The following is a 57,671-nucleotide window of genomic DNA, read 5'->3' as shown; positions in this document are numbered from 1 at the left end:
GTCCTACTAACCATGCCCCCTAGGGAGTAAACTCAACTTATTGATTACAGAGAATATGTTAATGAAATCTGTTGTGAAATGCTTTTCTTTCACATAGTGAATATTCACACATTCAATACCACACTCAATATTGATTACCTTTCAACCAATATCACAGCACTACTGATAAATTTCTTTATTTTTCATAGCTCCAATAACGAGGAGCATAATAATGAAAAATACTATTTTACTCAGTCTTGCTGTTGCCTTTTCGCTACCAGTTACAGCGCAAACCTGCGGACAACACTTAGACGTGGGTTTACCTTCCTATCATTCAGATCAAGTCCTTTGTCGCAGCGGCTACGCTGTAGGTTACAACTATCAGAAAAAAAACCCCGATTGGGTTGCTTATCACATCACAGCAGAGAGTGTGAATGCGAGCTATAAACGCAGTAACAGTTTTAAAGAAGATACTGAGCTACCAGACTATGCACGCTCAACTCTCAACGATTACAGCGCTTCAGGCTATGACAGGGGCCATCTTGCTCCCTCGGCCACCATGGACTTTAGCCAAGAATCCATGACGCAAAGTTTTTTAATGAGTAACATGTCACCTCAACGACCGGGTTTTAATCGTGTTGGCTGGCGAATACTGGAAGAGCATGTACGAGATTTAGCCAATGAGTATAATGAGCTTTATGTGATAACAGGCCCAATTTATCGGGGAAATGAAGCGAGTATTGGTGATAATGTCGTTATTCCAAGTGCTTTTTATAAAGTCATTCTCGACCCATACTTTAATGATGCCATTGCTTTTGTCGTTCCACATCGTGATGTTTCCAGCAGCGAATTAGTCAACTTTGTCACAACTGTTGATGATGTTGAGCAGCAGACTGGCTTGGATTTCTTCTCCTTGATTAGCGATAGTGTTGAGGAAACGATGGAGTCCCAACTCTGGGAAATGTGGCCAACACCAGAATAAACAGTAAAGCAAACGCCCTTGCTTTAAAGCAAGGGCGTTATGATGACTGACGAGATTCTAGATCGGTTTTCTCTTTAGGTTTGAGTGGTTAACTCAACCATCATCTGAATATGAAGCTCATTATCGTTTAAACATGGAATGAAGTTAAAAACTTCTCCTCCTTCCTCAAAAAATATCTCCTGACACTGCTCTGAGATCTCTTCTAAGGTTTCTAAGCAATCGGCGGAAAAAGCAGGCGTCATAATATCGAGCTTCTTAATCCCTTTTTCAGGCAATTTTTCTAGCGTTTTATCCGTATATGGCTGCAACCACTCCTCTCGGCCAAATCGAGATTGATACGTCATCCCAATCTGGTCTTTACTCAAACCTAGCTCTAGTCGTAGCAACTCAGTGGTTGTTTCACAATGCTTTGGATATATATCCCCGTTATCAGCGTAACGTTGCGGGATACCATGATATGAGCACAGTAAATAGTCACCGCGTCCTTTATCTGCCCAAGAACGTTTCACACTATCAGCCAACGCTTTAATGTAGGTAGGGTGGTTATGATAATCGCGAATAACTTTATAACTAGGCATCACGGGGAGCTGTTTAAAGGCTTTGGTGAGACCATCCGATACGGCAGCCGTGGTTGTGCTTGAATACTGAGGGTACAAAGGGAGGACTATTACCTCTTCTACCCCTTTTTCTATCAGTGATTCAAGCCCTGACTGAAGGCTAGGATTTCCATAAGTCATCCCCAATTCAACAGGAATATCGATAGATCTCGCGAGTTTTTCTGCTTGGCGCTTGGAGTAAACAAGAAGAGGAGATCCCTCTTCCATCCAAACCGTCTCGTATAGTTTGGCAACTTTCGGTGAACGTATTGGTAAAATAACGCCATGGAGAATCGGGCACCACACCCAACGAGTCATATCCACAACCCTTTGGTCATGCAAGAACTGACTGAGAAAACGTTTTACTGCCGGAGCTGTAGGTGCATCAGGTGTACCCAGGTTAACCAATAATACACCTTGTTTTTTATTATTTTGCATAGAACCCTATCGACACTTTAAAAGAGGCTTTACGTTTGAAACTTCTTTATCGATCAATGTGTAGCGATAAAAAAAGCGACCCAGATAGGTCGCTTTCACTATAACAAACTTTTAAATTCTGCCGTTAGCAAAATTAAGCCAGTGCTTTCTCAATATCAGCACTAACTTCAGCAACTTGCTTAGTACCATCGAACTTAAGGTACTTAGTGTTACCAGCGTCAGCTTCTTTACCGTAGTAAGAGATTAGAGGTGCCGTTTGCTCATGGTACACGCCTAGACGCGCACGTACTGTCTCTTCTTTATCGTCATCACGTACAACCAGATCTTCACCGGTAACATCGTCTTTACCTTCAACTTTAGGCGGGTTGTAAACAACGTGGTAAGTACGACCAGAAGGTAGGTGAGCACGACGACCAACCATGCGCTCGACAATAACGTCATCAGCTACGTCAAACTCAATCACGTAGTCTACATCAACGCCCATCTCTTTAAGGCCATCAGCCTGAGGAATTGTGCGTGGGAAACCATCAAGTAGGAAACCTTTTTCGCAGTCATCTTGAGCAATACGCTCTTTAATTAGACCAAGGATGATTTCATCAGAAACTAGCTGACCAGCGTCGATTACAGCTTTCGCTTGTTTACCAAGCTCTGTACCCGCTTTGATAGCAGCACGTAGCATGTCACCAGTAGAGATTTGTGGAATACCGTATTTCTCCATGATGAATTGAGCCTGTGTGCCTTTACCCGCACCTGGAGCACCTAGAAGAATGATGCGCATGTTGAATCCTCTTAAGATAATGATGATTTATACCGAAGCTCACTATGGTGTTCATAACAAACAACAGCCTTAGCTCACGGTAAGTTTCGGTATAACTGTTCTTTCAATTGACAATAAAACAGGCGTGCACATTACACGCCTGCTCACTTTGTTTCAAGATTGCATTCTATCACACAATCTGTTCGCGTCGCTCAGCTTACGACTAAAGAATGCTTAAACACTCACATTAAGCTGCAAACTTACGTTGTTTTATTCACGATTAGCGCAAATAAATCAAAAAGCCCGCATGATGCGAGCTTTTTGTTACCGTTTGACTATTAGCCCTTAGTCAAAAGCGAGTTGATGGCACCTACAAATTGAGATGGATCTTCCATCGAGCCGCGCTCTGCCAGCATCGCTTGCCCAAGAAGCACCTCCACCCAACGGCCAAATGCTTCTTCATCAGCTTCATCTGCCATTCGCTTGACCAGATCATGGTCTGGGTTAATTTCGAAGATGTACTTCACTTCAGGTGCGGCCTGACCAGCGGCTTCAAGCAGCTTAGCCATTTGTGTGCCCATTTCGAAATCATCCGTCACCACAACAGCAGGAGTACTAGCCAGTTTAAAGGTCGTGCGAACTTCTTTAACGCGCTCACCTAGGTATTCTTTGGTGCGCTCAACGACAGACTTAAACTCTTCTTCAGTTTCTTTCTGCTTTTCTTTTTCAGCTTCGTCTTCAAACTTGCTCAGATCCAGACCCGCTTTAGTGATTGACTGGAACTGCTTACCATCAAACTCAGTTAGGTAGTTCATCAACCACTCGTCAATACGATCAAACATCAAGATAACTTCGATACCTTTTGCTTTGAATTGCTCAAGGTGTGGGCTGTTCTTCGCGGCGGCATAACTATCTGCGGTCAAGTAGTAAATCTTATCCTGACCTTCTTTCATGCGATCCACGTATGATGCAAGACCGACGGTTTGTTCTGAAGAATCCACTTCTGTAGAAGCAAAACGCAGCAGACCAGCAATTTTTTCTTTATTGCTAATGTCTTCTGCTGGGCCTTCTTTCAACACAAGGCCAAACTCTTTCCAGAACGACTGGTATTTTTCTTCGTCATTTTTTGCCATGCGCTCAAGCATAGTAAGCACACGCTTAGTACATGCGTTTCGCAGAGATTGCGTTACTTTATTATCCTGCAGTATTTCACGCGACACGTTTAGTGGCAGATCATTTGAATCTATTAGCCCTCGAACAAAACGTAAGTATGAAGGCATGAACTGCTCAGCATCATCCATGATGAATACGCGCTGCACATACAGTTTGAGGCCTGATTTATGGTCGCGGTTCATCATATCCCATGGCGCTTTCGATGGGATATACAGCAAGCTGGTGTAGTCGTTCTTACCTTCAACACGGTTATGGCTCCACACAAGTGGGTCAGCGAAGTCGTGTGAAACATGTTTGTAGAACTCTTGGTACTCTTCTTCAGAGATATCAGATTTGTTACGTGTCCAAAGAGCTTGAGCTTTGTTGATTTGCTCCCACTTCTTCTCGCCCGTTTCTTTGCCCTCTTCGTCGCGCTCTGCAGTTTGAATCGCAACAGGGATACCAATATGATCCGAGTACTTGCCGATCACTTCACGTAGACGCCACTCGTTAAGGAACTCTTTGCCTTCATCACGCATGTGCAGAATGATATCCGTACCACGAGACTCTTTTGAAATCGTCTCAATGGTGTACTCACCTTCGCCTGCCGAATGCCACTGAACCGCTTCCTCTGCAGGTAGATTTGCTGCGCGAGTACGAACGGTTACTGCGTCTGCAACAATAAACGCAGAATAGAAACCGACACCAAACTGGCCAATCAATTGAGAATCTTTAGACTGCTCTTCAGACAGTTTTGAGAAAAACTCAGCGGTACCTGACTTTGCAATCGTACCCAGATGTTCGATGACATCATCACGACTCATCCCAATACCATTATCAGAAATAGTCAGCGTATTTGCTGTTTCATCAAATGACAGCTTTACACCTAATTCAGCATCGCCTTGATATAAATCAGGATTAGATAGTGCCTGAAAACGCAACTTATCTGACGCGTCTGATGCGTTTGAAATCAGTTCACGCAAAAAGATCTCTTTATTGGAATAAAGAGAATGAATCATTAAATGAAGTAGCTGTTTTACTTCAGATTGAAAGCCACGAGTTTCTTTGTTTTGTGTTGCTGTATCGCTCATGCTAACTCCATAACATCTATATTTATCGACCGTCCACATTGTCAACGAGGCCGATACTGATATAACCTGCAAGCTAACATGAGGGTGACAATTGTAAATTCAAGGTCAAAAATCATAAAAACAGTGTTTTTTAGGTATAATCTTGACTATTCTTGCACCTCAAAAAAATCAAAAAAACTAAACGTTACCTCCCTGCAACAGGGAATTTGCGCATCTGATGAAACTTATACAACAATAATGGCCATATCTAATGAGTAACATAGGCACTAAGTTCAATCTTGCTAACAGATTCACTTTTGACCCCAATACGAATTCTTTGGTGGACAAATTAAACGACAATGAAATCATTCGTCTGGGAAGTAATGAAAGCCGAATTCTGCTTTTACTATCAGAAAAGCCTAATGAAATCGTATCCCGTAATGAGCTGCATGACTTTGTTTGGCGCGAACAAGGCTTCGAAGTGGATGACTCAAGCTTAACTCAAGCCATATCAACTTTGCGTAAACAGCTTCAGGACTCAACCAAATCCCCCCAGTATGTAAAAACGGTGCCAAAGCGCGGCTATCAACTTATCTGTCCTGTTGAGCGTACTACTCCGTTTATGAATAGTGATACATCTTCAGTAGAAGAAAGGATAGAAGAGCCTGAAGAACTGGTGACTGAGTTGACGGCAGAGCCACAGGTAGTTGACATAAATCCCCTCCCGATTACAGCTCCAACACCACAGACTGCTACTCAAACTAAAGCAAGACCAAAGTGGGCAATACGTATCATGCTGCTTGTGGCGATATTATTGCCTCTCTGTGTGATTTTGTTTACCAACCCCGCTGAATCTAAATTCCGTCAGGTTGCGGTCTACGACAATATTCCAGTCAAAACCCCAATCAGTCATCCTGATCTGAGTCAATGGTACCCATCCATTAAGCAGTGCGTAAAACGCTACAATTCTGCTCATGCGACAGTTGCTCCGGTTGAAGTGATTGCAACGGGTGGCCAAAATAATCAACTAGTGTTGAATTACATTCATTCACTAGACAGCTCAGGTGAAAATATCACGGTTCGTATTTTTGCTGACCAACAAGATCTCAGTAAAGTTTGCCAATAGGAATAATGATATGAATCAGAAAATTGCAGCTGGGTTACTTGCTCTATCAGCGCTATTAAGTGGCTGGCTTTACTGGGGAAGTGATCTGAAAGTTGAGCAAGTACTCACAGCGAAAGAATGGCAATCGAAAATGGTGACCGTGATAACAGACAGCCTCCAAGAAGAGTCCGTAGGCCCACTTCGTAAAGTGGATGTGACGTCTAATGTGAAATACCTACCTAATGGTAGCTATATGCGTGTTGCCACTGTTCGCTTATATGCCAACAACACAGAAAGTGAAAACATCATCAACATTTCTGAAACTGGAGAGTGGGACATTAGTGATAACTACTTGCTGGTATCGCCCATCGAGTTCAAAGATGTTTCTTCAGCCCAAAGCAAAGATTTCACTGCAGATCAACTCAAGCTCATCACACAGATCTTTAAAATGGATGCGCAACAGAGTCGTCGTATCGATATTGTCAATGAGAAAACGTTGCTTCTAACTAGCTTAAGTCATGGTTCTACTGTACTTTTCTCTAACTAACTTCGACCAAAGGGGAGCATGACGCTCCCCTAATTTCCTCTAAATCATATGGATTGGATTCACTCAATTGGGCTGTTGATTGGCTCATTTATCTCAAACACGCTTGCTGCTCTGTCTGGCGGTGGGGCCGGACTCCTGCAATTCCCATTGCTCATTTTCTTTGGTTTGCCTTTTTCGGTCGCCCTAGCCACTCATAAAGTTGCAAGTGTTGCTCTGGGTATCGGCGCAGCGTTTACTCATATCAAGCAAAGAACCATAGACATCAAAGTCGCTTTCTTTTTGGTTATTGTCGGTAGCGTAGGGGTTATCATCGGTGCGAATATCGTGCTAATGATTCCAGAACCGCTTGCCGAAACTATGCTGGGCCTGATGATTTTAGCGATAGGCATTTACTCTCGCTTCAAAAAGCAACTAGGTCAGCAAGAACTTCCAATCAATCGTCATGCTCGAGGATGGATATTGGGCGGGTTAGGGCTCATTTTTATTGGGATAATTAACGGCTCCCTCACTGCCGGTTCGGGGCTGTTAGTTACCATATTCTTAGTTCGTTGGTTTGGATACAGCTACAAACAGGCTGTCGCTTTAACCATGATATGCGTCGGCTTGTTTTGGAATGGAATAGGCGGTGCTGCAGTGACCCAAGCTGGAGCCCCCATTTATTGGCCATGGTTGCCTATCTTATTACTCGGTTCTTTCCTTGGTGGCGGGCTAGGAGCTTACCTAACCACTCGTTATAGTAATCAAGTAATTAAGGTTTGTTTTGAATTGCTGACCTTCGCGGTTGGCATTAAGTTATTAATGTGAGTGATTATGAACAAAGCTAAAATTGATATTTATTACTGTCGCCAATGTAACTGGATGTTGAGATCCACTTGGTTATCTCAGGAATTGCTGCATACCTTCAGTGAAGAAATCGAAACTGTCTCTCTGCACCCTGATACGGGCGGCCGCTTTGAAATTCACTGTAATGAGCAGCTTATCTGGGAAAGAAAGCGAGATGGGGGCTTCCCAGAAGCGAAAACACTCAAACAAAGAGTCCGAAATATTATTGATCCTGAAAGAGACCTAGGACACTCTGACAGTAAGTAACAAGTGCCCGCTTTCACGGGCAGACTTTATAGTTTTACCGAGGCTAGCAACTGCTCGTCGAAGGTGATGACTTTTAACTCCCCTTCTTCATAAAGACCAAAACTAGGCTCAAAGCCGTTACGCGGGAAGGTCACTGAGCCTGGGTTAAAGATGATTTGCTCTCCTTGCCATTCAGAGACTGGAACATGCGTATGGCCATGAACAATAGTATCACCGTGCTGCAGAGTGGGTCTTTTATCCGCATTAAACAAATGACCATGCGTCAGAAACAAACGCTGACCCGTTTCTAATAAAACCCACGCATAATCCATCATCATTGGAAAAGACAGTAGCATCTGATCGACTTCACTGTCGCAATTGCCTCTAACAGCGATGATTTGCGCAGAATAATGGTTAAGTCGTTGAGCTACTGCCGGAGGGTTATAACCCTCTGGAATGGGGTTCCTCGGTCCATGGTTAAGAAGATCACCCAATAAAACTAGGTGTTGTGCTCCGGACTTTTCGAACTCAGTGAGCACTTTTTCTGTTGCCGGCAAACTTCCGTGCAGGTCTGAGGCAAAAAACAACTTCACACCATTATCTCCTCAATAAAACTGAGGCTATTGTACGGGCTCAATATGAGTTAGTCATCTCTCGCCATACCATTAATCACAATATTGTTGTAGCTTACCATTCCTATCACCTGACCATTTTCAATCACTGGCGCTCGACTTATTCCAAAGCGCTCAAATAAGCGAGCACAATATTTGACGTTCATTTCGGGATCCACAGACAGTGCGGGTTTAGTCATGATTTCGTAGATATTGATCCGATCTGGTGAACGATTTTTCGCCAGCACTTTTTTCGCAATGTCATTCATTAGTACTAAGCCATATTCATCATCATCGTGACGTTTATTCACCACCAGAGCCTTAACCTCATGACTACGCGCTAACTGAATGCCTTCTCTAACAGTTGTTAGACCATCAATCATGACATAAGTACTGGCCATAACATCCCGTACTCGGATTATTTCCTGAGCTCTCATAGTTCGTCCTCTACTACCTTGGTTAGCTTCTCTACTTGGTGCGCAACACCAACAGCATCCTCAATATCGATCTGCACTGCGATACCTTGTCCGGATTCCAAATCAAATTCACCAACATCACTGATCGTTTCTAGGATATGACGCGACAGGTGTTCCTCTACGACAAACAGCAACACATCTTTTTGAACTTCCAACGTCAAGCCAAAAAAGGTTCGTTTTTTATTCAAACCTTCACCTCTAGCGTTGTTGATCACCGTCGCTCCTGTTGCACCGGCATTTCGGGCCGCATCCAGAACCTTCTCCGTTTTACTGTCTTCAACAAAAGCCAGTATCAATTTAAAGCGCATTTTCACTATCCTCCTGCGCTGAATCTCTATTGAGCCAGCGAGTGATTTGGGCATAGCCCATAACAGAAATCATCGGGAATAAACTGGCAAAGGCAATCAAACCAAAGCCGTCGATCATGGGGTTTCGACCGGGAACAGTAGAAGCAAGCCCTAAACCTAGAGCTGCGACCAAAGGCACAGTGACAGTGGATGTCGTGACACCTCCAGAATCATAAGCAAGCGGGACAATTAACTTAGGGGCATAGAAAGTTTGAATAACAACGATAATGTATCCAGCGATAATATAGTAATGGATAGGATCCCCCACTACGATTCTATAGCTACCTAAAGAAATACCTATCGCCACGCCTAAAGCCACAGCGATGCGTAAACCATTCACGCTTATTGAGCCTCCCGATACTTGGTTGGCTTTAATCGCAACGGCAATCAAAGATGGTTCCGCAATAGTGGTACTAAAGCCGATGCAGAAAGCAAATAAATATACCCAATAGTAATCCTGCCAACCAATCGATCCCGATATGCTGGTTCTGAACTCTTGCAAAAATGACGGAGCAGTTAACTGTGTAGCCATGGTTTCACCAAGAGGAAACAGTGCAAGCTCCAATCCAATAAGAAATAGAGATAGCCCCAAAATAACATAACCAAAGCCAAGCAAAACTTTAGGTAGATTGGTCACCGGACGGCGTAATACGACAAACTGAAAGCCGAAAATGATCGATGCAATCGGAATAACGTCACTGATCGTGCCTAAGAAAGTATCAAAGAAATGTGACCACTCGATCATGCCACCACCATTCCATAAACCATGACAAACATCATGGGCAGTAATGAAGCAAAGGCAATTAAGCCAAAACCATCGATCATTGGATTACGCCCTTTAATCGCGGATGCCAAACCGACCCCCAAAGCGGTTACCAGAGGCACGGTTATGGTTGACGTTGTCACTCCACCAGAATCGTAAGCAACGCCAATAATGCTTTCAGGAGCAAACATAGTCAGCACCACAACTCCAACATAGCCACCAATAATCATGTATTGGATCGACCAGCCTTTTAGGATGCGTAACACGCCGAGCATAATGGCAATCCCAACGGATAAAGCAACGGTATAACGTAGGCCATTTGCGTAATCATCCATTGCTACGGCTTCAGACGCAATCATTCCACCTTCTGCAGCAACTTCTGCAGCCTCGCCCGCCACCGCGGTTAAAGCGGGTTCAGCAACCGTCGTTCCAAAACCTAAACAGAAAGCAAAGATCATCAACCAAAAGACGCTACCCTTTCGAGCAAACGCTTGAGCCATCGACTCTCCAATCGGAAACAACCCCATCTCGAGCCCAAAGATAAAAAAGGTTAATCCCATCACGACCAACATTAGGCCAAACAATATCGAGAGCATGTTGGGTAGCGGCTCTTGCAGCACAACTAACTGGAAAAAAGCAATTACAGCAACAATGGGCAGTAAGTCTCGTAAACTGCCAAGAAACGCTTTTAACAGCGCGGCAATTGCTTGCATAGACACCTCTTATCCGTGAAGTTCTTGGACATGATGGCAAATGGATCGCGCACTTGATGTGACTCGCATAGCGAGATGACTAAGAAAAGTCACAAAATGTTAATTATGTGATAATCATTAGTTTTGCATAATCAGTGATCCGAATTACAGCTAACTCGCTATAATTATTAGAATTACCGTTTTTGTCTGTTGAGTTATATGGCATTTATGGAGGTTGAAAGGAGATCGGAATGAAAGTACTACTCACTGGTGGCACTGGCTTTATTGGCAAGGAATTACTGAAACACTTCACAACCTACGAAGTGGTTTTACTGACTCGCTCTCCTGCTAAAGCAAAGCCTTTAGTTACTCATGCGGATCTGGGCAATGTCACTTATATTTCCAGCCTAGAACAGTACCGCGATCTCAATGAATTTGATGCTGTTGTCAACCTTGCAGGAGAACCCATCGTAGACAAGCGTTGGAGCAAGCAACAGAAAGAGAAAATCTGTCATAGCCGTTGGAGTATCACCGAAAAGCTCGTTGATTTGATTCACGCCAGCACCTCCCCACCAGCAGTGCTCATCAGCGGCTCTGCGGTGGGTTATTATGGTGATCAACAAGATCATCCATTCGATGAAGCTTTGCATGTTCATAATGAAGGTTTCCCTCATTATGTCTGCGCAAAATGGGAGCAAATAGCCAATCGCGCTCGTTCAGAGTCAACCCGTGTCTGCATTTTAAGAACTGGTATTGTACTTGGGCAAGATGGTGGCGCATTAGGTAAAATGTTATTGCCCTACAAGTTGGGTTTAGGGGGGCCGATAGGCAGTGGTCAACAATACATGCCGTGGATACACATGCTAGATATGGTTCGAGGCATCGTTTATTTACTCGAAACCGAACATGCCCACGGCGAGTTTAATCTATGCGCGCCTCACCCAGTGACCAATAAGCAATTTAGCCAAACATTGGCAAAGTCCCTCAATCGACCTCATTTTCTGTTTACCCCTAAATGGGCTCTTCGTTTCGTTATGGGTGAAAGCTCTTCCCTCCTATTTGACAGTATTCGCGCCAAGCCCAAAAAGCTTACCGAACTGGGATTTCGCTTTAGCTACTCCCGAGTAGAGCCTGCGCTAAAAAATCTATTACAACATCACGAGTAATCTTTTACTCTAGCTTGTCTCTGACGAGCTAAAAGAAAGGAATTCATGTCTCAATCTATTCTCATCACAGGCTGTTCCACGGGGATCGGCCATGTTTGTGCTCATGCACTGCATCAAAAAGGTTATCAAGTCATCGCATCCTGTCGACACGTCGATGACGTTGAGCGCTTACGTAATGAAGGGTTAACCTGCATTCAACTTGACCTTACCGACAGTAGCAGCATCTCCAATGGAGTGAAACGAACGTTAGAGCTAACGAATGGACAGTTGGATGCCTTGTTCAATAATGGCGCATACGGGCAACCTGGAGCCTTGGAAGATCTGCCAACACAGGCTTTACGTGAGCAATTCGAAACCAACTTCTTTGGCTGGCACCAACTGGTTCAAGAAGTCCTACCTAGTATGCGTCAAAATGGCAAAGGGAGAATTGTCCAGAACAGCTCAGTTTTAGGCTTTGCCGCAATGAAATATCGTGGAGCCTATAATGCATCTAAGTTTGCATTAGAAGGCTGGACTGATACGTTGCGCTTGGAGCTAAAAGGCAGCGGCATAGAGATTTGTTTGATCGAGCCCGGCCCGATAGAAACCCAGTTTAGAAAAAATGCTCTGCGAGCTTTTACCAAATGGATTGATATCAACTCAAGCGTGCATCAAAAGCAATATCAAGAGCAGTTAGAGAGGCTAACAAAAGAATCATCGAACAATTCATTTGTCCTACCAGCCGAGTCATGTATCGCCCCTCTCCTACATGCTCTAGAATCAGATAAACCGAAAATTCGCTACCGTGTTACTACTCCAACAAAAGTCTTTGCTGTACTGAAACGGCTACTTCCGAGTCGGCTACTCGATAATATTTTGCGACGAGCTGCTTAAAAATAAATCACCGAGTGTAATTTTTTCGTAATAATAAGACGCTAACTTACACCGTGAAGTTGCTCACTTCATGACCTCCTATAAGCGTTACATTCGGTAAAAAAACATGACATTGAACCAGCTAAACTGGCTAAGTGTGGGTGTTGCGCTAACTTTGTTTATCGTTTTATAAACACCTTCGCTTGCATTAGTCAGCAAAAACACCGCCTTAAACAGCGGTGTTTTTGTATCTGCTACTCCCTTGATATCTATAGTAACTGCCCATATGTTTGATGTATCAAACTCTTTGCAAGGAATCACCAAATGCAATCTCCTTTTATTGTGGAATTGAACGAGCAAAACTTCCGTCAAGTGCTGGAAGGCTCAATGCAAACGCCAGTCCTGATTCATTTTTGGGCACCAATGAGCCAAGAAAGCGCGCAAGTTATTCCAGAGCTACAAACCCTAGCGCAACAATACAACGGAGCTTTTACACTAGCGCTCTTGAACTGTGAACAAGAACAGATGATCGCTAGCCAGTTTGGTGTCCAGGCACTACCAACCATTGCACTGTTCGTTAATGGTCAACCCGTTGATGGTTTAGGAGGCCCGCAGGACCTTGCTGCAATCCAAGCGATGTTAGCTAAACATTTACCCAGTCAAGACGAACTAAATCTCAAGCAGGCAATGGATTTTGTACAATCGGGTGAACATGCTAAAGCGTTACCTCTACTTCAAGACTTGCCGGAAGAACTAAAGCAAAAAGGTGATGTAAAACTAGCCCTTGCCGACTGTTTGCTAGAGATGCAGAAGTTTGACCCAGCCAAAGCACTGCTTAATACCATCCCCCTAGAGTATCAAGATAATTATTACAAAGGATTGATAGCAAAATTAGAATTGCACGACCAAGCAGCGAATAGCCCTGAAATCCAATCACTTGAGCAAGCGCTACAAGATAACCCTAATGATGCGCAAACAGCTGCCGAACTGGCTCTAAGTTACCATCAAGTTAACCGAGATGAAGAAGCATTAGAGCTACTTTGGAAGCTGCTAAAATATGATCTCAATGCACTTGATGGCGATATAAAGAAACACTTTATGGATATTCTCGCCGCTTTAGGGCAAGGAAACCCAATTGCTGGCAAGTATCGACGCCAGCTATACTCTATCCTCTACTAGACACTTCAAATTCATCAATAAAAGTCGGCTTATCCGGCTTTTATTTTTCCTTAATCTAGCTTTGGTTCTCATTATGTCATTGTGCTACCACATGAATTAAGCAACAATCGACATAATAACTTATACAAGGAATCAGATATGGCTATTGACTCTCTCATTACCATCGGCATTTTTCTTATTGTCGTCATCGCATTTATTATCGCAGGTGTTAAAACCGTTCCCCAAGGTAATCACTGGACCGTCGAACGTTTTGGCCGTTATACACACACTTTGAAACCAGGCCTAAATATCATCATTCCCTTTATTGATGGTATTGGTCAAAAGATCAATATGATGGAGCGCGTGCTTGATATACCAGCTCAAGAAGTCATTTCTAAAGATAACGCGAATGTAACGATTGACGCCGTCTGTTTCGTCCAAGTCATCGATGCTGCCCAAGCAGCGTATGAAGTGAACGACCTTGAACACGCTATTCGAAATTTAACCCTCACCAACATCCGTACTGTACTTGGTTCGATGGAGCTTGATGAAATGCTCAGTCAACGCGACATGATCAACAGCAAGTTACTTTCCATTGTCGATGAAGCGACTAATCCTTGGGGGGTAAAAGTTACCCGTATCGAAATTAAAGATGTTCAACCGCCGTCAGATCTTACCGCAGCAATGAATGCCCAGATGAAGGCGGAGCGAAACAAGCGTGCAGAAGTACTCGAAGCAGAAGGGGTTCGTCAGGCTGAAATATTAAAGGCCGAGGGTCACAAGCAATCAGAAATATTAAAAGCAGAAGGCGATAAACAAGCCGCCATATTACAAGCCGAAGCTCGTGAGCGTGCTGCGGAAGCCGAAGCGCGTGCTACAGCCATGGTGTCAGAAGCGATCGCTAAGGGTGACATGCAAGCCGTTAATTACTTTATTGCTCAAGGCTACACTGACGCACTTAAGTCAATCGGCCAAGCTGAGAATGGTAAGATCATCATGCTTCCACTTGAAGCTTCGGGGCTAATGGGCTCTGTTGCGGGTATCGCCGAAATGTTTAAGCACTCGAACGAGTCAACTAAGTAGAGGCTAATGTGTTTGAGTTACTAGACAGTATCAATCATTGGCATTGGCTAGCCTTCGGGCTAGCTTTACTTGCGATCGAACTGCTGGGTACCGCAGGCTATTTTTTATGGCTTGGGCTGTCAGCCTTAATTGTGGGTATTTTGCTCACATTTATTCCAATGAGTTGGCAGCTACAGTGGAGCGCCTTTAGCATCTTTTCACTGATGACTACTTGGTTATGGTGGAGAAAGCAATTCGAGCAAGATGCTTCTGACGATCAACAACGGGATTTAAACCAAAAGCAGAAGCAAATGATCGGTCAAAAAATCTTGATAGAATCTGATCTCGCACCAGGAAAGCACCGAATCAAGGTGGGTGATACAACTTGGTCGGCACAAACTAACCAATCAATTCCAGCAGGAACCATGGTTGAAATCACCCAAGTAAATGGCATTGTCCTTACCATAGAAGCAAAAAATTAACCTCTATTATTAGGCCCTTTGCCTGAACAAAGGGCCTTTTTCATTCTGCAACCACTCAATATCAAGAAAAACCTTAACATATCAATAACTTAAATCATTCCCACCTTGAATTAAGTGACTGTTTTTATATGAAAACAGTCTTAATCAAGCTCAGCCTTTTTACCTAAAAGAAATACCATTCTAAATATATCATCGACTTATTAATTTATTTCTCACAAAAAGTAAGAGTTATTTATTAAAGAAAATTTTTAATAATTAAACTTTTTTTGATCTTTTACCATTAAGCGACATACTGATAAGTATCTCTTTAATGAGATTTTAGATGAGGTGTTTATTATGAAATATTTCTTTGCGTTAGCTTGTAGTCTTATTTTTAGTTTTTCGGTAGCTGCACAATCACCCGTAGGAAGCACTGCCTCTGGCCCAATAGTGAAATGTGAATTAAATTCAGGAGTAGTTGAACGTATGCCGATCGTTATATGTGAAAATAGCAATGGTACGGTAATGAGATAAAAAAGGAGCCTTTCGGCTCCTTCTCTTTTTATAATTCTAGTAGTTGTTTAATGAGTGTTTTTCTTTCTTCTTTCGTTGCTTTTCCATACCAGTAACCAAACATTTCTTGTTGCTTGGAAGCGGTTTCAAGCGTCAATTTGGTCGAGTTGCGATTTTCAACCGCCCAGCTCAATAGCTCATCACGTTGTTCTTCTGGCGTTTCCTTAAACCAATACTGCGTCATCTCTATCGCTTTTGAAGACGAGCTTTGAGCCACAGGAGTCACTGTTGCGGCAGTAGCAACAGGAGCAGCTAGCACAGCCGGAGTTATATTAGAATTGGCACTGTTCACAATCGCTTCAATGTAACCTGATGGGATAGAGAACGTAATATTATTAGCATTCGACGCGCTCACATCGAACTTGAGATCTTGATACGGCTGCTGTGCGAGAAGCTGGCTAGGCACTGGAAATCTGACATACTGAGTTTGAGTACATACATCGCTACAGGTTTCCGCTGAGGCTGCATAAGGCTTAAGTGCCACTTCTTGACTACTGCCCTCAATCATCACTGTTTTAAATTCGTTATAATTTTTAAAGTACTGCAGCTCCATTTTAATAAAAGAATCCGGCACATTTTTGCTCTGTGTCGGATCTACGTAATTCAGCTCTAGTGATGACTTAACCAACTGCCCACCGTTCACTTCAAGTGTATCCGGCGTTAATGATTTACCAACAATAATTCGATAATTCTGTTTAGATTCAATGCGTTTTACTGAATCAGTAAAGTCACTTGTTGAATCTAATGTAGTACAACCTACCATCAATAAAGGCAATGACGCTAAAATAATTTTCTTCATATAAACCACCCTGGAAATAACTCCGTTATATAATATAGAATTACCTTTATCTTCAGGCTCTACTTCTCAATACAACAAACGCTGGCCAACTAAGGCCAGCGCGTATCATTAAGAATAAAAATAGATAAAGTCTTAGAAACCGTACTCTAGACCAACACGTACAACCATAGTTTCTGTGTTTGTCGAACCGTCGGAAGATAAGATATCACGCTGCGCAATACGTACGTAGGGTACGAAACCATTGTGAACATACATTAACTGACCAGATACAACACTGTCTTCGTTGTTTGCTTTAACACCAGCAGTTTCTGAGTCCATATTGGCTGCGTAACCTAGCTTAAAGCCCCATGGTCCTGTCCAGTATTGACCAATGATTGAGTAAGAAGCCTGCTCAGATTTGTCTCCGCCCTGTACATCAGATTCACCAGCCTTATACGCACCTGCGATTCCAAAGCCTGCTGGAAGTGATGCCTCAAAGCCAACTAGATAACCAAAAGTATCGGCAATTGTTGCATCTGTTGCCGCAGTAGCATCACCAAACGAAATACCAGTTCCACAACCTGCTGCTTCTAAACATGTACCTGCAGCTGTTGCTGCTGTTAACTGGCGATCGGTTTCCGTCTCTAATGCAGCATGGAATGTAATGCTGTCATTCAGACGATAATGTGCTGCCGCACCATAGAAGTAGTTATCTTTTACACTTGAGTCGCCACGACCTGTTGCGAGATTGAAAGTAAAACCATTGTAATCAACTGAATCGTAGCGTGCCATATCACCATGACGATCACGGTTATACTTTACGTCACCACCCCAGTCCCATACTGCGCCCAAACCTGGGTTTGCGTAAGGCCAGTCAATTACTTCGTACATAGGTGTTAACATACGACCAAAGCGAACTTTACCCCAATCACCTTGTAGGCCTAGGAAAGTATCACGGTTACCCAGTGATGCTCCATCTCCATTTTCACCAACATAACCAGATTCGATCTGCATAAAGACATTGAGATTTTCAAACATATCTTTACTGGCACGGAAACCAATACGTGATTCATTTTCGTAATCGTAACCGGTGCCAGTATCAGTCGTCACACCCGCAGTTGTCTCTTCAGAATCGTAGTTAACGACTGAGATCGCTGCCACACCATAAGCTTGTACGTTGAAGTCAGAGATGATACCAACCTGAGATGATTCAGCTGCCAATGCACCTGTAGAAACCATCGCCACTGCTGCACCGAGAAGAGTGCGTTTGAACATTTTTTCCATGGAAAAACTCCTAAAAATGGATATAGCTGTTTTTTGTTGTTCTCACCTTAAGTTGGCCGCCGAAGGGAGAATCATTTCCTATGTCGAAAGTAAAAGATTAATGACTATCGCTCACTTTCTAATTTCTGCATACACCCAGTGTATCCATGACTCTAAGACTAACTTCGCGACAAAAAACATCAATCAGAACTTAATTTCAAGATAAAAAAATATGACCCGCTACAAATTTTTATAAACATAGTGATCGAGGTCTAATTATCAATAACAACATTAAACCAAAAACAATAAATAAATTAAAAATCAACTAGTTATGATAAATAGCCAATAAGGCAACTTTGAAGTCACTCGCATAAAAATAATTAAGAAAGGAACTTTCCCAGTTATAAGATCTTGATCATTGCATTATTTTGGGGCTTAAAAACAAACAAAAACATCAGTATTTTTACATATAAAAAAAAGTTGAATCATGGTTTAACGTCGGTCAATTCGGTAAATAATATGATGAGAGGGGGGGAATGGCAGTCATTACTCTGTGTAAGAAAATGGGTTTACTTTGCAACACTTAAAACAGCGGTAGGTACTTAGAAGTGCGTCAGGATAGAAAACAACAATTCAAAGGTATTCCACATGAACACACTCCATGGTCAGTGAGCATTTACTTATACAGCTTGTTCTTCGGCTTCTTCTTCTCGATATTGAGGCTTTTTGCGCACATAAAGTTTACGCTGCACCTCCGAAACCACATTACCGGTTTCATCTTTTACATAAATCACAAATTCAGGGAAACACTTATCTCCATTCGATGTTTTCAGTAAAATATCATCAAGCAACTCCTGAGAGACAATAAAGTCTGCGTAGAGATCACTTTGCCCTGGCTTTATAAAGTTAATACTCGCTTCTTTATCCCACACATAGTAACGCTCACCCAAAATTCCCATCAGCATTAGTGAATAAACAGGGTCAGTCAGAGAAAAAATACTGCCGCCATACTGAGTGCGGTTCGCATTTTTATTCCACCAGCGCAGTTTGAGTTTCATTTTGACCTGACGAAAATCTTCGCTTATTGAAATGATCCTGATGCCAGCTCCCCAGAATGGAGGCCAGACATTAAGAGCAAACTTTACGATTCCAGGCTTGTAAATTTTAGCTAGTGATTTATTCATTCTTTCATCCCTGAAATAGAGCCTTCATAACAAGATGTTAAACAATTGTAACTGGTCTGATGTGTTTTATCAGTGACGCTACACGTGTTTATAAAAAAATACTAGTAACCCTTTGAACTTCGTGGTTTATTGTTATCTTGTACTGCCCTATAATGATAGGAATATTGAATTCTGTTAATTACCGCAGATCATCAACAGGAAAGTTTATGTCAGACAATAACCAAGCTCTTAAGGACGCTGGTCTTAAAGTTACACTTCCGAGACTGAAGATTTTAGAAGTACTCCAACAGCCGGAATGCCAACATATCAGCGCTGAAGAACTGTACAAAAAGCTCATTGATCTTGGAGAAGAGATCGGGCTTGCGACAGTCTATCGAGTTCTGAACCAATTTGATGATGCAGGTATTGTTACTCGCCACCATTTTGAAGGCGGTAAATCAGTTTTTGAACTATCTACCCAGCACCACCATGACCATTTAGTATGTCTGGATTGTGGGGAAGTGATCGAATTTGCAGATGACATCATAGAAGAACGTCAGAAAGAGATTGCGGCTCAGTATAATGTCATTCTGACAAACCACAGTTTATACCTTTACGGTAAATGTGCAGATGGCAGCTGCCGCGACAACCCAGATGCACATAAATTGAAAAAATAACGAATTAGACAAGCGTTCCAATCATGAACGCTTTTCTTTTATCAAATAAAACAGCCAGTCACATGACTGGCTGTTTTATTTAACGCTTATTTTGCTTCAATTTTCGCCCAGGTATCACGTAGACCTACTGTGCGATTGAAGACTAGCTTATCTGCGGAAGAATCTTTTGAGTCTGCGCAGAAATAGCCCATGCGCTCAAACTGGTAACCCTTTTCAGCTTCGGCGGAAGCTAAGCTTGGTTCTACAAACCCATTCATCACAACAAGTGAGTCAGGGTTGATTGTCTCAGCAAAGTTATCGGCTGCTGCTGGGTTTGGCACTGTGAACAAGCGATCGTATAGGCGAATCTCAGCAGGTAGGCCTTTATCTGCCGATACCCAGTGAATAACACCTTTCACTTTACGGCCATCAGCTGGGTTCTTACCTAAAGTGTCTACATCGTAGCTACAGTAGATGGTGCTAATATTACCCTCTGCATCTTTTTCGATACGCTCTGCTTTGATCACGTAAGCACCACGTAGGCGCACTTCTTTCCCCAGAACCAATCGCTTGTACTTCTTGTTCGCTTCTTCGCGGAAGTCTTCACGTTCAATCCAAAGTTCACGGGTGAATGGTACTTCACGCTCACCCATCTCAGGCTTGTTAGGATGATTAGCAACGCTGAGTATTTCAACCTTACCTTCATCATAGTTTTCGATAACAACCTTAACTGGATCAAGCACAGCCATAGCACGAGGCGCGTTTTCGTTTAGATCATCACGAATACAAGATTCTAGTGAACCAAACTCAATCATGTTTTCTTGCTTAGTAACACCAATACGCTTACAAAATTCACGAATCGATGCAGGCGTGAAGCCACGACGACGCAAGCCAGAAATAGTTGGCATACGAGGGTCATCCCACCCGTTAACTAAGTTTTCAGTCACAAGCTGGTTCAACTTACGCTTAGACATCACCGTGTATTCTAGGTTTAGACGGCTGAACTCGTACTGGCGTGGCTGACAATCAATAGAGATGTTCTCTAGTACCCAATCGTATAGGCGACGATTATCTTGGAACTCAAGCGTACATAAAGAGTGAGTAATCCCCTCTAGCGCATCCGAGATACAATGTGTGAAGTCGTACATTGGATAAATGCACCACTTATCACCCGTTTGGTGGTGCTCAGCAAAGCGAACACGGTATAGAACAGGATCACGCAGTACGATGAAAGAAGACGCAAGGTCAATTTTCGCACGCAAGCACGCTTTCCCTTCTTCAAAGCCACCCTTGCGCATTTTTTCAAATAACGCTAAGTTTTCTTCCACACTGCGGTCACGGTATGGGCTTGGTTTACCCGGTGTTGTCAACGTTCCACGGTATTCACGAATCTGCTCAGGACTTAGCTCTTCAACATACGCTAAGCCTTTCTCAATTAATTCAACCGCGTACTCGTAAAGCTTATCGAAGTAGTTTGATGAGTAACAAATCTCACCATCCCATTCAAAGCCTAACCAGCTCACATCATTCTTAATAGACTCAACGTATTCAACGTCTTCTTTTTCAGGGTTCGTGTCATCAAAACGAAGATTACACTGTCCTTGATAGTCCTGAGCAATACCAAAGTTTAAACAAATTGACTTAGCATGACCGATATGCAAGTAACCGTTCGGTTCCGGCGGGAAACGAGTATGCACGCTAGTGTGTTTACCATCCGCTAAATCTTTATCAATGATTTGGCGAATGAAGTTCGATGGACGAGCCTCAGCTTCACTCATCTATAGCACCTCAATTATTTTAGTATTGTCAGAGAAAAATAGTGTTTGTGTTCGTCATTAGCGACGCCAAACATATAACGGCTAATGATCCACAATTCTTCGCAATTACACAACTATAACCAGACTTTTATTGGTAAATAATCCATCGATAGTAGACTGGCACGCTGGCTTTGCTTATGAAAGCAGCAAATTTATTGAGCAAATCATATGAAGGGCTCGCTTGATACCTGGTATTCAGCAAGAAGTGAATACAAAAAATCCCCAAGCGTGTACTTGGGGATTTTTGTATAAGACTAAAGTTTTTAGCTAGCTAGCAAACTAAGCTGGTAATTGCACATCTGATAAATCAGCATCCGCTGGGATGTTTTTCATTTCACCCGCAACGATTTCAGCTAAGGGTCCTAGAATAACTTGGACATTGTTAGAACCAAGCTTCACAACTCCCATCGCTCCCAAGTCTTTCAGTGTCTTCTCACTGATTAAGCTAGTGTCTTTGATAGTGAGACGTAGGCGAGTGATACAAGCATCGATATTATCGATGTTGCTGTGACCGCCAAGAGCTTTAAGGTATTGTTTTGCTAGCTCAGAAGAATTTTCAGAGCCTGTCACACCAGACGTTTCAGCGCTTTCGTCGTCTTCGCGACCCGGGGTCTTCAGACCAAACTTCACGATAACAGTACGGAAGATTGTGTAGTACAGAGCGAAGAACACAAAACCTTGAAGGATTAGCATATACCATTGGTTTGACTCAGGTTTCGCTGAAGATAGAACCATATCAACTAAGCCTGCAGAGAAGCCAAAGCCAGCGGTCCAGTTCATTAGGTCAGCAATGTATAGAGAAATCCCTGTTAGAGCCGCGTGTATAACATATAATACAGGCGCTAGGAACATAAATGAAAACTCAAGAGGCTCAGTAACACCAGTAAAGAATGATGCAAAACCAGCAGCAATCATAATAGAAGCAACTTTGGCTTTATTCTCAGGTTTAGCAGTGTGGTAGATAGCAAGTGCAGCACCTGGCAGACCAAACATCATTACAGGGAAGTAACCTCCCATGTAGCGACCTAACTCACCAATAACACCAATCACTTCACCATCAGAGTTTAATTTAACAAGTTGGCCACCTTGCTCGACAACGTTACCTGCCGCCCAGAAGTTACCCAAGTCATTAATGCCAGCCATGTCAAACCAAAATACAGAGTTCAGCGCATGGTGCAGACCTACAGGGATAAGTAGACGGTTGAAGAAGCCGTACAAACCAGAACCAACCTCACCTAGGTTAGTGATGCCTTCACCGAAAGAGACTAGACCCGTAAAGATGACTGGCCACACGTACATAAGCACAAAAGAGAGGATGATACCGGCGAAAGAAGTTAGGATTGGTACTAGGCGTTTGCCTGAGAAGAACGCCAATGCTTTTGGTAGCTCAACTTGGTAATAACGGTTGTAGAGCTCAGCAGCAACAATACCAGAAAGAATACCAATAAACTGGTTACCAACTTTAGCAAAAGCCAATTTAGTTTCTGGATCATCAAGAGCTACTAGGCCAATTTGCTCAACCGTACCAGGGCTAAGTAAAGTGGTAATGACTGTGTAAGCAACGAAGCCTGCGAGAGCTGCTGCGCCATCTTTGTCTTTTGACATACCGTAAGCAACACCAATTGCAAACAATACAGACATGTTATCAATGATTGCTGCACCAGCTTGGACTAGGAAAGCGGCAACTGCACTGTTACCACCCCAACCTGCTGGGTCTATCCAGTAACCAATACCCATGAGTATTGCTGCAGCAGGAAGAGTAGCTACAGGCACCATAAGCGCCTTACCTACCTTCTGAAAGTATCCGAGAATATTCACCGTATAGTTCCCCCTATAGGATTTTTGTATTTTTGGCTGAGCGACTTTTTTTATTCGCTCAATTTAGTCCTGCTCAGTGTATGCCATTAATTTTGCCCCGCAAATTAAAACCTTATCAATTGTGATCATAATCACCAGAAAATGGCCTAATTCGAGGATTTTGCTAGCGAGATCATAAAACTTATTTTACAATACAAAAAAATAGCAACACACACCTAATATTCACGGTATTCTGAACTTATTATCATCATGACAATGCTCGTAGTTCAAGAAGTCTATCTGGTATTACCCAGTAAGCTTCTTCATATTCAGCAAGCTTTTAAATGAGACAGAATGTAATTTCAGATAGAATATCTCTTGCTTGCTCAAGATATTTTGCGACCTAATTGAAGCTCACGAATAAAGTATAAAGATACGTAATGAATGCTTCAGTTAGGCGGATAGAAGTATTAAAAATCAAACTTATAAGGATTAGCTAACCATGTATGCGCTAACTAACTGTAAGATCTTCACCGGCAACGACGTTCTTGTCGACCACGCAGTCGTCATTAAAGACCAACTGATAGATTCGCTATGCCCGGTAGCTGACCTTCCTCATGATATTGAAGTTCAGGACTTAAACGGAGCAAATCTTAGTCCCGGATTTATCGATCTGCAGCTAAATGGTTGTGGTGGTGTCATGTTGAATGACGAGATCACTGCTGAAACCATGCAAATCATGCATGAAGCAAATCTTAAGTCTGGCTGTACTAGCTTCCTTCCTACTCTTATCACTTCTTCTGATGAAGATATGCGTCAAGCAGTATCAGCTGCACGTGATTACCATGCTCACTACCAAAACCAATCACTAGGTCTGCACCTTGAGGGGCCGTATTTAAATGTGATGAAAAAAGGCATTCATAGCGTTGATCATATCCGACCATCAGAAGACAGCATGATCGATTTCATGTGTGAAAACGCAGGTGTCATTGCAAAAGTGACACTCGCACCAGAACATAATGACCCTGCGCACATCAAACGCTTAAAAGCTGCGGGGATTATCGTATCAATCGGTCATACCAATGCGACGTATTCCGAAGCTCGTCAGGGCTTTGACGCTGGTATCACGTTCGCTACTCATCTATTTAATGCAATGACGCCTATGGTAGGGCGTGAGCCTGGGGTAGTTGGAGCAATCTACGATACCTCAGACGTTTACGCGGGCGTCATCGCCGATGGGTTCCACGTCGATTATGCAAACATTCGCATCGCTCACAAAATCAAAGGCGAAAAATTAGTATTAGTGACAGATGCCACAGCTCCTGCAGGCGCTGACATGGATTACTTTATTTTTGTTGGTAAGAAAGTATATTACCGAGATGGTAAGTGTGTTGATGAAAATGGCACACTAGGCGGTTCAGCACTGACAATGATAGAAGCTGTACAAAATACCGTTGAGCACGTCGGTATCGCGCTGGACGAAGCACTTCGCATGGCAACCCTATACCCAGCGAAAGCAATAGGGGTTGATGAGCAACTAGGCCGTATCAAACAAGGCATGGTTGCAAATCTGACAGTCTTCGATCGTGACTTCAAAGTTCAAGCGACGGTTGTTAATGGACAATACGAGCAAAGTTAAGAATGAATGGCGGACAAATAGGTAACGTAGACTTAGTAAAACAGCTAAATAGCGCAGCAGTTTATCGACTGATCGATCAACAAGGGCCGATATCTCGAATCCAAGTCGCGGACGTTAGTCAACTCGCGCCAGCAAGCGTTACAAAAATCACCCGCCAATTACTCGAACGTGGTCTTATCAAAGAAGTCGCACAGCAAGCCTCAACGGGAGGGCGTCGTGCGATTTCACTGACCACCGAAGTCGAGCCTTTCCATTCAGTAGCCGTACGTTTGGGCAGAGATTACATTCAATTCAGCCTCTACAATCTTGGTGGTAAAGAATTGGTTTCTGGATATCAGGAATTCTTCTATACCACTCAAGAAGATTTAGTTGACGGTCTCACCTCTCACCTAAAAAACTTTATTCAATCTAACCACTCGGTCATCAACCAGTTGATCGCCATTGGTGTTTCTCTACCCGGTCTGGTAAACCCTGAAACTGGCGTTGTCGAGTATATGCCTAACATCAGTATCGATAACCTTGCCCTCGCCGAGCTGATCGAAAACACCTTCCATGTTCAATGCTTCGTCGGTAATGATGTTCGAGGTATGGCGCTTGCGGAACATTACTTTGGCGCGAGTAAAGATTGCCAAGATTCGATTTTAGTCAGTGTTCATCGTGGTACAGGGGCAGGTATTATCGTCAACGGCCAAGTTTTCTTGGGTTTCAATCGCAACGTCGGTGAAATTGGTCATATTCAGATCGATCCCCTAGGGGAACAATGCCAGTGCGGTAACTTTGGTTGCCTCGAAACGGTAGCAGCTAACCCCGCGATCGTTGAGCGAGTAAAAAAATTAATCAAACAAGGTTATGAATCCAGCCTGACAGAACTGGAAACCATTACGATTAAAGAAGTGTGTGATCACGCAAACATGGGTGATGAACTGGCCAAACAAAGTTTGGTTCGGGTAGGTAACCAGTTAGGTAAAGCCATTGCAATTACTATTAACTTGTTTAACCCACAAAAAATCGTTATCGCCGGGGATATTACCCGTTGCGAAGAGATTATTTTCCCTGCAATTCGTCGCAATGTGGAAAACCAGTCTCTCACTACTTTCCACAGTGGACTGCCGATTGTCGCCTCTGAGATCGATAGCCAGCCAACGATTGGGGCATTTGCAATGATAAAACGTGCGATGCTTAACGGCGTTTTGTTACAAAAATTGCTCGAAGATTGATCTAGTAAGCAATCAGTTGAGTTAGAATAACGGGTTACAATTATGTAACCCGTTTTTATTAGGACAAGAATCAGATTCATATGGAACTCATTTTAATCTCTTCCGCCTTTCTGGCTGGGTTCATTACCCTCAAGTGCAACTTGCCCCCTTTGGTCGGTTTCTTACTGGCTGGTTTTGCTTTGCACGCTTTTGGTTTTGAAACGAATGGTACCATAGTCACGCTGGCCAATCTTGGCGTGACCCTCTTGCTGTTCACAATCGGTTTAAAACTGGATATCAAAACACTACTATCCAAAGAAATCTGGGCGGGGGCCACCATACACAATCTGCTATCTACCCTTTTATTTAGTGCCGCCCTACTCTGCTTCAAATTCTTAGGTGTCAGCTCACTAGCGAGCATGTCAGCAGAGCAATTGCTCCTGCTTGGTTTCGCACTCTCTTTCTCTAGTACCGTTTTCGCCGTGAAATCTCTCCAAGAAAAAGGGGAGATGAATGCCACTTACGGAACTATGGCGATTGGTATTCTAGTTATGCAGGACATCTTTGCTGTGGTGTTTCTAACCGCTTCAACGGGTAAACTGCCTGAGTGGTATGCCATCATATTATTTGCTTTACCTCTGTTGCGTCCTATTTTCTATAAGATACTTGATTGGGTTGGCCATGGCGAAATGCTGGTACTATTCGGTATTTTCTTTGCGCTAGTCGTCGGTGCTGGGTTATTCGAGCTGGTCGGAATGAAGCCAGATCTTGGCGCTTTGATCCTAGGAATGCTCCTTGCTGGGCACCGCAAGGCATCAGAACTTTCTAAATCACTGTTTAATCTAAAAGAACTTTTTCTCGTTTGTTTTTTCCTCAATATCGGTTTGGCAGCGCAACCTACCATGTCAGGTTTTGCCTTAGCTATTTTGTTCTTACTGCTATTGCCACTGAAAGGGATTCTATATTTTGCCGTACTTAATACTTTTAAGTTCCGTGTACGGACTTCATTACTCACCACACTGAGCCTATTTAACTTTAGTGAATTCGGTCTCATCGTTGGTGGACTCGCCTTTAAAATGGGCTGGATGAGCGGAGATATATTGGTTGCTTTAGCATTGGCAGTCTCCATCTCCTTTGTTCTAGCATCACCACTCAACCGTAAAGGCCACGAGTTATACCGTCGTTCTGGCCGTTGGTTAAAAGAACATGCAGCGGAGAAACTTCACACTCGCGATCAGCTCATTAATCCGGGGAATGCTCAAGTTCTGATCCTTGGTATGGGACGCATAGGCACTGGTGCCTATGATGAGTTACGCTCGCGTTATGGAAAGATTTGCTTAGGTATTGAAGTGAGAGAGGACGCTGCTGTACAGCATCAAGCTGAAGGACGAAATGTGATCGCCGGAGATGCCACTGACCCTGACTTCTGGGAACGTATCCTCGATACGGCCAACGTAAAGTTAGTTCTACTCGCCATGCCTCATCACCAAGGGAACCAAACTGCACTAGAGCAGCTACAGAGCAAAAAATTTCAAGGCCAGATCGCAGCTATCGCAGCATACCCAGATCAGCTTGAAAGCCTGAATGAAGGAGGGGTAGACGCTGCGTTTAACATATATAGCGAAGCAGGGAGTGGCTTCGCTAGGCACGTCTGTGAGCAATTGAAACCTACCTTCAGCACTTCACAGTAACGTACGAACAAGGCAGCGACATAGCTGCCTTTTCTTTACTGACACCTCAAATCGTTCAAAAAACGAACCAAACATAGATTTCATTCACCAGGCAGCGGTTAATATTAGATAAAATTTAACAACAACCTTATTAGTTAAACTTTTTTCATCAGTGACTGTTGATTTTTTTAATCAAAATGGCAAATTGAAGTCAGCAGATTAAATAAGGTTTATAAGGAAGTTGTATGTGTTCTATCTTCGGTATTCTAGACATCAAAAGTGACGCTCAAGCTCTTCGCCCTGTAGCGCTAGAAATGTCTAAGAAACTTCGTCATCGTGGCCCTGACTGGTCAGGTATCTATTCTTCAGACAAAGCCATTCTCGCTCATGAGCGTCTTGCTATTGTTGGATTAAATAGTGGAGCACAACCTCTGTATAGCGCTGATAAAAAGCACATCCTTGCGGTAAACGGTGAAATCTACAACCACAAGGAAATCCGTGCACGTTATGAAGGTAAATACGATTTTCAAACCGACTCTGACTGTGAAGTCATCCTAGCGCTTTACCAAGATATGGGCGCTGACCTTCTCGAAGAACTCAACGGTATTTTCGCATTCGTTCTGTATGATGAAGAGAAAGACACCTATCTCGTCGGCCGTGATCACATTGGTATCATTCCGCTTTACCAAGGTTACGATGAACACGGTAACTACTATGTCGCTTCTGAAATGAAAGCATTGGTGCCAGTCTGTAAAACCGTCAGCGAATTCCCTCCTGGTTGTTACTATGGAAGTGGTGATGCAGAGCCTCAACGCTACTACATCCGTGACTGGAATGAGTACGCTGCAGTCCAAGGCAACTCCACCAGCAAAGAAGAGCTGACTGAAGCACTTGAAGCTGCAGTTAAGCGCCAGCTCATGACAGACGTACCTTACGGTGTACTTCTCTCTGGCGGCTTGGACTCTTCTATTACTTCAGCGGTAGCAAAACGTTTTGCGGCGATGCGTATTGAAGATGATGAGAAATCAGAAGCTTGGTGGCCGCAACTCCACTCGTTTGCGGTAGGTCTTGAAGGTGCTCCTGACCTCAAAGCAGCACGAGAAGTGGCAGACAAAATCGGTACGGTTCACCACGAGATGACCTACACGATTCAAGAAGGTCTCGATGCTATTCGTGACGTTATCTACCATATCGAGACCTATGACGTAACAACCATCCGTGCTTCGACGCCTATGTTCCTTATGGGTCGTAAAATTAAAGCAATGGGTATCAAGATGGTGCTTTCTGGTGAAGGGGCCGATGAAATCTTCGGTGGCTACCTCTACTTCCACAAAGCACCAAACGCGAAAGAGTTCCATGAAGAGACAGTACGTAAGCTGCTTGCTCTCAACATGTTTGACTGTGCACGTGCCAACAAATCACTTGCGGCATGGGGCGTTGAAGGTCGAGTGCCTTTCCTAGATAAAGAATTTATCGACGTGGCAATGCGCCTGAACCCAGAAGATAAGATGTGTGGTAACGGTAAGATGGAGAAACACATCCTGCGTGAGTGTTTCGAACACTACCTACCAGATTCAATCGCATGGCGTCAGAAAGAGCAGTTCTCTGATGGTGTCGGATACAGCTGGATCGATACACTTAAAGAAGTGGCTGAAGCAAAAGTCTCTGATCAGCAAATGGAAACGGCTGCCTACCGCTTCCCATACAACACGCCGACAACAAAAGAAGGCTATGTATACCGTGAAATCTTTGAAGAACTATTCCCGCTTCCATCGGCGGCAGAATGTGTCCCTGGCGGTCCATCAGTCGCTTGTTCTTCAGCTAAGGCGATTGAATGGGACGAATCATTCAAGAACATGGCTGACCCATCAGGCCGAGCTGTTCAGAGCGTTCACAACGACTCATACTAACCAAACTTAAAAGAGGCTCATTGAGCCTCTTTTTTATTTCACAACAAACTTCTTCAAATACTGCAAAGCAATCAGTTTGCTCACTTACTAGCCACCCTTTCTCAGCGCTGCCCACTTCTCTTTTCTTTCAGATATGACAGCATATTGTAAAAATCATAATCTCGATTTTGCAAACTAAGTTTATGGTACGTTATTTTCAGCAATTAAAAGCCATTATTTCTTTTATTTCAAACGGTTACAAGAAAACCATAAGCATGACTAATAAATAGAGCCATTGCAGATAGATCTACTACAGAGTATATGTAGGAAACAAATAAAATTCTTTAATAACAAACATTAGTAATATTTATGTCAAACCAACATCAACAATTCTTTGGACACCCTCGAGGCTTGTTCCTTTTGTTCGGTACCGAACTTTGGGAACGCTTTTCTTACTACGCAATGCGTGCAATCCTTGTTCTTTACCTTACCGATGCAACACTTGACGGTGGTTTAGGCTGGTCGACTAAAGATGCTTTGGATCTCTACGGCATCTATACTGGACTCGTTTACATCACTCCACTTATTGGCGGATGGCTAGCCGATAACTACCTCGGACAACGCCGCTCTATTCTTATTGGTGGCGCTTTAATGGCCGTCGGCCAATTCACCTTAGCCATGCCAGCAGATATGTTGGGGCTAGGTACTGTACCCACCTTTTACCTCGGCCTTGCGCTTTTAATTGCGGGTAATGGCCTATTTAAGCCCAACATCTCAACCATGGTGGGTTACTTGTATCAGGAAGGCGATAACCGACGCGATGGAGCGTTTACCATTTTTTACATGGGTATCAACATAGGCGCGCTACTAGCAGGAGTTGTCGCGGGCTCTGTTACCAATGAATTTGGCTGGAAGTCTGGCTTTGTTGTCGCGGGTATCGGTATGCTCATCAGCCTGATCATGCAGATGAGCCTCGCTCAGTCATGGCTTGGGGACATTGGCCGCGAACCTGCAGCCAAGAGAGATTTGGCCCTCAAAAAGTCCTCTAAGAAAGAGCCATTAACGAAAGAAGAGTTTGACCGCATCAAAGTTATTTTGGTGATGAGCCTGTTCACTATTGTCTTCTGGGCTGGCTTTGAGCAAGCAGGTGGCCTGATGAACATCTACACCCAGCAATACACAGATCGTATGATTGGCGGCTTCGAAGTACCTGCAGCTTGGTTCCAATCACTTAATCCATTCTTCATCATTACACTTGCTCCTTTACTTGCAGTACTTTGGATCAAGCTTGGGAAACGAGAGCCAAACTCACCGGTCAAATTTGCTCTCGCTATGTTCTTCCTCGCACTTGGTTTCCTATGTATGGTTGGTGCGGTAATTGAACAAGGTGGTGATACCACGGTGAAAACCTCCATGCTATGGCTAGTTGGCGCTTTCTTCTTCCATACCCTCGGTGAGCTTTGCCTGTCTCCAATCGGTTTGTCATTAGTGACTAAGTTAGCCCCGCTCCGCCTCGCTTCTCTGATGATGGGCGCGTGGTTCGGCTGTAATGCGATTGCTAACTATGTCGCTGGCTATGTTGGCTCACATGTTGGCGAACTTGGCGCATTTGCTATCTTTAGTGGCATCGCGGTAACCGCAATCATATCTGGTGTCATTCTGCTCTTGTTCTCAAACACACTGGTTCGTTGGATGCACGGCGCAGAATCGCCAATCAGCAATGCTGAGCAAATAGAAGAGCAGCAAACTCAAATCGCTTAATCGCAGCTTCATATATGAAAACGCCCGGCCTATCATAGGTCGGGCGTTTTTGTTTGCTTTTCCCTCTATCGGAAAGGGAGAAAATCACTTCACGCTAGTCACGCGGCTTACTCTCTCGCCTGTCGCAGATACCGAGCGGATAAACACTTCACCTTTCACACTTGGACGAGCACTGTCTGCGTAAGTTAGCCAGTTCTTGGCGTCTAGAGAGTATTGAAGCTTGACACCAGGGAACTGAACGTTCATCGCTAGCTTGCCATCTTCTACTTTCGCACCTGGTACAGGTAGGCGGTAGTCGATACCTGATTTCTCTAGCTTAGCCAGTTCACGTTGGCCAACTACGTTGGCAAAGCGGTTATAGTCTTGATTTAGCGCAGCTTTGTCTACTAGGTTAGAGTTTTGCGAGTATTCAACACCCACTTTGTAGTCGTTTTCCCAATCAGCACGGTGCCATGCACGCTCAGCGGCGGCTAGTACGCGAGGGAATACCATGTACTCGTATTGCTCGTCGTTACGTACTGTCTCAGACCAAAGCTGTGCTGATAGACCGTAGAAAGGTTTCGCTTCGATTTCACCTTTACCAGTAAAGCCGTTACCATCGCGGTCTACAGAAGTTTCTGCGTTTTGAGGCATGTTCTCTGGTGCAAAACCAAACATCTTACGCGTGTCTGTTGCACGCGTTGCCCAGTAGTAACCACGCTCTTTCGGGTCAATTTCGTATGGCATGTCCATGTACACGTAGTCTGGGTTAGAAACGATCACGTCGTAGCCTTTCTTAGACCATTCGTACACTGATGATGTGCCACCCCAGTAAAGAACGTCCCAGAAGTTAACACGTGTGTTTTCTGTAGCGAACGCTTTCTCACCTTCACTGTATTTAAGACCATCTTGCCAAGCTTGGAAGTTTGCAATGCCCTTCTCTGCCACAATCTTAGACACTTCTTCTGCAAAGTGGCTTGGTAGATGAGCAAAGTCACTTACCGTACCGTCTGCAATTAGCGTCTGACATTGTGGAGATTGTGCGAATGGCTTGTCTTGTTTAGACAGGTCAATCGTACCCTTCCAGCTTACTTTGTCTTCAGCGTTCACATCTTGGAAACCAGCGCCTAGCTTGATGTTCTTCGCTTCGTCACCCCCGAAATGCCATGTTGTTAGTGGCGTGCCCGCTTCTTGGTGCATTGCTGCTACTTCTGAAATCACTTTATCAACAAAGAGAGTTGAAGATTCCATACATGGGTTGATGAAGCTTTGCTTGTTGTAGAACTGAACCGTCGTTACGTTCGATGTATCTTGAGGATCCATCAGGCGGTACTCGTTCGCTTGTGCTTCTTTACCTTCTTCCATTAGACGGTCGTAACGTGCTTCCATTGATACCACTGCTGCACGAGCGTGTGCTGGCATATCAATTTCAGGAATCACTTCAATGTTACGCGCTTTCGCGTACTTCAAGATGTCCACGTAGTCTGCTTTTCTGAAGAAGCCTGAACCAAAGTTGTCTGTCGTTGCACCTGAGCCAAGCTGAGGCAGTAAACAGCTTTTCTCTTCCAAATCGAAACAACGGTTAGCACCCACTTCAGTCAGCTCAGGCAGACCCGGGATTTCTAAACGCCAGCCTTCATCATCCGTTAGGTGAAGATGTAGTTTGTTCATCTTGTACGTTGCCATTTGGTCTAGCGTTGCAAGAATTGCGTCTTTAGAGTGGAAGTTACGAGCCACGTCCACCATCACACCACGGTAATCAAAACGCGGCGCATCTTTAATAGACAGTTGTGGTAGAGAATCAGCATTTTGGCTATCTACCAGGCCAAAGATAGATTGTACTGCGTAGAAAGCACCTGCTTGGTCAAACGCTTTAATCGCAATACCGTCGCCTTTGATGCTCATTTCGTAAGCACCAGATTTTGCTAATTCATCGGTGAACTCTGTAGGAATAACAGTGATGCTTACTGGAAGGGAGCCTTGAACATCCACACCTACCACTTCGCCGCGTGTTTGAATTGCTTCGTATTGAGTCACATCGAATGCGTCTTTAGGCAGCGCAATACCCGCCGCGATATCTACCGTACCTTTACCAACTTCAACAGACATTGGCGTTGGTAATAACATGGTTGATACATCTTGTTTTGCTAAGTCTTGGTTCTTCTCGAAACGAGACACAGCGTTTGCAAATACGTTGTTGTCATCTGGCGTACGTTTTAGGTTATTACCTTCAAGACCTGTCACAAAAGACGCCACATCTTCAGTATTTAAGGAAGCGATCATCTTAGGCTCTGCGTTTGGCGCAGCAACGAAAGCACCCGGCATAAAGTCAGTTTCAAATAGCTGCCAGTATTCAGCAATAAGAGGAAGCACAACCTCTTCACCCACAGCGAAGCCATCGAACTTGTCTGTAGGTTCTAACTTATGTAAGTCACCTGTTACACGAGAAATTTTGAACTGCTCATTGTCTACATCCAGAATCAGACGAATGCTGTGGAAATAGATAGCCCAATCTTTAGAGTCAACCGCTTCACCTTGGTTAACTAGCGTCATGTTTACTTTGTTACAAGACGCCCACTCAGCACCCATGTCTTGACATGCAAGACCTTCATTTGCGCCGTGGTTTGTTAGTACTTCATATTGAATATCAAGGTTACTGGCGAGCGAATTAACGACACTTTGCTCATTAGATTGAAAAGCAGAGCAACCTGCTAGTGATGCGACAACCGATACCGCGATCAGACTTTGTTTAAACATCTTACTTACCCCAACACGTAAATTGAGCCGAAAACGTCAGCTCGAAAACTAAGCATAGAAACAACATATCTCGATTTATTTTTAGTCGTAAAATTAAACTCTAGTGAAAGTGATCGTGTTCAAAACTCAAGATTTATAAAAACAAAATGATATTTAAAAACAAAAACTTATAATTAACGTTAAAATCAACATAAATCATTTGACGGTATTACTGAGAATTTGATCGCATCTATTCATAACAACTACAAATGAATTAAGACTTAGATCACACGACAGCAATCATCCGATTACGCTAATCTAGGATGTAAAATAGAAAAGTGTGATTTTAGACGCAGTTTGCTCTCGTTAAACCACGTCAAAACCTAACCATTTCAACAAATTTTCCGTAAGGCGACAGACCCTATGTATAAATTTTGTCTACTGTTTCTGACCCTGGCCATCTCAACCTCCTCTGTAGCAGAACCTCTTTACTGGCAGGCTCAGAAGGGCAAACTCAACTATTTAATTCTGGGTTCAGTACATGTCGGAGATGAAAGCATGTACCCACTGCCTCAAACAATCACTGAACGGCTTAAGTCAAGTGACGGGCTAATCATGGAAACAGACATACGCAAAACACAGGGGGTCAGCTACCCACCTGTGACATTACAGACCAAAGATGTCCTGAGCCCAGCACAGCAAAGCGAACTTAAAGGGATAGCTAATCTACTTAACATGGACCAACAACAGTTGATGCTGTCCCCGCCATGGGCAACCGCGCTGGCATTACAGATGAAACAAATCGAGTACCTCGGCTACCAGGCAGCTTATGGCATCGATACTCATTTGATGTACAAAGCTACTGTCCAAGACATTCCCGTTATTAGTTTGGAGTCGCTTCAGTTTCAGATTGATTTACTCACAGGACAAAAAGAAGCGGGTAAAGAGCTATTGGTTAGCGCTATTGAAGAGTTTGACCACTCAGAAGATGCCACTCACTGCCTGATAGAAAGTTGGAAAGCGGGTGATTTGGATAAGTTAAATGAATTCGCCAGCCTGACAGAAATGTCTCCAGAGTTTCAACAGAGTTTTATGACCCAGAGAAATATCGACTGGGCGAAACAAATGTCAGAACCAAGCTGGTCACCTAAACGCAAAGGCTCTTACATGATGGTTGTCGGTGCATTACATCTAGTTGGTGAGCAGAGTGTTTTGGATTTGCTCAAAGATAGTGGCTTTAAGGTCTCACAACTTTCGCAGAGTAAGGCCGCGAACTGTGAGTTTGAATATTAGTCGTTGCAGCAAATCGTATGTTGTTGAAACGAGAAAAGCCAGATTCTAATATCAGACGAACCCCATTCGGGTTTCAATCCTGTTCCCTACTGCTCTAAAACGACGAAAGCCTGCTTATAAAGCAGGCTTTCTTAATATGGTCAGTGAAGAGAGATTCGATCGGACTGGCTCTCCAGCCCCCGGCTCTCTGGTTCCAAATCTTATAAACGAAAAAAGCTCTGCATTTCTGCAGAGCTTTTTTCTAAATATGGTCGGTGAAGAGGGATTCGAACCCCCGACCCTCTGGTCCCAAACCAGATGCGCTACCAAGCTGCGCTATTCACCGAAAATTTTTGCTAGGATTTCGCTGCATCAGAGGGCCGCCCTCTACTCCCGCTATTCCTAACCCCAGGATGCGTTATCAAGCTACGCTAATCACTGAGACGTTTCTTCGAGCTGATTGCCCGTCAACGAAGGCGTATATTACGGATTCTGATCGTTAACGCAAGCCATTTTACTAAGTTTTTTTACATTTAGGCTTGTTTGACTAAAACACCACCAACGGGTGATAAAATGTGAGCACAAACACAGCACAAGAAACAAATACGCAACCAAAACCATACAATTGATCCAGATCAGTACCGGTATTGTAACCGTCTATTAATTTAATCCATGTCATCACTACTTTGGATTTGGAGGGAACATGGACTTTTGGCTGAATCTCCTGTTTGGTAATGCAGTTGGACTATCTTCAATGTTAGTCATCTTTGGGGCTTTGGGTCTGATGCTATTTTATGGCGGTTACTTCATTTACAAAGTAATGAACGACAAATCTCCTCACTAGATCGCTTAGCCCTATTTTCGAATAGAGTATCGCTATGCACCGAAGTAGATTCTTTGTCTACTTCGGTTTTTTACTTTCAGCATTAGAAATTTCTGCTCTATTATCCGTTGTCATGGGTATAATACAGTTACTCATTCCCTACTCTGAGATGCAGTTATGTCTCACGATGATGATTTCGCCTTATTCCAAGAAATGATGGGTGACGTAACACCAATCAAACAAGATACAACCGAACATAAAAAACACCATAAGGTCACTGAAGCACAGCTTGCCAAACGCGAAGCCGCTATCTGGTTAACCGAAGATGACCCAGAATACTTGTCAGTAGACCATGCCCCCATGCTTAAACCCGAAGATATCATTGAGTTTAAGCGAGATGGTGTTCAGGAAGGCGTCTACCGAAAGTTACGCTTGGGCAAATACCCCATCCAGGCTCGTCTTGATTTGCACCGCCGCACCTTGAAAGAAGCTCGGGATGAAGTAGTTAAGTTCCTCAAACAATGCATAAAAATGGATATCAGAACGGTCATCATCGTTCACGGCCGTGGTGAGAAATCTAATCCACCAGCCCTAATGAAAAGCTATGTAGCACAATGGTTAGAGCAAATTCGCGACGTACAATGCGTTCACAGTGCACAGCACTTTCATGGTGGCAGCGGCGCCGTTTATGTCATGCTGCGCAAAAGTTCAGATAAGAAACTCGAAAACCGAGAACGTCATCAAAAGCGTCTTGGTTAACCAAGATATCTTCTAAGTAATATTAAACTTACTCAGATGGCATAACAGTGCTAGAATGTTCAGGCAGCCTAACGGGCTGCTTTTTCATTTTTAGATTAATGCCGTTGTGAAACGTTAGAGAGAACAACATGTCACAAGATGCCAAACGCTTAAACAAATTCATTAGTGAGACGGGCTTTTGCTCACGCCGCGAAGCCGACCGCCTGATTGAACAAGGTCGTGTCACAATTAATGGCAAAATCCCTGAAATGGGCACTAAAGTTTTACCGGGCGACGATGTTTGCGTTGATGATAAGCCGATCAACGCTGCAACAGACAAGCCTGTTTATATCGCTTTGAATAAGCCGACTGGCATCACCTGTACCACTGAACGTGATATCCCCGGCAACATTGTCGATTTTATCGGCCACAAGAAGCGTATCTTCCCTATCGGCCGCCTAGACAAACCTTCTGATGGCTTGATCTTTCTGACCAATGACGGTGATATCGTCAACAAGATCCTCCGTGCCGGCAATAATCACGAAAAAGAGTATGTTGTTCGTGTCGATAAACCGATTACCGAACAGTTCATCAAAAAAATTAGCTCAGGTGTCGATATTCTCGATACCAGGACGTTGCCATGTAAGGTCACTAAAGAGACTAAATTCTCTTTTCGTATTGTCCTCACACAAGGCCTGAACCGCCAAATCCGTCGTATGTGTGAAGCACTTGGTTATGAGGTTTTCAAACTTCGCCGAGTTCGTATCATGAATATCACCCTCGATGGAATCCCAAATGGCCAGTGGCGCTACCTCAGCGATGACGAGATCAGAGAAATTCTCACAATGTGTGAGTCATCGAGTGGAACGGAAGACGCTTCAAAAGTAGATTCACGCGGTCGTAACATTCGCAAAGCGACTGACGCCAAGCTATTTGACAGTCGTGAAGAGAATCAGGAATCGAAAGCAAGGCGCAATCAAAAACAGCGCACATTCAAAGGCAAAAATGCCGAAGAATTTCGCCATGCCCCTAATTCGAAAAAAGGGCGGGGAGGAAAATCAGATTCCAAATCTAAGCCAAGCACCAACAAAGGCAAAAGCGTCTACAAACCAAAGTCAGATAAACCCGCTCAGCGACCATCTGACAAGCCTCGCACTGGCGGCACATTAAGTTTAAAGAAATAACTTGTCCTATAAAAACGGGAGCCAGCTGGCTCCCGTTTTTATTTGCTGAGATACTTCAATTTATACCGTACCGAAGATCTTATCGCCTGCATCACCAAGACCAGGAACGATGTAACCTTTGTCATTTAGTTTTTCATCGATCGCGGCAGTAAAAAGTTCAACATCTGGGTGAGCTTTCTCTAGCGCTTCAATACCTTCTGGCGCTGCAACTAGAACTAAGACCTTAATCGCTTTACAGCCTTGCTCTTTTAGCAGGTCGATCGTAGCGATCATTGAACCGCCCGTGGCAAGCATTGGGTCTACAACCAGCGCAATACGCTCATCAATATTAGATGTTAGCTTATTAAAGTAAGGCACCGGCTCTAGTGTTTCTTCATCACGGTAGATGCCCACAACACTGATACGCGCACTTGGCATATGCTCAAGCACGCCATCCATCATGCCAAGACCAGCACGTAAGATAGGTACAACCGTCACTTTCTTACCTTTAATCTGGTCTACTTCTACCGGCCCATTCCAACCTTCAATGGTTACTTTCTCTGTTTCAAAGTCTGCAGTTGCTTCGTAAGTCAGTAGGCTACCAACTTCAGTTGCTAGCTCACGAAAGCGCTTAGTGCTGATCTCACCTTCTCTCATTAGACCCAGTTTGTGTTTAACAAGAGGGTGTTTTACTTCAACAACTTTCATTTCCATCTCCGGATACATAGGTGATTTTTAAACAAACCTTCAGATTATAAACGATTTCGTTCTCAAATTCTTGCGCTAGAACAAAAGAAAAAACCAGCGCAAACGTTTGCTATATTGGTTTATCCGCTGTTAGAATAGCGCCGATTTCATATCCAACTTTCAAACTGAGGACTTCCTTGTGAGTGCTGATAACACTTCTCTTAGCTATAAAGACGCTGGCGTAGATATCGATGCAGGTAACGCACTTGTTGATCGCATCAAAGGTGCCGTTAAACGTACTCGCCGCCCTGAAGTAATGGGTGGTATTGGTGGTTTTGGTGCCTTGTGCGAGCTACCAACCAAATATAAGCAGCCGGTACTTGTCTCAGGTACTGACGGGGTTGGAACCAAGCTTCGTCTTGCTTTGGATATGAAAAAACACGACACCATAGGCATCGACCTTGTCGCTATGTGCGTAAATGACTTGATTGTGCAAGGTGCTGAGCCACTGTTTTTCCTCGATTACTACGCGACAGGCAAACTGGATGTTGATACTGCGGCAGACGTTGTTTCCGGTATCGCTGACGGCTGTGTACAAGCCGGTTGTGCGCTTATTGGTGGTGAAACTGCTGAAATGCCTGGCATGTACGAAGGGGAAGACTACGATGTAGCAGGCTTCTGTGTTGGCGTCGTAGAAAAAGAAAATGTTATCGACGGCAGCAAAGTCGCGGCAGGCGATGCGCTTATCGCGGTAGGTTCAAGTGGTCCTCACTCAAACGGTTATTCACTCATTCGTAAGATTCTCGAAGTGTCGGGCGCAGATAAGAATGAAGAGCTAGCAGGCCGTACTATCGGCGAACATCTGCTGGAACCAACAAAGATTTACATCAAATCGGCGCTAAAAATGATTGAAGCGCACGACATTCATGCAATTTCTCACATTACTGGCGGTGGTTTCTGGGAAAATATTCCTCGCGTACTGCCTGAAGGCACCAAAGCTGTTATCGATGGCAATAGCTGGGAATGGCCTGTGATTTTCAACTGGCTGCAAGAAAAAGGCAATGTGACCACTCACGAAATGTACCGCACATTCAACTGTGGTGTTGGTCTAGTTATTGCGTTGCCAAAAGAACAAGCAAATGCGGCAGTGGCGTTGCTTGAAGCAGAAGGTGAGAAGGCATGGGTTATTGGTGAAATCGCCGATGCCAGTGCTGATGAAGAACAAGTAGAGATCAAATAAATTATGAAGAGTATTGTTGTTTTAGTTTCAGGAAATGGTTCGAACTTACAGGCGATTATTGATGCTTGTGAAACCAAGATCAGTACTGGCCGAGTGACCGCTGTTTTTTCAAACAAAGCAACAGCTTATGGCTTGGATCGAGCTAAGAAAGCAGGCGCAGCAGCCCACTTTTTGGATCCAAAATCATTCGATACCCGCGATGCGTTTGATCATGAATTGATGAAGCAAATTGATGAATACAAGCCAGATGTCATTGTTCTCGCAGGGTACATGCGCATCTTAAGTGGTGAATTCGTTCGCCACTACAGAGGCCGAATGATCAATATCCATCCTTCTCTACTGCCGAAATACCCAGGTCTGAACACCTACCAGCGAGCTATTCATGCTGGTGATGAAGAGCATGGCACCAGTGTTCACTTTGTTACTGAACAACTGGATGGTGGCCCGGTGATCCTACAGGCTAAAGTGCCCATCTTTGATGAAGACACGGTTGAAACACTTACAGAACGAGTACAAACTCAGGAACATAAGATTTATCCTCTGGTAGTGCAATGGCTGGTTGAGGAACGCTTGATCATGAAAGACGAAAAAGAAGCTTACCTTGATGGTAAGTTACTTGGAATTCATGGGTACGCTGAAGAATAGTATCAGCCGTGCAAACTCTGCGATCAAAGGCGAGCTCTGTGCTCGCCTTTTTGCTTCTATTAATCTTCAATTCATATTGACTCAGTTAGTCTGAACAAAACTAAGGAGGTCCAGAATGGATTTAAAAAGTTTATTGAATCAGGCTCTAAACTCAGATCTTGTTCGTCAAGGCCAACAGAAAGTGCAACAGCAATCTAACTCTGGAGCGCTAAAATCTCTTGGAGCAGGTGCAGTGGGTGGTGGCTTAGTCAACCTACTCATGGGGTCTAAAAAAAGTAAAAAGCTTGGCAAAAAAGTCGGTAAAAATGCACTTAAAATTGGAGGCGCAGCGGCTCTAGGGGCGCTGGCTTATACCGTTTACAATAATTGGCAAGGCAAGCAAAAAACAACCTCAGTACAAGAAGATTTTAATGCCAACGATACTATTCATAACGAGCTCATCATCAAAGCTATGATTGCCGCTGCAAAAGCAGATGGTCATGTCGACGCAGAAGAAATGCAGCGCATAGAGTCCACACTGAAAGAAGCTGGTGCGGATGCTGGGTTACAAACCATGCTCCACAATGAGCTAAACAAACCTCTCGATCCAAGCGAAATTGCTCGACTCGCTCAGTCACCACAACAAGCTTCAGAGATTTATCTCGCATCTCTAATTGTTGTCGATGAACAGAATTTCATGGAGAAAGCCTATTTGCAGGAGTTAGCCAAACAGTTACAACTGGCGCCGGAGGTGACTTTCCAGCTTGAGCAACAACTGCAAGACTAAGCCAAAGCGAACAAAAATTCAGCATCGCTGCCTTGAGCTTGAGCCAGAACAAACAGTTGCTTTGAGTTTCAATCACAGCCTGTGTATATTTGAGAGCAGTTCTCATTTAATTATTAGGTTAACAACATGAAAATATATGATTGCTGCGACTTGGTTCGCGAGCTCTATGCGCAAATTGGCAGTGGCGATCAAGCCTATGTGCCTAAAGCGATTGCTTGTTCACTACGCGCGTTAAACGATATTGCAGCGGATACCAGCCTCCCGCAACATGTAAGAGACAAAGCGGCATTTGCAGCAGCGAATCTGCTGATTTCAGATTTCGAGGATCAATAATGAACTTGGCGAACTTTGAAACGATGGATCCAATCATGCTGATGAGCATCGTCAACATGAAGCTACGAGATGACTTTGGCGGTGATTTAGATAAGCTGGCTACGTATTTTGATATCGATAAGTCAGCGCTAGAGACTAAACTCGCTTCCGCAGGTTTTGATTTCCTCCCAGAAGCAGGACAATTTCGCTAATCAAAGCGTTATCGGATACAAAAAACCGCCTAAGCAGGCGGTTTTTTATTAGAATTGATTACTCTTCGTCGAAAAAGTCATCTTCATCATCTAATTCAGCTTGCGCTGCCGCTGTGCGCTTCGCTTCTTCGTAACGTGCCTTCTTTTCAGCGGCTTCTTGCGCTAGACGCTCTTCACGCTCAACACGAACTTTACGTGCTTCACCTTTACGTTCGTTACGGGCCGCTTGGTTTTGGATGAAACCCGCTAGCTCTTTCTCCGCCCACTCTTGCGCTAAAGCTTCTGTTTCAAAGCCAGCTTCACGCTTAGACACAGATGTTTTACGTGAAGTCACTTGACGAGTGATCTCTGCACACCAACCATTACGCTTTTCAGTCACACGAATGGTAAATTTTTTGTTGTTCGACATATTCATTTCCTAAGGGATTCTAATAGAGTATTGAGGGATTTAGCCATCCCTTGGCAAGCGCGGTATTAGAGCGTAAAAAAGAGCCGTTGGCTATAGATTTTTCAACAAATAAAAAGCGCAGACTTTTCGGTCTGCGCTTTTACTTTCCAATAACAGCTAATACCTGTTAACCGACATTCTTACGTGCATTTTGGAACATACGCATCCAAGCACCGTTCTCGCCCCAACCTTCTGGAGACCATGAGTTCGCCACAGTGCGGAATACACGCTCAGGGTGAGGCATCATGATAGTCACGCGGCCATCTTGCGTCGTTAGACCTGTGATTGCGTTTGGTGAACCATTCGGGTTGTTCGGGTATTGCTGCGTCGCATTTCCGTGGTTATCCACGTAACGAACGGCAACCGTACCTGATGCTTCAATCGCTGCTAGGTGGTCAGCATCACGTACTTCTACGCGTCCTTCACCGTGAGACACTGCGATTGGCATACGAGAACCTGCCATGCCGTCGAAGAATACCGAGTCAGACTTCTGCACTTCGACTAGGCTAAAGCGAGCTTCGAAACGCTCAGACTCGTTACGAACGAAGCGTGGCCATAGGTCTGCACCTGGGATTAGCTCTTTCAGGTTCGATAGCATCTGACAGCCGTTACACACACCTAGAGAGAAGGTATCTTCACGCTGGAAGAAGCCTTGGAACTGGTTGCGAGCTTGCTCGTTGAACAAGATAGATTTCGCCCAACCTTCACCTGCGCCTAGTACGTCACCGTAAGAGAAACCACCACAAGCCACTAGGCCTTGGTACTCTTCTAGAGCGGCTTGACCAGTTAAGATGTCGCTCATGTGAATATCAGTTGCTTCAAAGCCTGCACGGTCAAACGCTGCTGCCATTTCAACGTGAGAGTTAACACCCTGCTCACGTAGGATTGCCATCTTAGGCTTAGCACCTTTAGCAATGTAAGGTACTGCAATGTCTTCGTTCACATCAAAGCTTAGTTTAACGTTCAGACCTTGGTCAGAATTGTCTTTCTTCGCTTCGTGCTCTTGGTCAGCACATGCTGGGTTATCACGTAGACCTTGCATCTTATGCGTTGTCTCAGCCCAGATAGTACGTAGTTCAGTACGGTTACGCTCTAGAACCACTGTCTCACCAGAAGTGATCACTAGCTCGTCAGACGCTTCTACAGAACCGATTACGTGTGAACATGCCTCAAGGCCGTTTGCAGCTAGCGTTGAAAGTACAGCATCTAGGTCATCATTCTTAACCTGAAGTACTGCGCCTAACTCTTCGTTAAATAGAACTGCTAGAGCGTCGTCACCTAGCGCTTCAATATTCGCTTTAACACCACAGTGACCTGCGAATGCCATCTCAGCAAGAGTAACGAATAGACCGCCATCGCCCTTATCGTGGTAAGCCACAACTTGATCGTTCGCAACTAGAGTTTGAACGCCTTCGTAGAAACCTTTTAGCTGCGCTGCGTTGTCTACGTCTGCTGGCTTATCACCAAGCTGCTTGTAAACCTGTGCTAATGCCGTTGCGCCTAGACGGTTTAGACCGTTACCTAGGTCGATAAGAACAAGTGATGTATCGCCTTTGTCTGTGCGTAGCTGAGGAGTAATTGTCTTACGTACATCTTCAACGCGAGCAAACGCAGTGATGATTAGAGATAGCGGAGACGTCACTTCTTTCTGCTCGCCATTCTCTTCCCACTTAGTCTTCATCGACATTGAGTCTTTACCCACTGGGATAGTCAGGCCAAGTGCTGGACATAGCTCTTCACCCACCGCTTTCACTGCTTCGTAAAGACCTGCATCTTCACCTGGGTGGCCTGCTGGAGACATCCAGTTAGCAGACAGTTTAATATGTTTGATATCACCGATGTTTGTCGCAGCAATGTTAGTGATAGCCTCACCCACCGCTAGACGAGCAGATGCGCCAAAATCTAGAAGAGCAACTGGTGTACGCTCACCCATAGACATCGCTTCACCGTGGTAAGTATCGTAGCTAGCTGCGGTTACTGCGCAGTTTGCTACTGGCACCTGCCATGGGCCAACCATTTGGTCACGCGCCACTAGACCGGTCACCGTGCGGTCACCGATAGTGATAAGGAATGTTTTCTCAGCAACGGTTGGGAGACGTAGCACACGGTCCGCCGCTTCGTTTAGCTCAATGCCGTCACGGTTAACCGCTGGGTTGTTTGCTTTTAGCGTCTTCGCATCACGGTGCATCTTAGGCGTCTTACCTAGAAGTACATCCATTGGCATATCGATTGGCGTGTTGTCGAAGTGTGAATCTTCAAGTTTCAGTTCACGCTCTTCTGTTGCCACACCTACGACTGCGTATGGTGCGCGCTCACGCTTACAGATAACATCGAATGCGTCCATGTTTTCTGGAGCAACCGCCAGTACGTAACGTTCTTGAGATTCGTTACACCAGATCTCAAGTGGGCTCATACCAGGTTCGTCGTTTGGTACGTCACGTAGTTGGAAGATTCCACCACGCTCACCATCGTCGACAAGCTCTGGAAGTGCGTTAGAGATACCGCCCGCGCCTACATCGTGGATGAATGCGATTGGATTCTGTTCACCAAGCTGCCAACAACGGTCGATCACTTCCTGACAGCGGCGTTCCATCTCAGGGTTTTCACGCTGTACTGAAGCAAAATCAAGATCTTCTGCCGATTGACCCGATGCCATTGAAGATGCTGCACCACCGCCAAGACCGATGTTCATTGCAGGACCACCAAGTACGATTAGGCTTGCACCGACTGGGATCTCTTTCTTCTGCACGTGCTCATCACGGATGTTACCCATACCACCAGCAATCATGATTGGTTTGTGGTAACCACGAACCTCTTCACCAGCGTGAGAGTTCACTTTTTCTTCGTAAGTACGGAAGTAACCTAGTAGGTTAGGACGACCAAATTCGTTGTTAAACGCCGCGCCACCAAGTGGGCCTTCTAGCATGATGTCTAGTGCATTAACAATGCGGCCAGGCTTACCGAAATCTGTTTCCCATGGCTGTTCAAAACCCGGAATACGTAAGTTAGACGTTGTGAAACCAACTAGGCCTGCTTTTGGCTTACCGCCAATACCTGTTGCGCCTTCGTCGCGGATTTCACCACCAGAACCTGTAGATGCGCCCGGCCATGGAGAAATAGCCGTTGGGTGGTTGTGCGTTTCCACCTTCATTAGAATATGGGCTTTCTCTTGGTTGTAACCGTACTGGCGAGTTTCTGGATTCGGGAAGAAACGACCAACCTCAGAACCGACCATTACTGCTGCGTTATCTTTGTAAGCAGACAGCACGTTATCTGGTGTCGTTTCGAATGTGTTTTTGATCATCTTGAACAGAGACTTCTCTTGCTTAACGCCGTCGATAGTCCAGTCTGCGTTGAAGATCTTGTGACGACAGTGCTCTGAGTTCGCCTGTGCGAACATCATTAGCTCGATGTCTGTTGGGTTACGATCTAGCTTATTTACGAACGCATCGTAAAGGTATTCAATTTCATCGTCTGCAAGTGCAAGACCTAGGGTAACGTTTGCGTTTTCAAGCGCAGCACGACCACCAGAAAGTAGGTCAACGTCAGCTACAGGTGCAGGCTCTGCCACTTGGAAAAGTGCATTCGCTGAGTCAAAGTCAGCAAAAACCACTTCCATCATGCGATCGTGGATAATTGCTTTTAGCTCAACCAATTGAAGCTCAGTTAGCTCTGCAGATGTTTCAACGTAGTACGCTGTACCACGCTCAAGACGAACCACCTTGTCTAGACCACAGTTATTTGCGATGTCTGTCGATTTTGATGACCAAGGAGAGATAGTGCCTGGACGAGGCGTAACTAGAAGCAGCAGACCAGTTGGCTCATGCTCTTCAATAGTTGGACCGTAAGTCAGTAACTTTTCTAACTTCTCAACTTCAGATGCGTCTAGATCCGCCGTTAGATCAGCAAAGTGGGTAAATTCAGCGTAAATACCCGTTACTGGCAAGCTCAATTCACGACAAAGCTCTAGAAGCTTGTTAACACGAAATTCAGATAGAGCAGGGGAGCCACGAAAAATTCTCATGTGCTTAGGTCTCTTATGCAATTGGTTAAGGTCTACTGACCTGAGGTGATATTGGAATAAATTCAGTGGGTTAGACTGTTTTACTTCGAAGCTATTCCCTAGAATTCTAAAACCTATGCCGATTCCACCTCTCCTTTGCGGGCGCATTATAAAGGATTTATTTTTGTGATGTAACACCAAAAGCAACCGTTTGCGTCATTTTTTTCATCAAATTTGAATTACCGCAAAAATCCTAATTTAAAATCTTTAACCCGAACTCACTCTGATTGTCTTGCCTTGTTATGACACTTTGATATAAATGCCCTACTGGAAGTATGAGAATGATGTGAATGAAGAAGCAATACTTGAACTGTTGGACATCAATCAGCGCCTTGCTGTTTGCTGTATTGGTGTTATCCGGCTGTCAGATTGAATCAGAGCCTAAAAGTGATTTAGACCAAATACGCGAGCGTGGCGTATTGCGTGTCGGCACCTTGAACAATCAGTTGTCTTACTATATTGGTCCCGATGGCCCTGCGGGCTTGGATTATGAACTGGCTCGTGAGTTTGCCAATGAGCTAGGCGTACAACTGGAAATGAAGCCGGCCTACCGAATCTCATCGCTCTACCCTGCACTGACCAAAGGCGAAATTGATATTATTGCTGCTGGCTTAACTCAATCTGCTGAGCGTATGGAGCGATTCCGTCCCGGCCCTGCTTATTATTATGTCAGCCAACAAGTGGTCTACAAAAAGGGCCAATGGCGACCACGTAATTTAGAACAGCTTCTCAGTAAACAACCTGATCAAATTGAAGGGGAAGATGATCAACCTATCCTAAAAATCGTTAGTGATTCACATGTGAAGCAGACTCTGAACGCCATAAAGCAAGAAGCCTATCCTGACTTTGCATTTGAAATAGATCCTGAAGCGGAGGTAAGCGATCTACTTAAACAGGTCTCTGATGGTGATCTGATGTTCACTATCGCCGATTCCGTCGAGGTATCCCTATCGCAACGAATCTACCCTGATATTGCATTAGCCTTTGAACTCACAGAAGATCAACCCATCTCTTGGTTTGTTCGCCGTTCAGAAGATGAAAGCTTATATGCATTGATGATTGAATTCTTTGGTTACACCAAACAATCAGGCCATCTCGCCTCACTTGAAGAAAAATATATTGGTCATATCGGCAGCTTTGATTATGTTGACACACGCGCATTTATCCGTGCCCTTGACTCCAAACTGCCTAAATGGTCACCGTTATTTAAAAAATATTCTGAAGAGTTTGACTGGCGTTTAGTGGCCGCGTTGGCTTATCAAGAGTCACACTGGAATCCCCGAGCTAAGTCACCAACGGGCGTTCGTGGCATGATGATGCTGACATTACCCACCGCTAAAAGCGTCGGGGTCACAAACCGACTCGACCCTAAGCAATCAGTACGAGGAGGCGTAAACTACTTGCGTCGTATGGTTTCTCGTATACCCGATTCTGTCGATGACCATGAAAAAATCTGGTTTGCTCTCGCTTCTTACAATGTTGGCTACGGTCATATGATGGACGCAAGGAGACTAACCAAAAGACAAGGGGGCAATCCGGATTCATGGGCCGATGTAAAAGATCGCTTGCCATTACTACGCCAGAAAAAATACTACAGCCAGACTCGATATGGCTACGCTCGCGGTGATGAAGCAAGAAACTACGTCGAGAACATTCGCCGTTATTACCAAAGTATTATTGGTCATGTGGAGCAACAAACGGCAGATAATAGCGACATCAGTATAGACGACCTTGCCGTCATCGAAGTGCCGGAAAGTTCAGTCTCTTCAGCTTCAGCCAGCTCAGCGGCAGCACCAACAAATCAAGAGTAAAAACCAGCTTTCAAGTGTACTATCGCTGTTTAGTGATTGTGCACTTGAATTCTTGCGTACTTACCCACACATAGTCTCGTAAGCTAGCGATCTTGCAAACATTATTAAAACAGTAACAATTGGCTGGTAAAAGACGAGTTACTCAAGGTAATCAGTACCTTCGAATAAGAAAGCCATAATTCAGATATAACTCATAGTAGGAGGTTGTTTTATAAGTAGACGTAAAATGCGGTCAAAACGCCTTAATAAAACGGTGGCAGCAAACCGCCGTAAGAGAATGCTCAGTAACAATAAGAAAAAAGTCATTGCTCGTCATCGAGCCTTCATGCAGCTAATTTGCGCATAATCCTAGCAAGCACCTAGACACGGGTGTTTGCTAGAGTCTTATCCTTCAAAACGCTTTGCCTGTTTCTGCGCTTTGTTCTCTTTACGACGACGCTTAAAGAATGCTTGCAATTGCACTCGACACTCTTCTTCCAATAATCCAGCTTCGATATCCGCGTAGTGATACGCAGCCTGGTGCTCAAACAAATTAAGTACTGTTCCAGCTGCTCCCGCTTTTAAGTCTGGAGCGCCGAACACGATACGTTTGACTCTGCTATGAAGCAAAGCTCCGGCACACATTGGACACGGCTCCAGCGTCACATATAAGGTTGTATCAAGGAGGCGATAATTCTCCAAAACTTGGCCTGCTTTACGCAGTACCTGCATTTCTGCATGTGCCGTTGCATCATGATGACCAATAGACTGATTCCAACCTTCAGCAACCACTTCTCCGTCCTTGACCAAGACAGCACCAACAGGTACTTCTCCCTCTAACTCTGCCTGAGCAGCAAGCGCCAGCGCACGTCGCATGAAGAATTCATCTTGAGAGGAAAACTGAGAATCTGACACTTAAGGCTCCAAAATCTAACACAGATGCAGTGGGAATATGATTCTACCCATAACCCCACGAGAGTAAAAGAGCGCTCAATTGCCACTATAAAATAAAAAGCGCCAGTCTCTCAACCGGCGCTTATCAATCCTCATGCTGTCAACTTACATTGTATATGTGTAAGGAGCTTGAATGCCCAGTGGGATACCCAGTGCCCAATATGTCACTAGGAAAATAGACCAACCGATCAACATTGCAATTGAGAATGGCATCATTAGAGATGCTAGGGTACCAATACCAGTCGACTTCACGTAGCGCTGACAGTAAACCACGACGAGAGGGAAGAAGACCATCAGAGGCGAGATAATGTTCGACACAGAATCACCAACGCGGTATGCCGCTTGAGAAAGCTCTGGCGAAATACCTACAGCCATTAGCATTGGTACTAGAATTGGACCAATTAAAGCCCATTTGGCTGAAGCAGAACCAATTAGCAGGTTTACAGAAGCCGTCAACAGAATCATACCGATGATCGTTGCTTCACCCGGAAGGTTCATTGCTTTCAGACCTTCTGCACCGTATAGCGCTAGCATAGTACCAATATTCGACTGTGCAAATGCAGCCAAGAACTGAGCACAGAAGAATGACATAACAATGTACGCACCCATTGTCGACATAGTGTCCGCCATCGCTTTAATGATGTCGTTACTGGTCTTAAATGTCCCCGAGACTTTACCATACACGTAGCCTGGAATGATGAATAAAATGAAGATCAATGGAACAATTGACTTCATTAACGGCGCGGTAAACGCTGTAATTTCACCTTCAGGAGAACGCAATGCCGAGTTTTCAGGGATAATAGCTGCGATCAATACAGCAATACCAGCCAGCATCGCCCAACCCGCATAGCGGAATGCTTTTGACTCAAGTTCAGTGAAAGAACCTAGATCTGGTGCTTTTTCTGCATCTTCGTCGATTGGCGTTTTCGCTAGGCGAGGTTCGATGATTTTTTCTGTTACATACCAACCAATCGCTACAATGATGATTGAAGATAGACCAGTAAAGAAAATATTCGCAAGTGGGTTTACAACGTATTCAGGATCAAGAACCTGTGCTGCAGTTTGTGTGAAACCAGCGAGTAGTGGGTCGATACCCGAAGGGATAAAGTTTGCAGAGAAACCACCCGATACGCCAGCGAATGCTGCAGCGATACCCGCTAATGGGTGACGACCAGCCGCATGGAAAATGATACCACCGAGTGGAATAACAAGAACGTAACCTGCATCCGCCGCGGTGTGCGAAACAATCGCAACCAGAATAAGCATTGGAGTAAGTAGCTTAGCTGGAGTGAAGTTAAGCATCTTCTTGAGGCCTGTGGTAATAAAGCCTGAAGAATCCGCTACCCCTACACCAAGCATAGCAACCAGTACGATACCTAGAGGCGCAAAACCAGTAAATGTTGTCACCATATTCGCGAGGAAGCTTGCTAGAGATTCGCCGGTTAAAAGGTTGTTGATTGCAAGTGCTTCGCCAGTGCGTGGGTTTAACAGATCAAACGAGACGTTTGAAAGGAGAGCAGACGCAGCCCAAGTAATAACTAGAGCCCAGAAAAACAAAATAGCAGGATCTGGGATCTTATTACCCGCGCGTTCAATAAAGTTTAAAAAGCGATCCATACCACTCGGCTTGTTGGATGGCGCTTGATTTACAGCTTGGTTACTCATGGTAACTCCATATGTGATGTTGTTGCCTTAGGTCTGTAATGATTGTTGTAGCGACCTATTATTCAACGACACATTTTATTAAAAGCGCCTCTAAAAAGCACAAGATTCCACAATTTTTTCCATATTTGGAGACATATTTTGCAAAACTGGCGTTATCACGCAACAAAGTAAAAACAACAATCGCCCATAGATTGAAACAGGTTTGAAACCATTTTGAAAAAAATAGAGAACACTAACAGGTAAACACTCAACAACCAACATTGAATATAAAACAAACTACATAGCAAACTCATTGAACTCAGAGACAAATGTTGTTAACTCTATAGATTGATTTTTCCCATAACGATCTTGCCAACAGACAGCAACGCTAATGAGTTGAGTTTCGATACCATTCAGCACAATAGATTTGGAGTCACACTGTAGTTGAAACTCTTCTTCTAATGACATCTGGCAACGTTCAAGAGTAAAGCAGGGATCTTGATTTATCGTATCAAACGAATAATTTTGGGGCTCCACAACTGAACTGTGACTGATAAAATACTCGATCTGTGACTCCGCTAGATAAAGCGCTTTTGTCGCCTGATTAGCCCAATCTGATTTCGTCTCTATATAGGTATGCAGTTTTACTAAACCAATAGCGCTACTACTTACAAGAAATAGCCCGATTAATACTTCAATCAAGCTCACGCCTTTTTGATTAGAAATCATACCAACTTCCTCTCACCCATAGCGTTTGATGGTGCTTTCTAGCCGGACTGGCTGTTATATCTTGATTAAACTCGGTATCCAAAGAAGTATCGATTAACGCATAACGCTCAGGTACATCTAAAATCAAACCACCAATCGGATAAAAACTCCCACTCTGAAAGTAACTTACCCGCTCTTTTTCAATAGCGACAACGGAAGACAATGCATCTATGGTTTGGGTTAAGTTTACAGATAATTCGTCATTTTCAATCGTTTCCAAACCAGCGTCGTCAAGAGCGGAATCATCAGAGACAAAATGATAAACCAGAGCCTTCAACGCTTGATGGCCTGACACTGCAAACGCTCCGTTATGCAAAACTAAAATCAAGCCTCCGGCCAAGTAGGTATCGATAGCACCATTGATTGTTTGTAGATCGTCTGATGTCAGTTCGCAGCTTCCATAGACCCAGATAAATTCATGGGAAGCCTTAATAAGCTCACTGATCTTTTCACCACAGTCTTCTATCATTTGAGGAGCAGGCAAGTCGCTGGCGTTTGCTGGTAAGAAGCTCGCTAAAGACGATGGAACGTAACCAAATAACCCTGTGTCTGACATCACGTCAAACCAGTGATTACGCGAAACGTTAAAGACTTCTTTAAAGGGGTCCAGGTTCTCATGCAGGGCGAAATCATCTTGAGTGGAAGAAAGTTGCCAGGCAAACCCAGTATAATTTTTGTCGGCACAATGCTGCTGATTTTCAACCTCTCCCAAAGGAAAATAACGAGGAAGTACAGCTCTTTGTTTGGGTTGTTTAGTGGAGTAACTCTGAGCATAAACCTCGTTTTGATACCGGAGTGATACACATGCCCACTCGTTCTCACTGACCTTATCTCCATGATGCGGTGCAAGGTTTAACGAACCGTATACATATAGATGAGCAGTGGTTGTCATTGCGCTTTTAATTTGTAGCTCTGGTAGGAAAAATGCCTTACTCAAAGTAAGAAACCACTTGATGAGCGGATCTTATGTGGTGTTCCCGTTTCTATTTCCAATCCATCCAAACCAAGCCAATCTTGGCAACCATTTAAACTTTCAGGAATCAGACCTTCACTTGATACACTAGCAAATGCACACTCTAAACCGCCTTCAGCAAGCCAGTGAGCTGTGCGGCTGTCAACCTCATTATTACTCCGCTTTACCTGATAAAGTACGCCTTTATAACTCCCCATAATGACCATCAAGGTCACCGAGAGTAACAGGCAGGTCATCACAATCAACGCCGCTCCACTTTGTTTCTTCACCTCACCAGTTCCTCGTTTTGACAGAAAAACCCAGTGATTGCGTAACTTGCAGTTGATCCACTAACTGGGTTGAAAGAACGACACTCACAAGAGCTGAAGAGATAGACAGGCCTACCAAGGGCTCAACATTCAACTCAAATACTTCAATAGCGATACGTCGACTATCAAACAAAGTGTTACAAGTATTGCCAAAATAAGTCGTAAAGCTCTCTGCTTCTACGACAGACATAACGCGTGACAATTTCTTCTCACAAACTCTGAGGATCTGCTCAGATTGTCTATCTCTTTGATAAACAACATTTGTGTATGCCTCCTCATCCTCAACATTCCCCGAAAGATAGGCGTAAGCAATTAGACTCATTTGATTATCATGCCTGATATAATAAGTTTGTGCCGCGCCGGATAGCTTAAGGCTAGAACCCATACCTCCGCTGTAGCCAGCCCGATGTAAGTCCTGCTTCATCATTTGAAGAACACTATTGGTGCTTTGGAGTAGCATAAGTTCGTTAGCTCGATAAACCGCTGTACGCTGATGATGGATCAACATACTCATCACCACACTTATCACTAGTATGCTAAGAGAGGCAGCAACAAGGAGCTCGAGCAAACTCCCCCCTCTCTGCCGATAAATCAGCATACTTCATAGCCCAAGTAAGTTTTATTTGGAGAACAAACACGAACAATAGCAGAGCGAAAGTGCGTTCTTAGCTCAAGAACTAGCTCAGGTTGCTGGCTAGGATAGAAAGTAAATCGGCCACTTTTAGGACGGCCATGGGTTGCATCAAAGCTGATTTGATTCGAGCTATACGTTGTGTCTAGTTTAATCCCTGAAAATGAAGCCCCAGACAAACGCATTAATACCACCCCTTGGAACTCCTTTTTGTTATCAGTTAATTCCAGCGCCCATTCTCCGCTAACGGTTAACAAGTGAATCCATAACGGTTGGCGGCGCAAAACAGCTTGAGATTTAGCCATTACGACAAGTCCATTTAACTCTGTCGCTAGCCTAGCCATTTTGGCGGTATTAGAAACGGAAACAAAGCTAGGGAGTGCCCATAGCGCGACCACGCAGACCACCGATAAAACAATCAACACTTCTATCAATGTAAAACCACGAGGCATTTCCCAAACTCTCATGTAACACTCACAAGGTTCAAAACCATACTTGGTTCGATGCTACCACTGAGAAACAATGCCCAGATGCAAAAGAAAAGAGGGATTCGGAGTGTTCGGTGAAAATCGATGTAATCAGAGTAAACAAAGTCTAAATGGAATGACTTTGCTCGAACTGTTGGTGGTAACAGTCGTGATAGTGATTTTATCTGCTATCGCTTACCCAAGTTATTTGGACTTCGTGCGTCAATCTCATCGGACAACGGCCATCTCTGACTTAGCGCGAATCCAACTGGCGTTGGAATCGAACTACAGCGGACAATATCAATGGAGCCACATCGTATCTGAAGGCCAATGCACTCTATGCCTGTCTGACCAAAACCGCTTTATTTTTTCTATCACTAGCGGAGCAAGCACCGCATATACGATCAAGGCCACCGCTCAAACAAGCAGCCAGCAACATCTCGATACCTGCCTAATAGAGAACAACATTGATTACATCAGCTTAGACGCAAAAAACATAGAGTTTCCTGCGTCTTGTTGGGAATAAAAAAGCCTGCACATTTGGCAGGCTCTCTCATAACAATCTTTCGAAGGTTAACTCGTTAGGTCATCGAAAAACTTCTTCACCCCATTGAAGAACCCTTCCGCTTTCGGCTTGTGCTTAGTTGCCGCTTCACCACCACAAGACTCTTCAAACTCTTTCAATAAATCTTTCTGACGTGAACTTAGATTGACAGGCGTTTCAACTACTAACTTAACAATTAGGTCACCAACACCACCGCCTCGAACACCCTTCACGCCTTTACCGCGCATACGGAACATACGACCCGTTTGCGTTTCGGTTGGTACTTTCAGGTTCACACGACCATCCAGTGTTGGTACTTCGACTTCACCACCCAGTGCAGCCATTGCAAAGCTGACAGGCACTTCACAATAAAGGTTGTTGCCATCACGCTCAAAGATGTGGTGCTCTTTCACATGAACCTGTACGTATAGGTCACCCGCTGGAGCGCCCATTTCTCCTGCTTCACCTTCACCAGAAAGACGAATACGATCACCAGTATCAACACCAGCAGGAATCTTAACGTTAAGCGTTTTAGTCTTCTGCTTGCGGCCTTGACCATGACATGAGTTACAAGGGTCTTTGATGATCTTACCCTTACCATGACAGGTAGGACAGGTTTGCTGAACCGCAAAGAAGCCCTGACGCATCTGAACCTGACCATGACCGTGACAGGTTCCACACGTTTCAGGAGACGAGCCTTTCTTCGCGCCGCTGCCATCACAAACGTCACAGTTAACTAGCGTTGGCACTTCAATTTCTTTTGAAACACCGCGAACCGCTTCTTCTAGCGACAGTTCCATGTTATAGCGCAGGTCTGCACCGCGTTGCGCGCGCTGCTGACCACCACCACGTCGGCCACCGCCAAAGATATCACCAAACACATCACCAAAAATATCACCGAAATCAGCACCAGAACCACCGCCAAAGCCACCGCCGCCCATGCCACCTTGTTCGAATGCTGCATGCCCATATTGGTCGTAGGCCGCTTTTTTCTGAGGATCCAGTAGGACTTCGTACGCTTCTTTTACTTCTTTAAACTTATCTGCAGCAGACTCATCACCCTGGTTGCGGTCTGGGTGGAATTTCATTGCAAGGCGCTTATACGCCTTTTTAATATCACGTTCTGATGCATCACGGCTTACGCCTAATACTTCGTAAAAATCACGTTTTGACATGTTCTTCGTCACCAATTTAGTACTGCAAACGACCGATTGTCGCTTGGTGTTTGTATCGTTCTAGATAAAGGCTTTGTGCAAAAGTGCTTATCTGGAAAGACAGCGTATTTACAAACAGGCGGGCGTGTGAGTTCCCTCAAACGCCCGCATATTACGTTAAGTTAAGTCAGAATCGAGAATTATTTTTTCTCGTCTTTAACTTCTTCAAACTCAGCGTCTACAACGTCTTCTTCTTGCTTAGGCTGTTCACCAGCTTCTGCACCAGCCTGTTGTGCCTGAGCTTGTTGCTGAGCGATTTCCATAAGTTTTTGCGCAGCGGTCATAAGAGCTTGTACTTTCGCATCAATCGCTTCTTTGTCTTCACCCTTACGAGCTTCTTCTAGCTCAGAGATAGCAGATTCAATCTTCTCTTTCTCTTCCGCTGGAAGTGCGTCACCCGCTTCTTCAACTTGCTTACGAGTACCGTGGATCATTTGGTCAGCTTGGTTACGTGCAGCCGCTAGCTCTTCGAACTTCTTGTCCGCTTCTTTGTTAGCTTCTGCTTCTTGTACCATTTTTTCGATTTCATCGTCGCTTAGACCGCCTGAAGCTTGGATAGTGATCTTCTGCTCTTTACCAGTCTGCTTATCTTTCGCTGATACGTGAAGGATACCATCCGCATCTAAGTCGAAAGTTACTTCGATTTGTGGCATACCACGTGGAGCTGGCTGAATGCCTTCTAGGTTGAATTGACCTAGAGACTTGTTGTACATCGCCTGCTTACGCTCACCTTGAAGAACGTGGATAGTTACCGCATTCTGGTTGTCTTCTGCTGTTGAGAAAACTTGGTTCGCTTTGGTTGGGATAGTGGTGTTCTTCTCAACTAGCTTAGTCATTACGCCGCCCATAGTCTCGATACCTAGAGACAGAGGAGTAACGTCTAGTAGAAGTACATCTTTAACATCACCCGCAAGTACACCACCTTGAACTGCAGCACCCATTGCTACTGCTTCGTCAGGGTTCACGTCTTTACGAGCGTCTTTACCGAAGAACTCAGCCACTTTCGCTTGAACCATTGGCATACGAGTCTGACCACCAACAAGGATAACGTCAGTAATGTCGTTCACAGATAGGTCTGCGTCAGCTAGAGCAACTTTTAGTGGTTCAAGAGAACGTTGAACTAGATCTTCAACTAGAGATTCTAGTTTCGCACGAGTCACTTTAACGTTCATGTGCTTAGGACCAGTCGCATCTGCAGTCACGTAAGGTAGGTTTACGTCTGTTTGAGAAGTAGAAGAAAGCTCAATTTTCGCTTTTTCTGCTGCTTCTTTAACACGCTGCATTGCTAGAGGATCGTTCTTAAGATCGATACCTTGCTCTTTCTTGAACTCTTCAACTAGGTAGTTGATCATGCGGTTATCGAAGTCTTCACCACCTAAGTGAGTGTCACCGTTAGTCGCTAGTACTTCGAATGTTTTCTCGCCTTCAACTTCATCAATCTCGATGATAGAGATGTCGAATGTACCACCACCAAGGTCGTATACAGCGATAGTGCGGTCACCACCTTGCTTGTCTAGCCCGTAAGCTAGAGCTGCTGCAGTAGGCTCGTTGATGATACGCTTAACTTCTAGACCAGCGATACGGCCAGCATCTTTAGTTGCTTGACGCTGAGCATCGTTAAAGTAAGCCGGTACTGTGATAACTGCACCAGTTACTTCCTCACCAAGGAAGTCTTCTGCCGTTTTCTTCATTTTCTTCAGTACTTCAGCAGAAACCTGAGGAGCCGCCATTTTCTGGCCTTGCGCTTCAACCCAAGCATCACCGTTGTCAGCTTTAACGATTTTGTACGGCATGATTTCGATGTCGCGCT

The 57,671-nt window shown here is 44.3% G+C and carries 54 protein-coding genes and 1 tRNA gene (2 of these 55 running past the window's edge); 28 read left to right on the top strand and 27 right to left on the bottom strand.

All coding sequences use genetic code 11. The features are described 5' to 3' along the window. Nucleotides 1–23 carry the 3' end of a flap endonuclease Xni gene (gene xni, locus L1D31_RS13185; protein WP_239837565.1) on the top strand. 763 nt of this gene lie to the left of the window's left edge, so 23 of the gene's 786 nt are visible here — the last part of the coding sequence; its start codon lies beyond the left edge, outside the window; the stop codon is at nt 21–23. Nucleotides 24–211: 188 nt separating this feature from the next. Further along, nucleotides 212–961: a DNA/RNA non-specific endonuclease gene (locus L1D31_RS13180; protein ID WP_239837564.1), complete on the top strand. Its 750-nt coding sequence runs from the start codon at nt 212–214 to the stop codon at nt 959–961. Nucleotides 962–1,035: 74 nt separating this feature from the next. Here L1D31_RS13180 and hemH read toward each other — a convergent pair whose 3' ends face one another. From hemH to htpG, 3 genes are all read right to left on the bottom strand, one after another. After that, nucleotides 1,036–1,995: a ferrochelatase gene (gene hemH / locus L1D31_RS13175; RefSeq protein ID WP_239837563.1), complete on the bottom strand. Its 960-nt coding sequence runs from the start codon at nt 1,993–1,995 to the stop codon at nt 1,036–1,038. Nucleotides 1,996–2,128: 133 nt separating this feature from the next. Then, nucleotides 2,129–2,773: an adenylate kinase gene (gene adk, locus L1D31_RS13170; protein ID WP_239837562.1), complete on the bottom strand. Its 645-nt coding sequence runs from the start codon at nt 2,771–2,773 to the stop codon at nt 2,129–2,131. A 317-nt stretch (nt 2,774–3,090) separates the two neighbouring features. Further along, on the bottom strand, nt 3,091–4,995 hold the full coding sequence (gene htpG, locus L1D31_RS13165) for a molecular chaperone HtpG (protein ID WP_239837561.1): 1,905 nt from the start codon (nt 4,993–4,995) through the stop codon (nt 3,091–3,093). A gap of 250 nt (nt 4,996–5,245) precedes the next feature. On the opposite strand from htpG, the gene L1D31_RS13160 reads away from it, so the two are divergent. Genes L1D31_RS13160 through L1D31_RS13145 form a run of 4 tightly spaced genes read left to right on the top strand, consistent with a single transcriptional unit; the run spans nt 5,246 to nt 7,715 of the window. Then, nucleotides 5,246–6,100, top strand: coding sequence for a transcriptional regulator (locus L1D31_RS13160; RefSeq protein WP_239837560.1), 855 nt, complete (start codon nt 5,246–5,248; stop codon nt 6,098–6,100). Nucleotides 6,101–6,110: 10 nt separating this feature from the next. Next, the gene (locus L1D31_RS13155) at nt 6,111–6,626 is read left to right on the top strand and encodes a regulatory protein ToxS (RefSeq protein ID WP_239837559.1); all 516 of its coding nucleotides are present in this window, start codon (nt 6,111–6,113) and stop codon (nt 6,624–6,626) included. A 48-nt stretch (nt 6,627–6,674) separates the two neighbouring features. Next, nucleotides 6,675–7,430 carry a sulfite exporter TauE/SafE family protein gene (locus L1D31_RS13150; RefSeq protein WP_239837558.1) on the top strand — a complete coding sequence of 252 codons (756 nt, stop codon included), beginning with the start codon at nt 6,675–6,677 and terminating at the stop codon, nt 7,428–7,430. Nucleotides 7,431–7,436: 6 nt separating this feature from the next. After that, nucleotides 7,437–7,715 (top strand): SelT/SelW/SelH family protein, encoded by a 279-nt coding sequence (locus L1D31_RS13145; RefSeq protein WP_239837557.1) that lies wholly within the window; start codon nt 7,437–7,439, stop codon nt 7,713–7,715. A gap of 26 nt (nt 7,716–7,741) precedes the next feature. On the opposite strand, the gene yfcE is transcribed toward L1D31_RS13145, so the two are convergent. From yfcE to L1D31_RS13120, 5 genes are read right to left on the bottom strand one after another with little or no spacing between them, the layout of a single operon-like run. Beyond that, nucleotides 7,742–8,287, bottom strand: a complete 546-nt coding sequence (gene yfcE, locus L1D31_RS13140; protein ID WP_239837556.1) for a phosphodiesterase — start codon at nt 8,285–8,287, stop codon at nt 7,742–7,744. 50 nt (nt 8,288–8,337) lie between these two features. Further along, nucleotides 8,338–8,742, bottom strand: a complete 405-nt coding sequence (locus tag L1D31_RS13135; protein ID WP_239837555.1) for a CBS domain-containing protein — start codon at nt 8,740–8,742, stop codon at nt 8,338–8,340. Beyond that, nucleotides 8,739–9,089 carry a P-II family nitrogen regulator gene (locus tag L1D31_RS13130; protein ID WP_239837554.1) on the bottom strand — a complete coding sequence of 117 codons (351 nt, stop codon included), beginning with the start codon at nt 9,087–9,089 and terminating at the stop codon, nt 8,739–8,741. The genes L1D31_RS13135 and L1D31_RS13130 overlap by 4 nt, the downstream gene beginning before the upstream one ends. Then, nucleotides 9,079–9,873 carry a DUF1538 domain-containing protein gene (locus L1D31_RS13125; protein ID WP_239837553.1) on the bottom strand — a complete coding sequence of 265 codons (795 nt, stop codon included), beginning with the start codon at nt 9,871–9,873 and terminating at the stop codon, nt 9,079–9,081. The genes L1D31_RS13130 and L1D31_RS13125 overlap by 11 nt, the downstream gene beginning before the upstream one ends. Continuing rightward, nucleotides 9,870–10,604, bottom strand: coding sequence for a DUF1538 domain-containing protein (locus tag L1D31_RS13120; RefSeq protein WP_239837552.1), 735 nt, complete (start codon nt 10,602–10,604; stop codon nt 9,870–9,872). Before L1D31_RS13120 ends, L1D31_RS13125 begins: the two co-directional genes overlap by 4 nt. Nucleotides 10,605–10,834: 230 nt before the next feature. Between L1D31_RS13120 and L1D31_RS13115 the strand changes: the two genes are divergently transcribed. From L1D31_RS13115 to L1D31_RS13095, 5 genes are all read left to right on the top strand, one after another. After that, on the top strand, nt 10,835–11,749 hold the full coding sequence (locus L1D31_RS13115) for a TIGR01777 family oxidoreductase (protein ID WP_239837551.1): 915 nt from the start codon (nt 10,835–10,837) through the stop codon (nt 11,747–11,749). A 45-nt stretch (nt 11,750–11,794) separates the two neighbouring features. After that, nucleotides 11,795–12,622, top strand: a complete 828-nt coding sequence (locus L1D31_RS13110; protein WP_239837550.1) for an SDR family oxidoreductase — start codon at nt 11,795–11,797, stop codon at nt 12,620–12,622. A gap of 303 nt (nt 12,623–12,925) precedes the next feature. Next, on the top strand, nt 12,926–13,780 hold the full coding sequence (locus tag L1D31_RS13105) for a co-chaperone YbbN (protein ID WP_239837549.1): 855 nt from the start codon (nt 12,926–12,928) through the stop codon (nt 13,778–13,780). Nucleotides 13,781–13,918: 138 nt separating this feature from the next. Further along, nucleotides 13,919–14,842 (top strand): SPFH domain-containing protein, encoded by a 924-nt coding sequence (locus L1D31_RS13100; RefSeq protein WP_239837548.1) that lies wholly within the window; start codon nt 13,919–13,921, stop codon nt 14,840–14,842. A gap of 8 nt (nt 14,843–14,850) precedes the next feature. Continuing rightward, the gene (locus tag L1D31_RS13095; RefSeq protein ID WP_239837547.1) at nt 14,851–15,303 is read left to right on the top strand and encodes an NfeD family protein; all 453 of its coding nucleotides are present in this window, start codon (nt 14,851–14,853) and stop codon (nt 15,301–15,303) included. A 541-nt stretch (nt 15,304–15,844) separates the two neighbouring features. Here L1D31_RS13095 and L1D31_RS13090 read toward each other — a convergent pair. The 3 genes from L1D31_RS13090 to L1D31_RS13080 all read right to left on the bottom strand — a co-directional run bounded on the left by L1D31_RS13090 (nt 15,845) and on the right by L1D31_RS13080 (nt 19,080). Beyond that, a complete protein-coding gene (locus L1D31_RS13090) occupies nt 15,845–16,654 on the bottom strand; it encodes a DUF2057 domain-containing protein (RefSeq protein ID WP_239837546.1) in 810 nt (269 codons plus the stop codon). Between the two features lie 132 nt (nt 16,655–16,786). Further along, nucleotides 16,787–17,917, bottom strand: a complete 1,131-nt coding sequence (locus L1D31_RS13085) for a porin (RefSeq protein WP_239837545.1) — start codon at nt 17,915–17,917, stop codon at nt 16,787–16,789. A gap of 659 nt (nt 17,918–18,576) precedes the next feature. After that, on the bottom strand, nt 18,577–19,080 hold the full coding sequence (locus tag L1D31_RS13080) for a DUF4442 domain-containing protein (protein ID WP_239837544.1): 504 nt from the start codon (nt 19,078–19,080) through the stop codon (nt 18,577–18,579). 206 nt (nt 19,081–19,286) lie between these two features. Between L1D31_RS13080 and fcrX the strand changes: the two genes are divergently transcribed. Further along, nucleotides 19,287–19,736 carry a ferric iron uptake transcriptional regulator FcrX gene (gene fcrX / locus L1D31_RS13075; protein ID WP_239837543.1) on the top strand — a complete coding sequence of 150 codons (450 nt, stop codon included), beginning with the start codon at nt 19,287–19,289 and terminating at the stop codon, nt 19,734–19,736. A gap of 86 nt (nt 19,737–19,822) precedes the next feature. Here fcrX and glnS read toward each other — a convergent pair whose 3' ends face one another. After that, nucleotides 19,823–21,493, bottom strand: coding sequence for a glutamine--tRNA ligase (glnS, locus tag L1D31_RS13070; RefSeq protein WP_239837542.1), 1,671 nt, complete (start codon nt 21,491–21,493; stop codon nt 19,823–19,825). 318 nt (nt 21,494–21,811) lie between these two features. Beyond that, entirely contained in the window at nt 21,812–23,350 is a 1,539-nt protein-coding gene (nagE, locus tag L1D31_RS13065; protein WP_239837541.1) for an N-acetylglucosamine-specific PTS transporter subunit IIBC, read from the bottom strand. A gap of 481 nt (nt 23,351–23,831) precedes the next feature. Here nagE and nagA point away from each other — a divergent pair, with 481 nt between their 5' ends. The 5 genes from nagA to L1D31_RS13040 all read left to right on the top strand — a co-directional run bounded on the left by nagA (nt 23,832) and on the right by L1D31_RS13040 (nt 31,484). Beyond that, the gene (nagA, locus tag L1D31_RS13060; protein ID WP_239837540.1) at nt 23,832–24,968 is read left to right on the top strand and encodes an N-acetylglucosamine-6-phosphate deacetylase; all 1,137 of its coding nucleotides are present in this window, start codon (nt 23,832–23,834) and stop codon (nt 24,966–24,968) included. Nucleotides 24,969–24,970: 2 nt separating this feature from the next. Further along, complete coding sequence (locus L1D31_RS13055) at nt 24,971–26,185, top strand: ROK family protein (RefSeq protein ID WP_239837539.1); 1,215 nt, start codon at nt 24,971–24,973, stop codon at nt 26,183–26,185. 80 nt (nt 26,186–26,265) lie between these two features. Beyond that, entirely contained in the window at nt 26,266–27,855 is a 1,590-nt protein-coding gene (locus tag L1D31_RS13050) for a cation:proton antiporter family protein (protein WP_239837538.1), read from the top strand. A 224-nt stretch (nt 27,856–28,079) separates the two neighbouring features. Beyond that, nucleotides 28,080–29,744 carry an asparagine synthase B gene (gene asnB / locus L1D31_RS13045; protein ID WP_239837537.1) on the top strand — a complete coding sequence of 555 codons (1,665 nt, stop codon included), beginning with the start codon at nt 28,080–28,082 and terminating at the stop codon, nt 29,742–29,744. Between the two features lie 348 nt (nt 29,745–30,092). Further along, nucleotides 30,093–31,484 (top strand): peptide MFS transporter, encoded by a 1,392-nt coding sequence (locus tag L1D31_RS13040; RefSeq protein WP_239837536.1) that lies wholly within the window; start codon nt 30,093–30,095, stop codon nt 31,482–31,484. A gap of 84 nt (nt 31,485–31,568) precedes the next feature. Here L1D31_RS13040 and L1D31_RS13035 read toward each other — a convergent pair whose 3' ends face one another. Next, nucleotides 31,569–34,220, bottom strand: a complete 2,652-nt coding sequence (locus L1D31_RS13035; protein WP_239837535.1) for a beta-N-acetylhexosaminidase — start codon at nt 34,218–34,220, stop codon at nt 31,569–31,571. A gap of 402 nt (nt 34,221–34,622) precedes the next feature. Between L1D31_RS13035 and L1D31_RS13030 the strand changes: the two genes are divergently transcribed. Continuing rightward, the gene (locus L1D31_RS13030; protein ID WP_239837534.1) at nt 34,623–35,492 is read left to right on the top strand and encodes a TraB/GumN family protein; all 870 of its coding nucleotides are present in this window, start codon (nt 34,623–34,625) and stop codon (nt 35,490–35,492) included. Nucleotides 35,493–35,740: 248 nt separating this feature from the next. Here the strand turns inward: L1D31_RS13030 and L1D31_RS13025 are convergent. Further along, nucleotides 35,741–35,817, bottom strand: a tRNA-Pro gene (locus L1D31_RS13025). Between the two features lie 357 nt (nt 35,818–36,174). On the opposite strand from L1D31_RS13025, the gene L1D31_RS13020 reads away from it, so the two are divergent. The 3 genes from L1D31_RS13020 to rluF all read left to right on the top strand — a co-directional run bounded on the left by L1D31_RS13020 (nt 36,175) and on the right by rluF (nt 38,216). Then, nucleotides 36,175–36,315, top strand: a complete 141-nt coding sequence (locus L1D31_RS13020; RefSeq protein WP_006959603.1) for a DUF3149 domain-containing protein — start codon at nt 36,175–36,177, stop codon at nt 36,313–36,315. Between the two features lie 156 nt (nt 36,316–36,471). Next, nucleotides 36,472–37,053, top strand: coding sequence for a DNA endonuclease SmrA (smrA, locus tag L1D31_RS13015; RefSeq protein WP_239837533.1), 582 nt, complete (start codon nt 36,472–36,474; stop codon nt 37,051–37,053). A 128-nt stretch (nt 37,054–37,181) separates the two neighbouring features. Continuing rightward, entirely contained in the window at nt 37,182–38,216 is a 1,035-nt protein-coding gene (gene rluF, locus L1D31_RS13010) for a 23S rRNA pseudouridine(2604) synthase RluF (RefSeq protein WP_239837532.1), read from the top strand. A gap of 60 nt (nt 38,217–38,276) precedes the next feature. On the opposite strand, the gene upp is transcribed toward rluF, so the two are convergent. After that, the gene (upp, locus tag L1D31_RS13005) at nt 38,277–38,903 is read right to left on the bottom strand and encodes a uracil phosphoribosyltransferase (protein WP_239837531.1); all 627 of its coding nucleotides are present in this window, start codon (nt 38,901–38,903) and stop codon (nt 38,277–38,279) included. 178 nt (nt 38,904–39,081) lie between these two features. Here upp and purM point away from each other — a divergent pair, with 178 nt between their 5' ends. The 5 genes from purM to L1D31_RS12980 all read left to right on the top strand — a co-directional run bounded on the left by purM (nt 39,082) and on the right by L1D31_RS12980 (nt 42,057). Then, nucleotides 39,082–40,122 carry a phosphoribosylformylglycinamidine cyclo-ligase gene (gene purM, locus L1D31_RS13000; protein ID WP_239837530.1) on the top strand — a complete coding sequence of 347 codons (1,041 nt, stop codon included), beginning with the start codon at nt 39,082–39,084 and terminating at the stop codon, nt 40,120–40,122. Between the two features lie 3 nt (nt 40,123–40,125). Next, a complete protein-coding gene (gene purN / locus L1D31_RS12995) occupies nt 40,126–40,767 on the top strand; it encodes a phosphoribosylglycinamide formyltransferase (protein WP_239837529.1) in 642 nt (213 codons plus the stop codon). Nucleotides 40,768–40,882: 115 nt separating this feature from the next. Further along, a complete protein-coding gene (locus L1D31_RS12990) occupies nt 40,883–41,533 on the top strand; it encodes a tellurite resistance TerB family protein (RefSeq protein ID WP_239837528.1) in 651 nt (216 codons plus the stop codon). A 126-nt stretch (nt 41,534–41,659) separates the two neighbouring features. Beyond that, complete coding sequence (locus L1D31_RS12985) at nt 41,660–41,866, top strand: YaeP family protein (protein ID WP_239837527.1); 207 nt, start codon at nt 41,660–41,662, stop codon at nt 41,864–41,866. Further along, nucleotides 41,866–42,057, top strand: a complete 192-nt coding sequence (locus L1D31_RS12980) for a DUF4250 domain-containing protein (RefSeq protein WP_006959611.1) — start codon at nt 41,866–41,868, stop codon at nt 42,055–42,057. Before L1D31_RS12985 ends, L1D31_RS12980 begins: the two co-directional genes overlap by 1 nt. A 58-nt stretch (nt 42,058–42,115) precedes the next feature. Here L1D31_RS12980 and L1D31_RS12975 read toward each other — a convergent pair whose 3' ends face one another. Then, nucleotides 42,116–42,466, bottom strand: a complete 351-nt coding sequence (locus L1D31_RS12975) for a DUF3622 domain-containing protein (RefSeq protein ID WP_239837526.1) — start codon at nt 42,464–42,466, stop codon at nt 42,116–42,118. 166 nt (nt 42,467–42,632) lie between these two features. Then, entirely contained in the window at nt 42,633–46,529 is a 3,897-nt protein-coding gene (gene purL, locus L1D31_RS12970) for a phosphoribosylformylglycinamidine synthase (RefSeq protein ID WP_239837525.1), read from the bottom strand. A gap of 329 nt (nt 46,530–46,858) precedes the next feature. On the opposite strand from purL, the gene mltF reads away from it, so the two are divergent. Next, nucleotides 46,859–48,379 carry a membrane-bound lytic murein transglycosylase MltF gene (gene mltF, locus L1D31_RS12965; protein ID WP_239837524.1) on the top strand — a complete coding sequence of 507 codons (1,521 nt, stop codon included), beginning with the start codon at nt 46,859–46,861 and terminating at the stop codon, nt 48,377–48,379. A 384-nt stretch (nt 48,380–48,763) separates the two neighbouring features. On the opposite strand, the gene tadA is transcribed toward mltF, so the two are convergent. The 7 genes from tadA to L1D31_RS12930 all read right to left on the bottom strand — a co-directional run bounded on the left by tadA (nt 48,764) and on the right by L1D31_RS12930 (nt 54,103). Continuing rightward, the gene (gene tadA / locus L1D31_RS12960; RefSeq protein WP_239837523.1) at nt 48,764–49,273 is read right to left on the bottom strand and encodes a tRNA adenosine(34) deaminase TadA; all 510 of its coding nucleotides are present in this window, start codon (nt 49,271–49,273) and stop codon (nt 48,764–48,766) included. A gap of 144 nt (nt 49,274–49,417) precedes the next feature. After that, nucleotides 49,418–50,977, bottom strand: coding sequence for an AbgT family transporter (locus tag L1D31_RS12955; protein WP_239837522.1), 1,560 nt, complete (start codon nt 50,975–50,977; stop codon nt 49,418–49,420). Nucleotides 50,978–51,253: 276 nt separating this feature from the next. Continuing rightward, nucleotides 51,254–51,685 (bottom strand): prepilin-type N-terminal cleavage/methylation domain-containing protein, encoded by a 432-nt coding sequence (locus L1D31_RS12950; protein WP_239837521.1) that lies wholly within the window; start codon nt 51,683–51,685, stop codon nt 51,254–51,256. After that, a complete protein-coding gene (locus L1D31_RS12945) occupies nt 51,675–52,661 on the bottom strand; it encodes a hypothetical protein (RefSeq protein WP_239837520.1) in 987 nt (328 codons plus the stop codon). The genes L1D31_RS12950 and L1D31_RS12945 overlap by 11 nt, the downstream gene beginning before the upstream one ends. After that, complete coding sequence (locus tag L1D31_RS12940) at nt 52,658–52,966, bottom strand: hypothetical protein (RefSeq protein ID WP_239837519.1); 309 nt, start codon at nt 52,964–52,966, stop codon at nt 52,658–52,660. The genes L1D31_RS12945 and L1D31_RS12940 overlap by 4 nt, the downstream gene beginning before the upstream one ends. Nucleotide 52,967: 1 nt before the next feature. Then, nucleotides 52,968–53,519, bottom strand: coding sequence for a pilus assembly protein PilW (locus L1D31_RS12935; RefSeq protein ID WP_239837518.1), 552 nt, complete (start codon nt 53,517–53,519; stop codon nt 52,968–52,970). A gap of 77 nt (nt 53,520–53,596) precedes the next feature. Further along, on the bottom strand, nt 53,597–54,103 hold the full coding sequence (locus tag L1D31_RS12930; protein ID WP_239837517.1) for a GspH/FimT family pseudopilin: 507 nt from the start codon (nt 54,101–54,103) through the stop codon (nt 53,597–53,599). A gap of 88 nt (nt 54,104–54,191) precedes the next feature. Between L1D31_RS12930 and L1D31_RS12925 the strand changes: the two genes are divergently transcribed. Next, complete coding sequence (locus tag L1D31_RS12925) at nt 54,192–54,629, top strand: type IV pilin protein (protein WP_239837516.1); 438 nt, start codon at nt 54,192–54,194, stop codon at nt 54,627–54,629. A 47-nt stretch (nt 54,630–54,676) separates the two neighbouring features. Here L1D31_RS12925 and dnaJ read toward each other — a convergent pair whose 3' ends face one another. After that, entirely contained in the window at nt 54,677–55,822 is a 1,146-nt protein-coding gene (gene dnaJ, locus L1D31_RS12920) for a molecular chaperone DnaJ (RefSeq protein WP_239837515.1), read from the bottom strand. A gap of 179 nt (nt 55,823–56,001) precedes the next feature. Beyond that, on the bottom strand, nt 56,002–57,671 hold the 3' portion of the coding sequence (dnaK, locus tag L1D31_RS12915) for a molecular chaperone DnaK (protein ID WP_239837514.1). 244 nt of this gene lie beyond the right edge of the window; the window shows 1,670 of its 1,914 coding nt (coding positions 245–1,914); its start codon lies off the right edge, out of view; the stop codon is at nt 56,002–56,004.

The organism is Vibrio sp. Isolate23 (assembly GCF_022398095.1).
GTDB lineage: Bacteria > Pseudomonadota > Gammaproteobacteria > Enterobacterales > Vibrionaceae > Vibrio > Vibrio coralliilyticus_A.
Note: the sequence above shows the minus strand (reverse complement) of the source record. Positions and strands in the feature narration are given on the sequence as shown.

Excerpts from the sequence above, each read along its gene's own strand:
- L1D31_RS13090 (WP_239837546.1), bottom strand. The coding sequence starts at position 16,654 with ATGAAGAAAATTATTTTAGCGTCATTGCCTTTATTGATGGTAGGTTGT.
- purN (WP_239837529.1), top strand. The coding sequence starts at position 40,126 with ATGAAGAGTATTGTTGTTTTAGTTTCAGGAAATGGTTCGAACTTACAG.
- hemH (WP_239837563.1), bottom strand. The coding sequence starts at position 1,995 with ATGCAAAATAATAAAAAACAAGGTGTATTATTGGTTAACCTGGGTACA.
- L1D31_RS13155 (WP_239837559.1), top strand. The coding sequence starts at position 6,111 with ATGAATCAGAAAATTGCAGCTGGGTTACTTGCTCTATCAGCGCTATTA.
- asnB (WP_239837537.1), top strand. The coding sequence starts at position 28,080 with ATGTGTTCTATCTTCGGTATTCTAGACATCAAAAGTGACGCTCAAGCT.
- L1D31_RS13120 (WP_239837552.1), bottom strand. The coding sequence starts at position 10,604 with ATGCAAGCAATTGCCGCGCTGTTAAAAGCGTTTCTTGGCAGTTTACGA.
- upp (WP_239837531.1), bottom strand. The coding sequence starts at position 38,903 with ATGAAAGTTGTTGAAGTAAAACACCCTCTTGTTAAACACAAACTGGGT.
- L1D31_RS12930 (WP_239837517.1), bottom strand. The coding sequence starts at position 54,103 with ATGAGAGTTTGGGAAATGCCTCGTGGTTTTACATTGATAGAAGTGTTG.
- L1D31_RS13130 (WP_239837554.1), bottom strand. The coding sequence starts at position 9,089 with ATGCGCTTTAAATTGATACTGGCTTTTGTTGAAGACAGTAAAACGGAG.
- L1D31_RS13035 (WP_239837535.1), bottom strand. The coding sequence starts at position 34,220 with ATGTTTAAACAAAGTCTGATCGCGGTATCGGTTGTCGCATCACTAGCA.
- L1D31_RS12985 (WP_239837527.1), top strand. The coding sequence starts at position 41,660 with ATGAAAATATATGATTGCTGCGACTTGGTTCGCGAGCTCTATGCGCAA.
- L1D31_RS12975 (WP_239837526.1), bottom strand. The coding sequence starts at position 42,466 with ATGTCGAACAACAAAAAATTTACCATTCGTGTGACTGAAAAGCGTAAT.
- L1D31_RS13050 (WP_239837538.1), top strand. The coding sequence starts at position 26,266 with ATGGAACTCATTTTAATCTCTTCCGCCTTTCTGGCTGGGTTCATTACC.
- glnS (WP_239837542.1), bottom strand. The coding sequence starts at position 21,493 with ATGAGTGAAGCTGAGGCTCGTCCATCGAACTTCATTCGCCAAATCATT.
- L1D31_RS12980 (WP_006959611.1), top strand. The coding sequence starts at position 41,866 with ATGAACTTGGCGAACTTTGAAACGATGGATCCAATCATGCTGATGAGC.
- L1D31_RS13135 (WP_239837555.1), bottom strand. The coding sequence starts at position 8,742 with ATGAGAGCTCAGGAAATAATCCGAGTACGGGATGTTATGGCCAGTACT.
- L1D31_RS13115 (WP_239837551.1), top strand. The coding sequence starts at position 10,835 with ATGAAAGTACTACTCACTGGTGGCACTGGCTTTATTGGCAAGGAATTA.
- htpG (WP_239837561.1), bottom strand. The coding sequence starts at position 4,995 with ATGAGCGATACAGCAACACAAAACAAAGAAACTCGTGGCTTTCAATCT.
- dnaJ (WP_239837515.1), bottom strand. The coding sequence starts at position 55,822 with ATGTCAAAACGTGATTTTTACGAAGTATTAGGCGTAAGCCGTGATGCA.
- L1D31_RS13040 (WP_239837536.1), top strand. The coding sequence starts at position 30,093 with ATGTCAAACCAACATCAACAATTCTTTGGACACCCTCGAGGCTTGTTC.
- L1D31_RS13145 (WP_239837557.1), top strand. The coding sequence starts at position 7,437 with ATGAACAAAGCTAAAATTGATATTTATTACTGTCGCCAATGTAACTGG.
- L1D31_RS13055 (WP_239837539.1), top strand. The coding sequence starts at position 24,971 with ATGAATGGCGGACAAATAGGTAACGTAGACTTAGTAAAACAGCTAAAT.
- L1D31_RS13180 (WP_239837564.1), top strand. The coding sequence starts at position 212 with ATGAAAAATACTATTTTACTCAGTCTTGCTGTTGCCTTTTCGCTACCA.
- L1D31_RS13105 (WP_239837549.1), top strand. The coding sequence starts at position 12,926 with ATGCAATCTCCTTTTATTGTGGAATTGAACGAGCAAAACTTCCGTCAA.
- L1D31_RS12950 (WP_239837521.1), bottom strand. The coding sequence starts at position 51,685 with ATGATTTCTAATCAAAAAGGCGTGAGCTTGATTGAAGTATTAATCGGG.
- nagA (WP_239837540.1), top strand. The coding sequence starts at position 23,832 with ATGTATGCGCTAACTAACTGTAAGATCTTCACCGGCAACGACGTTCTT.
- L1D31_RS12990 (WP_239837528.1), top strand. The coding sequence starts at position 40,883 with ATGGATTTAAAAAGTTTATTGAATCAGGCTCTAAACTCAGATCTTGTT.
- purL (WP_239837525.1), bottom strand. The coding sequence starts at position 46,529 with ATGAGAATTTTTCGTGGCTCCCCTGCTCTATCTGAATTTCGTGTTAAC.
- smrA (WP_239837533.1), top strand. The coding sequence starts at position 36,472 with ATGTCTCACGATGATGATTTCGCCTTATTCCAAGAAATGATGGGTGAC.
- adk (WP_239837562.1), bottom strand. The coding sequence starts at position 2,773 with ATGCGCATCATTCTTCTAGGTGCTCCAGGTGCGGGTAAAGGCACACAG.
- L1D31_RS12955 (WP_239837522.1), bottom strand. The coding sequence starts at position 50,977 with ATGAGTAACCAAGCTGTAAATCAAGCGCCATCCAACAAGCCGAGTGGT.
- L1D31_RS13150 (WP_239837558.1), top strand. The coding sequence starts at position 6,675 with ATGGATTGGATTCACTCAATTGGGCTGTTGATTGGCTCATTTATCTCA.
- L1D31_RS12935 (WP_239837518.1), bottom strand. The coding sequence starts at position 53,519 with ATGAGTATGTTGATCCATCATCAGCGTACAGCGGTTTATCGAGCTAAC.
- fcrX (WP_239837543.1), top strand. The coding sequence starts at position 19,287 with ATGTCAGACAATAACCAAGCTCTTAAGGACGCTGGTCTTAAAGTTACA.
- L1D31_RS13020 (WP_006959603.1), top strand. The coding sequence starts at position 36,175 with ATGGACTTTTGGCTGAATCTCCTGTTTGGTAATGCAGTTGGACTATCT.
- L1D31_RS13100 (WP_239837548.1), top strand. The coding sequence starts at position 13,919 with ATGGCTATTGACTCTCTCATTACCATCGGCATTTTTCTTATTGTCGTC.
- L1D31_RS13125 (WP_239837553.1), bottom strand. The coding sequence starts at position 9,873 with ATGATCGAGTGGTCACATTTCTTTGATACTTTCTTAGGCACGATCAGT.
- L1D31_RS13080 (WP_239837544.1), bottom strand. The coding sequence starts at position 19,080 with ATGAATAAATCACTAGCTAAAATTTACAAGCCTGGAATCGTAAAGTTT.
- mltF (WP_239837524.1), top strand. The coding sequence starts at position 46,859 with ATGAAGAAGCAATACTTGAACTGTTGGACATCAATCAGCGCCTTGCTG.
- L1D31_RS13085 (WP_239837545.1), bottom strand. The coding sequence starts at position 17,917 with ATGGAAAAAATGTTCAAACGCACTCTTCTCGGTGCAGCAGTGGCGATG.
- rluF (WP_239837532.1), top strand. The coding sequence starts at position 37,182 with ATGTCACAAGATGCCAAACGCTTAAACAAATTCATTAGTGAGACGGGC.
- L1D31_RS13030 (WP_239837534.1), top strand. The coding sequence starts at position 34,623 with ATGTATAAATTTTGTCTACTGTTTCTGACCCTGGCCATCTCAACCTCC.
- L1D31_RS13110 (WP_239837550.1), top strand. The coding sequence starts at position 11,795 with ATGTCTCAATCTATTCTCATCACAGGCTGTTCCACGGGGATCGGCCAT.
- L1D31_RS13160 (WP_239837560.1), top strand. The coding sequence starts at position 5,246 with ATGAGTAACATAGGCACTAAGTTCAATCTTGCTAACAGATTCACTTTT.